Annotated in this window: 42 protein-coding genes and 1 pseudogene (1 of these 43 running past the window's edge); 18 read left to right on the plus strand and 25 right to left on the minus strand. The window is 56.1% G+C overall.

Annotated features, from left to right (window positions below; genetic code table 11):
• The coding region (locus ACEW72_RS09100; protein WP_373476067.1) for a TolC family protein at positions 1-700 on the plus strand (700 nt) is incomplete at its 5' end.
• Positions 701-825: 125 nt separating this feature from the next.
• On the opposite strand, the gene ACEW72_RS09105 is transcribed toward ACEW72_RS09100, so the two are convergent.
• Both ACEW72_RS09105 and ACEW72_RS09110 read right to left on the minus strand, forming a co-directional pair.
• Positions 826-1,920, minus strand: coding sequence for an AI-2E family transporter (locus ACEW72_RS09105; RefSeq protein WP_373476068.1), 1,095 nt, complete (start codon positions 1,918-1,920; stop codon positions 826-828).
• Positions 1,917-4,466 (minus strand): cation-translocating P-type ATPase, encoded by a 2,550-nt coding sequence (locus tag ACEW72_RS09110; protein ID WP_373476069.1) that lies wholly within the window; start codon positions 4,464-4,466, stop codon positions 1,917-1,919. The genes ACEW72_RS09105 and ACEW72_RS09110 overlap by 4 nt, the downstream gene beginning before the upstream one ends.
• Positions 4,467-4,830: 364 nt before the next feature.
• On the opposite strand from ACEW72_RS09110, the gene ACEW72_RS09115 reads away from it, so the two are divergent.
• Positions 4,831-4,959: a hypothetical protein gene (locus ACEW72_RS09115; protein ID WP_373476070.1), complete on the plus strand. Its 129-nt coding sequence runs from the start codon at positions 4,831-4,833 to the stop codon at positions 4,957-4,959.
• 173 nt (positions 4,960-5,132) lie between these two features.
• On the opposite strand, the gene ACEW72_RS09120 is transcribed toward ACEW72_RS09115, so the two are convergent.
• Together ACEW72_RS09120 and ACEW72_RS09125 are read right to left on the minus strand one after the other, a co-directional pair.
• Positions 5,133-6,665 (minus strand): glycine zipper 2TM domain-containing protein, encoded by a 1,533-nt coding sequence (locus ACEW72_RS09120; protein WP_373476071.1) that lies wholly within the window; start codon positions 6,663-6,665, stop codon positions 5,133-5,135.
• Between the two features lie 115 nt (positions 6,666-6,780).
• A complete protein-coding gene (locus tag ACEW72_RS09125) occupies positions 6,781-11,031 on the minus strand; it encodes a chemotaxis protein CheB (RefSeq protein ID WP_373476072.1) in 4,251 nt (1,416 codons plus the stop codon).
• Between the two features lie 232 nt (positions 11,032-11,263).
• On the opposite strand from ACEW72_RS09125, the gene dps reads away from it, so the two are divergent.
• Positions 11,264-11,767 carry a DNA starvation/stationary phase protection protein Dps gene (gene dps, locus ACEW72_RS09130; protein ID WP_373476073.1) on the plus strand — a complete coding sequence of 168 codons (504 nt, stop codon included), beginning with the start codon at positions 11,264-11,266 and terminating at the stop codon, positions 11,765-11,767.
• Positions 11,768-12,130, plus strand: a complete 363-nt coding sequence (locus ACEW72_RS09135; protein ID WP_373476074.1) for a response regulator — start codon at positions 11,768-11,770, stop codon at positions 12,128-12,130.
• A gap of 87 nt (positions 12,131-12,217) precedes the next feature.
• Here ACEW72_RS09135 and ACEW72_RS09140 read toward each other — a convergent pair whose 3' ends face one another.
• Complete coding sequence (locus ACEW72_RS09140) at positions 12,218-12,679, minus strand: CHRD domain-containing protein (RefSeq protein ID WP_373476075.1); 462 nt, start codon at positions 12,677-12,679, stop codon at positions 12,218-12,220.
• A 162-nt stretch (positions 12,680-12,841) separates the two neighbouring features.
• Here ACEW72_RS09140 and ACEW72_RS09145 point away from each other — a divergent pair, with 162 nt between their 5' ends.
• Positions 12,842-14,023: an autotransporter outer membrane beta-barrel domain-containing protein gene (locus ACEW72_RS09145; RefSeq protein WP_373476076.1), complete on the plus strand. Its 1,182-nt coding sequence runs from the start codon at positions 12,842-12,844 to the stop codon at positions 14,021-14,023.
• Positions 14,024-14,072: 49 nt separating this feature from the next.
• Here the strand turns inward: ACEW72_RS09145 and ACEW72_RS09150 are convergent, their stop codons facing one another.
• The 4 genes and pseudogenes from ACEW72_RS09150 to ACEW72_RS09165 form a co-directional block, all read right to left on the minus strand.
• A complete protein-coding gene (locus ACEW72_RS09150) occupies positions 14,073-15,320 on the minus strand; it encodes a glycoside hydrolase family 130 protein (RefSeq protein ID WP_373476077.1) in 1,248 nt (415 codons plus the stop codon).
• Positions 15,321-15,356: 36 nt separating this feature from the next.
• Positions 15,357-17,744 (minus strand): glycosyltransferase family 4 protein, encoded by a 2,388-nt coding sequence (locus ACEW72_RS09155; RefSeq protein ID WP_373476078.1) that lies wholly within the window; start codon positions 17,742-17,744, stop codon positions 15,357-15,359.
• Positions 17,745-17,754: 10 nt separating this feature from the next.
• Positions 17,755-18,120 carry a PRC-barrel domain-containing protein gene (locus ACEW72_RS09160; RefSeq protein ID WP_373476079.1) on the minus strand — a complete coding sequence of 122 codons (366 nt, stop codon included), beginning with the start codon at positions 18,118-18,120 and terminating at the stop codon, positions 17,755-17,757.
• 387 nt (positions 18,121-18,507) lie between these two features.
• Positions 18,508-19,272: pseudogene (locus ACEW72_RS09165) on the minus strand (response regulator); the annotation flags it as partial.
• A 143-nt stretch (positions 19,273-19,415) separates the two neighbouring features.
• Between ACEW72_RS09165 and ACEW72_RS09170 the strand changes: the two are divergent.
• The 3 genes from ACEW72_RS09170 to ACEW72_RS09180 are packed head-to-tail and all read left to right on the plus strand — an operon-like array spanning position 19,416 to position 22,012.
• Positions 19,416-19,655, plus strand: a complete 240-nt coding sequence (locus tag ACEW72_RS09170) for a NepR family anti-sigma factor (protein ID WP_373476080.1) — start codon at positions 19,416-19,418, stop codon at positions 19,653-19,655.
• Positions 19,655-20,287 carry a sigma-70 family RNA polymerase sigma factor gene (locus ACEW72_RS09175; protein ID WP_373476081.1) on the plus strand — a complete coding sequence of 211 codons (633 nt, stop codon included), beginning with the start codon at positions 19,655-19,657 and terminating at the stop codon, positions 20,285-20,287. Before ACEW72_RS09170 ends, ACEW72_RS09175 begins: the two co-directional genes overlap by 1 nt.
• 33 nt (positions 20,288-20,320) lie before the next feature.
• Positions 20,321-22,012, plus strand: coding sequence for a sensor histidine kinase (locus ACEW72_RS09180; protein ID WP_373476082.1), 1,692 nt, complete (start codon positions 20,321-20,323; stop codon positions 22,010-22,012).
• Here ACEW72_RS09180 and ACEW72_RS09185 read toward each other — a convergent pair whose 3' ends face one another.
• The 7 genes from ACEW72_RS09185 to ACEW72_RS09215 form a co-directional block, all read right to left on the minus strand.
• Positions 22,013-22,375 carry a hypothetical protein gene (locus ACEW72_RS09185; RefSeq protein WP_373476083.1) on the minus strand — a complete coding sequence of 121 codons (363 nt, stop codon included), beginning with the start codon at positions 22,373-22,375 and terminating at the stop codon, positions 22,013-22,015.
• A 132-nt stretch (positions 22,376-22,507) separates the two neighbouring features.
• Positions 22,508-22,738: a hypothetical protein gene (locus tag ACEW72_RS09190; protein WP_373476084.1), complete on the minus strand. Its 231-nt coding sequence runs from the start codon at positions 22,736-22,738 to the stop codon at positions 22,508-22,510.
• A 96-nt stretch (positions 22,739-22,834) separates the two neighbouring features.
• Positions 22,835-23,104: a GlsB/YeaQ/YmgE family stress response membrane protein gene (locus tag ACEW72_RS09195; RefSeq protein WP_373476085.1), complete on the minus strand. Its 270-nt coding sequence runs from the start codon at positions 23,102-23,104 to the stop codon at positions 22,835-22,837.
• Between the two features lie 15 nt (positions 23,105-23,119).
• Entirely contained in the window at positions 23,120-23,788 is a 669-nt protein-coding gene (locus ACEW72_RS09200) for a superoxide dismutase (protein ID WP_373476086.1), read from the minus strand.
• 36 nt (positions 23,789-23,824) lie between these two features.
• Positions 23,825-24,007, minus strand: coding sequence for a CsbD family protein (locus ACEW72_RS09205; protein WP_373476087.1), 183 nt, complete (start codon positions 24,005-24,007; stop codon positions 23,825-23,827).
• A gap of 165 nt (positions 24,008-24,172) precedes the next feature.
• Positions 24,173-24,637 carry a YHS domain-containing (seleno)protein gene (locus ACEW72_RS09210; protein ID WP_373476088.1) on the minus strand — a complete coding sequence of 155 codons (465 nt, stop codon included), beginning with the start codon at positions 24,635-24,637 and terminating at the stop codon, positions 24,173-24,175.
• A 326-nt stretch (positions 24,638-24,963) separates the two neighbouring features.
• Positions 24,964-26,226, minus strand: a complete 1,263-nt coding sequence (locus tag ACEW72_RS09215; protein WP_373476111.1) for an MFS transporter — start codon at positions 26,224-26,226, stop codon at positions 24,964-24,966.
• Positions 26,227-26,435: 209 nt separating this feature from the next.
• On the opposite strand from ACEW72_RS09215, the gene ACEW72_RS09220 reads away from it, so the two are divergent.
• On the plus strand, positions 26,436-27,329 hold the full coding sequence (locus ACEW72_RS09220) for a B12-binding domain-containing protein (RefSeq protein ID WP_373476089.1): 894 nt from the start codon (positions 26,436-26,438) through the stop codon (positions 27,327-27,329).
• Between the two features lie 341 nt (positions 27,330-27,670).
• Here the strand turns inward: ACEW72_RS09220 and ACEW72_RS09225 are convergent, their stop codons facing one another.
• From ACEW72_RS09225 to ACEW72_RS09240, 4 genes are all read right to left on the minus strand, one after another.
• Positions 27,671-28,747 (minus strand): lipocalin-like domain-containing protein, encoded by a 1,077-nt coding sequence (locus tag ACEW72_RS09225; RefSeq protein ID WP_373476090.1) that lies wholly within the window; start codon positions 28,745-28,747, stop codon positions 27,671-27,673.
• The gene (locus ACEW72_RS09230) at positions 28,744-31,269 is read right to left on the minus strand and encodes an FtsX-like permease family protein (RefSeq protein WP_373476091.1); all 2,526 of its coding nucleotides are present in this window, start codon (positions 31,267-31,269) and stop codon (positions 28,744-28,746) included. Before ACEW72_RS09230 ends, ACEW72_RS09225 begins: the two co-directional genes overlap by 4 nt.
• Positions 31,262-31,936 (minus strand): ABC transporter ATP-binding protein, encoded by a 675-nt coding sequence (locus ACEW72_RS09235; protein WP_373476092.1) that lies wholly within the window; start codon positions 31,934-31,936, stop codon positions 31,262-31,264. The genes ACEW72_RS09230 and ACEW72_RS09235 overlap by 8 nt, the downstream gene beginning before the upstream one ends.
• Before the next feature lie 290 nt (positions 31,937-32,226).
• Positions 32,227-32,355 carry a hypothetical protein gene (locus tag ACEW72_RS09240; protein ID WP_373476093.1) on the minus strand — a complete coding sequence of 43 codons (129 nt, stop codon included), beginning with the start codon at positions 32,353-32,355 and terminating at the stop codon, positions 32,227-32,229.
• 270 nt (positions 32,356-32,625) lie between these two features.
• Between ACEW72_RS09240 and ACEW72_RS09245 the strand changes: the two genes are divergently transcribed.
• The 4 genes from ACEW72_RS09245 (at position 32,626) to ACEW72_RS09260 (ending at position 43,006) form a co-directional block, all read left to right on the plus strand.
• A complete protein-coding gene (locus tag ACEW72_RS09245; RefSeq protein WP_373476094.1) occupies positions 32,626-40,269 on the plus strand; it encodes a choice-of-anchor I family protein in 7,644 nt (2,547 codons plus the stop codon).
• Between the two features lie 556 nt (positions 40,270-40,825).
• Positions 40,826-41,185 carry a thiol-disulfide oxidoreductase DCC family protein gene (locus ACEW72_RS09250; protein ID WP_373476095.1) on the plus strand — a complete coding sequence of 120 codons (360 nt, stop codon included), beginning with the start codon at positions 40,826-40,828 and terminating at the stop codon, positions 41,183-41,185.
• The gene (locus ACEW72_RS09255) at positions 41,182-41,676 is read left to right on the plus strand and encodes a DUF427 domain-containing protein (protein WP_373476096.1); all 495 of its coding nucleotides are present in this window, start codon (positions 41,182-41,184) and stop codon (positions 41,674-41,676) included. The genes ACEW72_RS09250 and ACEW72_RS09255 overlap by 4 nt, the downstream gene beginning before the upstream one ends.
• 4 nt (positions 41,677-41,680) lie before the next feature.
• Entirely contained in the window at positions 41,681-43,006 is a 1,326-nt protein-coding gene (locus tag ACEW72_RS09260; RefSeq protein WP_373476097.1) for an ABC1 kinase family protein, read from the plus strand.
• 407 nt (positions 43,007-43,413) lie between these two features.
• Here ACEW72_RS09260 and ACEW72_RS09265 read toward each other — a convergent pair whose 3' ends face one another.
• Entirely contained in the window at positions 43,414-44,043 is a 630-nt protein-coding gene (locus ACEW72_RS09265) for a TetR/AcrR family transcriptional regulator (RefSeq protein WP_373476098.1), read from the minus strand.
• A gap of 80 nt (positions 44,044-44,123) precedes the next feature.
• On the opposite strand from ACEW72_RS09265, the gene ACEW72_RS09270 reads away from it, so the two are divergent.
• From ACEW72_RS09270 to ACEW72_RS09290, 5 genes are all read left to right on the plus strand, one after another.
• On the plus strand, positions 44,124-45,143 hold the full coding sequence (locus ACEW72_RS09270; RefSeq protein WP_373476099.1) for a VOC family protein: 1,020 nt from the start codon (positions 44,124-44,126) through the stop codon (positions 45,141-45,143).
• Positions 45,140-45,979 carry a fumarylacetoacetate hydrolase family protein gene (locus ACEW72_RS09275; RefSeq protein WP_373476100.1) on the plus strand — a complete coding sequence of 280 codons (840 nt, stop codon included), beginning with the start codon at positions 45,140-45,142 and terminating at the stop codon, positions 45,977-45,979. The genes ACEW72_RS09270 and ACEW72_RS09275 overlap by 4 nt, the downstream gene beginning before the upstream one ends.
• Before the next feature lie 3 nt (positions 45,980-45,982).
• Complete coding sequence (locus ACEW72_RS09280; protein ID WP_373476101.1) at positions 45,983-47,428, plus strand: bifunctional 3-(3-hydroxy-phenyl)propionate/3-hydroxycinnamic acid hydroxylase; 1,446 nt, start codon at positions 45,983-45,985, stop codon at positions 47,426-47,428.
• Positions 47,429-47,621: 193 nt separating this feature from the next.
• Complete coding sequence (locus tag ACEW72_RS09285; RefSeq protein WP_373476102.1) at positions 47,622-49,469, plus strand: serine protease; 1,848 nt, start codon at positions 47,622-47,624, stop codon at positions 49,467-49,469.
• 141 nt (positions 49,470-49,610) lie between these two features.
• The gene (locus ACEW72_RS09290; protein WP_373476103.1) at positions 49,611-50,975 is read left to right on the plus strand and encodes a M24 family metallopeptidase; all 1,365 of its coding nucleotides are present in this window, start codon (positions 49,611-49,613) and stop codon (positions 50,973-50,975) included.
• A 209-nt stretch (positions 50,976-51,184) separates the two neighbouring features.
• Here the strand turns inward: ACEW72_RS09290 and ACEW72_RS09295 are convergent, their stop codons facing one another.
• The 4 genes from ACEW72_RS09295 to ACEW72_RS09310 all read right to left on the minus strand — a co-directional run.
• Positions 51,185-52,018, minus strand: coding sequence for an ATP-grasp fold amidoligase family protein (locus ACEW72_RS09295; protein WP_373476104.1), 834 nt, complete (start codon positions 52,016-52,018; stop codon positions 51,185-51,187).
• A 264-nt stretch (positions 52,019-52,282) separates the two neighbouring features.
• On the minus strand, positions 52,283-53,215 hold the full coding sequence (locus tag ACEW72_RS09300) for an acetyl-CoA carboxylase carboxyltransferase subunit alpha (RefSeq protein WP_373476105.1): 933 nt from the start codon (positions 53,213-53,215) through the stop codon (positions 52,283-52,285).
• Positions 53,212-56,916 (minus strand): SDR family NAD(P)-dependent oxidoreductase, encoded by a 3,705-nt coding sequence (locus tag ACEW72_RS09305; protein ID WP_373476106.1) that lies wholly within the window; start codon positions 56,914-56,916, stop codon positions 53,212-53,214. The genes ACEW72_RS09300 and ACEW72_RS09305 overlap by 4 nt, the downstream gene beginning before the upstream one ends.
• Before the next feature lie 19 nt (positions 56,917-56,935).
• A protein-coding gene (locus ACEW72_RS09310) for an AMP-binding protein (RefSeq protein ID WP_373476107.1) crosses the window boundary here: on the minus strand, positions 56,936-57,671 show its 3' end. The gene runs 4,745 nt beyond the window's last position; only the last 736 of its 5,481 coding nucleotides appear in the window; the start codon falls outside the window, past its right edge; it ends in the stop codon at positions 56,936-56,938.

A 57,671-nucleotide genomic window follows, 5' to 3' on the forward strand; every position in this document is an offset into this window, starting at 1 on the left:
GTCGCAGCGGGGTCCGGCGCAGGCCGAGCTCGCGGCGGCGCTTGGTCGGCTGGTGACGTTAACCGCGCGAGATGGAGCGTCGGTGGGTGCTGCATTCGCCAGACCAACTGAAGGCCGCCCGACGGTTTTGCCCTCGGTAGGGCTGCCGTCGGTATTGCTTCGGCAACGGCCCGATATCGTCGCTGCTGAATTTCGGTTGGGCGCTGCCAACTCAGAAATTGCAGCTGCGGCGGCCAACCGGTTCCCGCAAATCAGCATCAATGCCGCGCTCGGCGTCGCGGCCCTGGCGTTAGGCGATTTGTTCAGCGCGGATTCGCTGACCGCATCATTGGGCGGCTCGCTCGCTGGCCCACTGCTCGATTTCGGACGGGTGGAAGCTCAGATCGACGCGCGTCAGGCGGATGCTCAAGAGGCGTTTGCGCTTTACCGCCGCGCGGTTTTCTCCGGCATCGGCGATGCTGAAACGGCGCTTGGCACATTGCAGGCTAACCGGGCCCGGCTGTCTGCGCTCGACGCGCAAATCTCCATCGAACAGGATTCGGTTGCGCTTTCCACGGCGCGATACCGGATGGGGCTGAGCGATTTTCTCGGCGTGATCGATGCGCAGCGGCAGTTGAATGCCGCGCGGCAGGCATTGGCCGAGGCAAAGGGCAATGTGGCGCGCGCAGAGGTCGGTGTTTATCGCAGTTTCGGCGGATAATGTATCGATCATCGCTTTCCCGTCATTTTTGATAATAATCGAGATCGGCTGCATGAGTAAGAGATAGGGAGTTGGAACCTGTTCGGTGTAAGCTGAATACGGCATGCATTGCTGGCGCAATCGCCTTAAATGAGCTTTTGATTTTCAGCATCACGCTTACCGCTTCTCGCGTCTGCAAAGATTTCCCACACCGCCATAAAAAGCGCTGCGATGACTGGACCGACCACAAAGCCATTGAAGCCCATCAGTTCGAATCCGCCTAATGTAGCGATCAGCACCACATAATCGGGCATGCGCGCATCGTGCCCGACAAGGATCGGACGCACGATATTGTCGACGCTGCTGATAATAAAGAACCCACATAAAAATAGCGCAAAGCCCTGCCAGATGTCACCGGTTGCAAGCAGAAAAATTGTCACTGGCACCCAGATCAGGCCGGTTCCGATAGCAGGAAACAAAGAGAATATTGCCATGGCGACGCCCCACAAAAGCGCGCCACCGATCCCCAGCGCCCAGAATACAAGGCCACCGATTATCCCTTGCAAAATGGCGACAATCACGCTGCCTTTGATCGTCGCGCGGACGACCGCGACGAACCGGGCGACGATAAGATGGCGCTGCTCGACCGGAAGTGGCAGACAACGCTGAATCGTGGTGACCAGCGCTGTTCCATCCCGAAGCAAGAAGAAGGAAAGATAGAGCATGACGCCAAGCGAGAGAAAAAAGCCGAGCGCACTCTGGCCGGCATTGAATGCCTCGCTTGCCAGGGTTCTGAAGCTTGTGGCGATGCTTTGACTGATCTTAGTTTGTAAGGCCGCGAAATCGGATAAGCCAAATTCGGCCAGCCAATTCCGAACCATGTCTGGTAAATGCCGTTCGGCCTCAAGAAATGCCCGGCTGAGATCAATCTCGCCTGACTGTATGCGATCATAGATGGAAGTTGTCTGATTGAGCAAGGCAGCGGTGAGCAGCATCGCGGGGACCACAGCGACCGCAACGATCACGCACAACGTCACAACCGCCGAGAGGTTGCGGCGGTTCGGCATCGCCTGCAACAGGCGGGCGTTCAAAGGCGCAAACAATATTGCAGCGATTACACTCCACAGGATAGCGCCGATAAAGGGACCGATCAGCCAGCCAAAGGCGAGTGTTGTGACAATAATGAGCAGAAGCAGGAAGCCATCTTCGGTAATCTTCTGGGCGCTTCGTTTATCAGTCATGACGATATCCGGTATGCGGCGTTTTTTGGCAATTTTGAGTGAGTGAAACCGCGACGTACCAGTGGCTTGCAGCCCTCCAGCACAACCAGCAGAATCACTCCAAGACCGAGCGCCAACGCCATGTCGCTCCACGTAATCGACCCGAATTGCAAGAGTTCTTGTGCACTGGGCCAAAGCAATATCACTCCGGTAATCGTGACAATGGCGCCGACAACGTAGCGTAAAGCCATATTGTGTCGTTTGAGCGCCTCGCCAATCGACGCAGCCGACGAACGATTTACAAGGATAAGAGCCAGAATTTCGACGATCAATGCGAAAAAGATTAAAGCGCGGAGTTCGGTCGCGGGCATACCGCTCCGGTTCTCCACGAAGTATACCACGGCCAGGATGGCAAAGGCGACTACACCCTGAAAAACGCTCCAGGTGACCATGAAGAGCGAGAAAAGCGGCTCGGCTGGGTTGCGCGGCGGGCGCTCCATGATCTTGACCTCATCCTGTTCCGCCTCGAAAACCAACGCGCAAACGGGATCGATAATCATCTCGAGCAGGGCAATGTGGATTGGTCCGAACAGGATGGGCAATCCGAATAGCAGCGGCAATAGCGCGAGTCCGGCAATCGGCACATGCACCGCAAAAATGAACGCCATTGCCTTGCGAATGTTATCATAAATGCGGCGACCAAGCCTGATGGACTGAACAATAGATCCGAAGTCGTCATCCATGAGGACAATCGCCGAAGCTTCGCGCGCTACGTCGGTGCCGCGCTTTCCCATCGCGATGCCTATATGTGCCGCTTTCAATGACGGGGCATCGTTGACGCCATCGCCCGTCATGGCCACGATTTCGCCCGCAGCCTTGAATGCCTCTACGATGCGCAGTTTCTGCTCGGGCATTATCCGCGCAAAAACCGTAATGCTCTTCAATCGATCAGCCAGACTTGCGTCATCCAGCAGGGCAAGTTGATCTCCGGTAATCACTTCGCCATCCGCGATACCCGCCTGCGTAGCGATTGAACGCGCTGTTGCCGCATGATCACCGGTAATCATCACAACATGGATTCCGGCGCTGCGACACTGGGCAACCGCTTCTTCGACCGTTGGACGAAGCGGGTCGGCAAGGCCGGTGAGGCCGGTCAAAACAAATTGATAATCGGCTTGCGATTCCGCCCAGTGGCAATCCTTCGGTGTTGCAGTCGCAACCGCCAGGACACGAATTCCTTTGGCCGCCATGGCCTCGACCGCTGCCATCATCGCGTCTCGTGCGTCGGCTGCAAGTTGACATAATTCTGCGATCGCTTCCGGTGCGCCTTTGGCGGCCATCGTCAGACCATGACGGCCTTGCCATATGTTCGACATAGCCAGCATTTCCGGACGAAGCGCATAGGAGCGGGCCAACGTCAGGCCCTGGTTCGGCGAAATGCCGGCAGCCGTCTGCGCTTCGACAAGCGCAACCTCCATGGGATCGGTAGGCAATGTAGCGCTGGCGAGCACCGCTGTTTGAAGCAAATGTTGGAAAGGAACAGCCGTGCCAATCGTCGCTGTCTGACCCGTTGGCAGCCACAAAGCGGCGACCGTCATGCGGTTTTCGGTTAGCGTGCCGGTCTTGTCGGTGCAAAGGACCGTCGCCGATCCCAGTGTTTCTATGGCCGATGCCCGCCGCGTAAGCACCCCAACCTTTCCGATCCTCCATGCACCCATTGCGAGAAACACCGTGAGAACAACCGGGAGTTCTTCGGGCAGCATGGCCATTCCGATTGCAATTCCGGCGAGAATGGCTTCGATCCAGCCGCCACGAAGCATGCCATAAAGCAGGACGACCAGCGACGCGATTGCAAAGCCGCCGATCGCACACCATTTGACAATCCGCATTGTCTCCCGGCGCAGACGGGGCGCTTCGGTCTCTAACTTTGCGAGCGACTGACCAATCCGACCGATCTCGCTGCTGGCCCCGATCGCCAAAACGCGCGCGGTGCCACTACCTCGCGCTACGAGCGAGCCCGAATAAATATAAGGCTGCCCGTCACCACCAGGTCGATGAACGTTTATCGAATTGTTGGTGGTGTCCGCAACTTTGCTTACCGGCAGCGATTCGCCCGTTAGCAGCGATTCATCCGTCTGCAGATCGCTGGCCTCGATCAATACCGCATCGGCGGCGATGCGATCACCGGGTTCAACAACAAGATAATCGCCAACCACAACCTCGCGCCCGGCGATCCGAACGCGCGTACCATCCCGGATGACCAACGCACGCGGCGCCGATAGGTCTCGCAATGCTTCCAGCACCCCCTCGGTGCGGGCCTCCTGAAAGACTGTGACCCCAATAGAAAAAGTGGCGAACCCAAGCAGTATAAGGGCCTCTCCGAGACTGCCGAGCAACAAATAGGCGGCGCCCCCCGCCATCAACAACGCCAGCATCGGTTCCTTCAAAACATCAAACACGATGCGTAGAATCGAACGTCGACTGGCTTTGGGCAGTTCGTTGGGGCCGTCCGTTGCAAGGCGAATGGATGCCTCGGCACTCGTCAAGCCTTGCCTAGCCGCTGTCATGGTCGGCTCGTCAGAAGGGCATACTGCAGGCGGCAGTGGCTGTCATGGCTGGTACCGCCGGAATGCAGATTGCCGATCGCGACGGGTTTTCCTGTTTCAACGGAAAAGCGGCAGGCGGCGTTTATCTTCGGTGCCATCGAACCCTCTGCGAAAGATGTATTCCCCGCTCGGTAACATTTGCCGCACTAATAAGATACTGATTTGACCCTCCCCAATTGGCGAATATGCCGTCCAGATCGGTGAGAATGATAAGTCGATTGGCAGCCAATTTGGTCGCCTGTAACGCTGTTCCAAGATCCGTGTCGATCATGTTGATTACCTCGAAGACGAAGCGCACAAGGCAAAGGACAAGCTTAATACCAAGATGTTGCAGGCGCACGCCGATCGTTCAGAGCGCTATGCCGAAGCGGCGATGGTCGTGGCATTATCGGGCGTTGATCAGGCCGAAAAGGCGATGCTGTCCGCAAGCGTAGGGCGGCATAAAGCTAAATAAGCACCATCTTGTGTGTGCTTTAACTCAGGGTGGGATTCCAATCTAGTGGTTGCAATTTCTTGACCAAATTCCCCTCCTGATATGACTCACTGGTTTGGTTTCTGGGGTATACCGGATGCTGCGCCCAACAGGGGGGATTCGTAACAGCGCAGCATCCGATATTCAGTGTCCGGTCAGTAACGCCGTTCGTCTTCAAAGTTCGTTATGCGAAGTTGACCGCTTAATCGGTCAAGCCTGACATTTATTGCCGCTTCATTACGGATCGAAAGCTGCCCGTCGCGGCCGCGGCCCATCATGCGTTCGCTGCGACGGATATTGTTCAGATCACGTAAGGCCCGGTTGGTTTCAACACGCTTCAAAGTGCCCTCGCGACTCGCGGAACGAATGTAACTTTCCAGCCAAGCTTCCCGCGCGCGAATTTCGCGCGGCATTCCGACTCCTGACCCGTTGCCCATTGACGGCCTGCTAATCCAGCGTCCCTGACCGTCGTAATACCCCGAAACGGCACCTGCACGCCAACGGCCGCGATCATCATAATAGCCGGGCTGGTCGCCTGACATCCAGACACCCGCGCTGTCGCGGTAGCCGCCTGGGTCACCGGCAATCCATTTGCCGCGGGCGTCGTAATGACCCATCGCCAGACCGGCAATCCAGCGACCGCGGCTGTCATAATGGCCACTTGCGGTGCCAGCAATCCATTGGTCATCGCGGTTGTAGTATCCGTCCGCTGAGGCAGGGATCCAATGCCCTTGCTCGTCAAAATATCCGGCGGCGGAGGCTTCGCCTCTCGACGCTATCCATCGGCCCTGGTTGTCATAATGTCCGTTAGGCGTTCCATCTACCCATTGGTTGTTGCGGTCGTAATAGCCTCTGGCCGTATTGCGGTCGGAGGTGCCGACGTGCCAGCGCCCCTGATTGTCAAAATAACCATAAGAGTCGCTGCGTCGTCCTGGCTGGTATTGCGCGTCCTGGTTTAACCCGGTCGAGACCCAGCGGCCGCGCGTGTCGTAATAGCCCGACGCGTTGCCCGCATTCCAGCGCCCGTCGCTGCCATAATGGCCGCTTTTCTGATCGCTGACCCAATTGCCGTTCGAGTCGGTGCGACCATTGGCCATGCCGGGCATCCAGCGTCCGTTATCGTTATAATGGCCCGTGGTGTTACCCGCGTTCCAGCGACCGCGATCATCATAATAACCGGCGGTCGATCCGGCGATCCACCGGTCATCGCGGTCGTAATAGCCATCGGCAGAAGCCGGAACCCAATGTCCGTTCGTACCGTAATAGCCGTTCTCATCCTGCGAACCGGAGTTTTGAACCCAGCGATTGCTGGAATTGTAATAGCCATTCGGTGCGCCGTTCACCCATTCGCCATCACGGTCATAATAGCCGGTGGCTTGCGACCGATCAATGCCGGTTGAGTGCCACCGGTTATTCTGGTCGTAATATCCAAAGGCGCGCGAACAGCCCGCGTCGGGTTTGGCCACCTGATTGCCGACTACCGCGCCGACAACTGCACCGATGACCGTGCCAAGGGTTTTGTCGCCGCGTCCGGAAATGACATTGCCGGCGATGCCGCCGACTGCGGCACCGCCAACCGTTGCGACCGCACGGTTTGAACGTTGGCGCTCGCAGCTTTGCTGGGCTGAAGCGAGCGAGGGTATCATCGTCGCAACGGCGATACCGGCGAAGAGGAGGGATTTACGCATGATGTTATACTCCTGAAACAGGCGAGTGCAGGTTTCTTTCCAACTAAACTGCCGGGAGTACGGATTGTTCCGCTTGCGATTCGTCCAGATTGCAATGTCAGACTGCGGGTTATTGCTATCGGGGTTCGGCCGCCAGAGCCAGACGGGCGAGCGCGGGGAGCGATGTTGCGCCCGTTTTGGTCATGATCGCGGCACGGTGATTCTCCACTGTGCGCTGGCTGATGCTAAGGTCGGCAGCGATGATCTTGCTGGGTTGCCCGGCGAGCACCAGGTCCATGACCTGATGCTGGCGTTTGGTAAGGTTGGCAACGAGCTTTGCCGCTGCAATCTGCTCGTCGGAGCGTTTGCTTACATTTTGTGCAAGTTCCAGCGCGTGGGTTATGCTTGCCAGTAGTTCGGTCGCGCCAATCGGCTTTTCGATGAAATCAAAGGCACCTGCCTTCATCGCCTCGACCGCAATCGGAACGTCGCTGTTGCCGGTAATCATGATGGCCGGAAGTTGGTCACCGTTTTCCTTCAGGCATTGCAAAAGTTCCAGCCCTGTCATGCCGGGAAGATAGGCATCGATGAGCAGGCAGCCGTCGCGTGATGGTTGATAGGCCGCAAGGAAAGTTTCGCAGTCCGCATAATCTTTAACATTATGCCCTTCGGCTTCAAGCATTTCGCGCAATGCCGCCCGGATTTGGCGATCATCGTCGACGACGTAGATAACTGCACTCTTATTGCGTTTGGCAGTCGGTGCAACAAGCATACGCCTTACAGCCTGAATCAACACCTTCGGCTTGACCGGCTTGTTAAGTTGTTCGCAATCATGGTTAGCGATATTACGCAAGGCGGCGGTAGATATATCGCCGGTCAGGATGATCACTGGGACCGGAAGTCCGATCAATTCGCGTAACTTGGCCGTAGCCTGGACGCCATTCATCCCGCCAGGCAAGTTATAATCGGACAAGATCAGGCCGGGTGGGATTTCGGCCGTTGCGATAAGTGTTAGTGCAGCCGTTCCGTCGTGCGCCCAAATGACATCATAACCGTCATCGCTCAGCATTATTTCGAGCAATTCGCGTAACTCCGGATCGTCTTCCACTATCAGGATTTGCCCACCGATATGGCTTTCCAATTTGACATCCTTTGGCGCCGAAATCCTTGGGTGAGACTGAATCGGCAACGCATTTATATTGATTGCAAAAACCGAACCCTTTGCGGGAACCGAATGTACGTGAACCTTATGGCCAAGCAAATCCGCCAGACGCTTGACGATGGAAAGGCCCAGGCCCAATCCGCGACTTCGTTCACGCGCGGCATTGTCGACCTGGTGATATTCATCAAAAATGGCTTGAAGATCGGCAGCATCTATCCCGACTCCGCTGTCCCAAATTTCAATGCGAAGATGGTCTTTTTGTCGACGGCAGCCGATCAAGACCTTACCATCTGCAGTATATTTGATGGCGTTTGCAATCAGGTTACGCAGGATTTGTTCAAGCAGGCGCGGATCGCTGGCTATCGACAAGCTGCAAGGAACAAGCCGAAGCGATAGGTGTTTGGCGTCGGCATGATAAGCGAATTCATCGCGCAGCCTTTGGAGCAGATCGCCAACTGGAAAAGTCGCGACCTCGGCTCGGACGGTGCCGGCCTCAATCTGGTTGATGTCAAGTAGGGTGTTAAGCATCCCCGACATCGCACCCAGCGTATCGTCGACGCGTTTGACCAATTGCTGTGCCCTTGGTCCTTCAACAATTTTGGCAAGCAAACCTTGCAACAAGGCAAGCGTCTGGAGCGGCTGGCGCAAATCATGGCTGGCGGCGGCGAGGAACCGGGATTTAGCGGCATTGGCCCGGTCCGCCTGCTGCATCGCATCTTCAAGCGCAAGCTTGATCTGTTTACGCTCGCTGACATCTGTAAAAGTGATGACGACACCTTCGACTTTCCCGTCGTCGGCAAGATAGGGAAGAATACGCCGGACGAACCAGACGCCCTGGGTGGTTTCGATCTCGCGATCGATAGCCTCATGATGTTTAAGTACATGATGGGCATCTGCTGAAAGCTCTTGATCCGCAGAGAGTGATTTCAAATCAGCCAGCGGACGGCCAACATCGCCGGGGATGAGGTTAAATAGCGACGTGGTGGCAGGTGTGAAAAAGCGGATGTTGAGTTTGGTATCCAGAAACAGTGTCGCAACGTCGGTGCTGTAGAGGACGTTCTGCAAATCGTTCGATGTGATCCGCTGCCGGTCGAGTGTCTCTTGCAACTGGCTATTGAGCGCGGTCAATTCCTCATTCAGCGATTGTAACTCCTCTTTCGACGTCAGCAATTCTTCGTTGGTCGACTGGAACTCCTCGTTGACCGACGAGGCTTCCTCATTGACGGCGCGCTGTTCTTCACCAGACATTTCCAGATTATGGATTGCGCCCTGCAATTCGCTACGGGTGGTTTCCAGCTCATGCTCAAGCTCTGCCACTCGCGCGGCATTTTTGGGGGAAGCGGCGCGGCCCGGTTTGGCGGGCTTCAACGGGACATCAACGAAACAGACAAGTAAAAACGCCTCTCCGTCGCTTTCTACTGGCTTGACGTGGATATCAAAGACGATGGTCTGTCCGCCTTTTTCGCTCCGCCCGCCAGTGACGATGACCGGCCCGCCGGCCTGCACCGCCTGCTGGATCGCCGATCGCAGCTTCGTGCGCAGTGCTTGCGGGGCCATCGCGAGTATATCATGACTTGGATGGCCCGGCGCAACGCGGAGATAGCGTTCGGTTGGGCCGATCGAGAACATCGATTCCTGCTTGCGATTGATCAGCACTGCTGCCGGACAATGTGCCTCAATCACGAGCCGTTGGACCAGATCGGCGAGCTTGTTTTGCTTTTGAACCTGATCGGGACCGGTGCGCCCCGCACTTCGCGATGCCTCGCTTTGGCCAGGCTGGAATCCGATTTCCACCGCTTTGCTTCGGCCGATCTGGCGATAAAGCCGTTCGGGCTTTGAAATAACCTGGAAGCGGCTTTCGTTGTTGCCGATGGTCTCGGCATTGCCCAGCAACAAAGTGCCCCCCGGACGCAGGGCAAAATGAAATAGCGCAATGACCTTCGCCTGCGCCTCTGGCCCGAGATAGATCAAAAGGTTGCGGCACGAAATCATGTCGAGGCGAGAAAAAGGCGGATCGCCGAGCAGATCCTGTACCGTGAATACCACCGCCGCGCGCAATTCGGGTGACACGCGGTAACCATGATCCATTTTCGTAAAAAATCGGCCCAACCGCTCTTCACTTATGTCAGCCGCAATCGTCTCGGGATAAACCCCGTCCCGCGCCGTTGCGATGGCATCGCTATCCACGTCTGATGCAAAAATCTGCAACTTAATTTCACGCTTGGACGCGATAATTGCCTCGCGAAATAGCATGGCGAGCGAATAAGCCTCTTCGCCCGAGCTGCACCCTGCGATCCAGATGCGTAAAGGCAAGTCAGGCGGTTGATCGCGAACCAAATCCGGCACGATTTTCGCCGCAAGCGTATCGAACACTGGCGTATCGCGGAAGAAGCTTGTGACATTGATCAGCAAGTCTTTGGCCAGCAATTCCAGTTCCTCTGGATCTGAGTGCAACCTTTCCAGATAGGTCGCCATGTCGCTTATCGCCGCGAGCCCCATCCGCCGCTGTACCCGCCGCTGCAGCGTTCCCATTTTGTAGAGCGTGAAATCATGGCTGGTCGATGTACGCAGCATATCGATGATTTCGGGCATGCGGGAAGTATCGGCCACCGGAGGTTGATCCGCTTTGGTCAGCCGTTGTGCAGGATCGATCAATGCGGCGGCAATCTCGTTAACGGGCAGGGTCAGATCAACCACTCCGGCCGCGATTGCCGCACTTGGCATCCCGCCATATTCCGCTTCGCCGGGGTCTTGCGCTATCGTGAAACCCCCTGAGTCATGGAGCGCTTTAAGGCCCAGAGAACCATCCGAGCCCGTTCCCGAAAGAATGACGCCGATCGTCCTGGCGGGGCAATCCTTCGCGAGCGAATGAAGCAGGAAATCGAACGGCAATCGCGTGCCGTTCCGTGCATTCCGTTTTGAAAGTTGAAGGCGGCCAGCGGCGACTGCTAAATAGGTGCCGGGGGGAATGATGTAGAGATGGTCGGGCGCTATGGTCACGCCATCTGTAGCTTGCGTAACCGACATCACTGTATGCCCGGCAAGCAGATCGACCATCATGCTTTCGTGATGGGGGTCTAGATGCTGGATCAGGATGAAAGCCATGCCGGTCTGAGCTGGCAGGGAAGAAATCAATTTTGTGTAGGCATCCAGCCCGCCTGCAGAAGCCCCCATGGCCACTATCGGGAAGTCAAGAGGAGAAGCCCCGCGCGGGGGCTTCGTCAACTTCGATCGCCTGTCTGGCATGAAGCCCAATCCCTCAAATATAGATTTCCGCAGAACCAAACTTCACAGCTGGATAATTGTTTCACACTGCCGAGTGCGGACGAGCCGAGTAAGGGCGCTTTGTAGAGACAAGTCAATCACGGAACCAAATGTCATGTGAGTAGTTTCCGAGTCTCACCACAATGATCGTAGATCGATTATTATCCGGACAGCCCACAATCGGAGTTTCCCCATGCAAAAGACCCACAATACCTTATCGGAAAAAATCCGGATCCAGTCGGTGGAGCTGCTAAATAAGCATCTGGCCGCCGCAATTGATCTCCACGCTCAGGTAAAACAGGCCCACTGGAATGTGCGCGGCCCCGGCTTCATCGCGATCCATGAACTTTTTGACCGGGTTTCGGTCGAAGTCGAGAATTTTTCGGACATGCTGGCTGAGCGTGCTGCGGGACTTGGTGGTAGTGCCAATGGCACCATCCAGGTCGCGATCAAGGAGTCGTTCCTGATCCCTTATCCCCTAACGATTGCCGATGAAGCGAAGCATCTGTTTGCGGTTTCGGCGGCACTTGCTGCTTTTGGTGGCTCGATTATCGAGGCAATCGGCAAATCGGCCGAGATCGAAGACCCGACCACCGCCGATCTTTTCACCGAAATTTCGCGGGGCATCGATCAGCAACTCTATTTCGTTGAATCACATTTTGCACCGTTGAAGGTCGATCCCTCTAAAGGGAACTGAATGGGTAAGCTATCGATCCTCATTGTCGAAGACGAAGCGATCATCGGCATGTTGCTGTCTGAAGTGCTCGCCGGAATGGGCCACGAAGTGATAGCGGTTGTAGGAACCGAGGGAGCAGCAGTCGCAATGGCTGCGGAGTATTCGCCCGATTTGCTGATCGTGGACGCCGGGCTGACTTCAGGGAATGGCGTCTCCGCGGTCGATATGATCCTGACAACTGGCTTCGTGCCGCATCTCTTTACGACCGGCGACGCGATGAAAGTCAGGCTGCTTAAACCCGACGCGATTATACTCGAGAAGCCGTTCAACGAAACCGAGCTAGCCGACGCCATCGCTAGCGCGTTGGCACGTCCGTCGATGTGAAGATCATCGTCAAAAAATAGGACCGCGCCTTGTCGCTGCCGCGTTCGGTGTGAAGGCGGGCGACAAGGTGACAGATTGCCTGATGGGTTAGCGGGTCAATTGGCCCCGGATCGCGCCCTGCGGAAATTCTGTGGTCGAAATCTGGATATAATAATTGCCAGGCTTCCATTCGAGCGAGTCTTCGAGCCATTCAGACCGCTTGACGCAATTCTTCCAGCCACCTTCATTTGCGCGACCGAATGTAAGGACAGCAGGTCCCGTTTGGCCCCTCAGGCCGCGGTTGATCGAAACCGACGTAATCTCGGCGAGGTTGCGGGTGTTGTTGATGCCATAGCAGATTTGGTCGAGCGTGTTGGCAATGCTGACCTCGGCCTGTGCAGAACCATCACGGTCACCGGCAGAGGTGACGACTTCCTGCCCGTTTAATGATGCACGGTGCGTATCGGCAACAGCCTCGACGACACCCTCTTCGACCGTTGCACATCCACCCAAAATAGAGGGCACGACAATCGCAAAAACAATGGCGGCGGTTTTGGAACTAATTTTCATTGGATTATCCTTTATCCGTTTCCAAAAACACAAACCCGTATCGGGCTTTATTGTTCCGAATGACCCGGCGAGGCGGAACTTAATCAATGCCGTAAGGTTCTCCCCAAACTGCACGGCAAGCGCAAATCGATTGACCGTGCCCCGCACCACTGGAGTGAACTCATGTACAATAAAACCCTCGTCGTCCTGCTTCTGGCAGGAACGTCCACCGTGGCGCACGCGCAAGCAACGCCCAATCAAAGTGAGGTCGCCGTTGTCCTCTCTGCGCCGATAACTGTTCCCTCAGTTGACGCTACACAGCTTCAAACAAGTCTGACGATTGTAGACCCCACAGTCCGTGCCGACGCCTTGGCGCAGTTGACACCACAGGCATATAGTCTGGTTCCCGAGGTGTCGCTCAACGCCGTAGAGGCACAGGAAACCAACATATTGCGTTATGTTCGCGATCAGCGCGGAAATGCAGAACGCCCCGATGGAAGCGAAGTAACGATTGACGACGCGGGCCGCTTGAGTGCCTTCGTCATTGGCGGCGCACGCTTTGGCAAATATGATGCTGCAACTGACCGTCCCCGCGTAAAAAACGAGAATCGCATGGTAATGGGCGGACTGAACCTGCGGCTAACGCCTAAAACCACGCTTGGCGCCTTTGGCGGGTGGATGCAAAGCGATGTCGATTTTGAACAGTCCGCGACATCGGCGCCATCAAAACTTAGCAATTGGTTTGCCGGCGGTTTTGGTACCGTTGGCGTCGGCCCTGTCTATATCGATGCCTGGGGTAGCTATACCAATCTGGATTGGACCTTGCGTCGCGGCTATGCTTTCAACGGCTTGTCGGGCGTGTCCAATGGCAGCACAACAGGTCATGTCTGGGCAGCAGGAGCATCAACCGGCCTCAGCTTTTCAGCCGGCAATTTCGAGATAGAACCGTTTGCCGCGCTTCGTTATGCCAAAGTCAAAGTTGACGGCTTTAGCGAAACCGGATCGCCTGCCGCACTCGACATCGGTCGCAATGACGCAGAAAGCCTTCGTCTAAATCTAGGTGGCCGGATTGGCACCAAATTCGATGCAGGTGGCGTTGTGGTTCGTCCCCAGCTGCGCGGCGGGTGGAACAAAGAATTCAAGATGGACAATGCCCGGACCATCTTAGCATCATTTACCGATGGCAGCATCGGCACACCGTTCAGCTTCACCACGACCCCATTGCGCGGGGAATATTTCAATGCCGGGGCGGCGTTGAATATTGCCGGAACGGGGCCGATTTCGATGGCAGTCGATTATGATGTACAGTTTGCCAAGGACCGCGAGCTTCACGCGCTTTCGTTGAGCGCACGGCTGAAATTCTAGGTCTGGCGACTTAAAAAGGAAAGGGGCGGCATAACGCTGCCCCTTTTTTCTACGCCATTTGCGCGAGAACGTCCTTTATCGCAACAATGGCAAAACATACCGAGCTATCCGCGACTCCATAAGGCAGGAACAGATCATCGCCCGTGCGGATCGCGCCGCAGGTGTAAACGACATTGGGAACATAGCCTTCGCGGTCTTCGTCCGCCGCCGACAATATGGGGCTTGTGGTTCGGCCGAGGACTTTTGCCGGATCATCCTTGTCAAGCAACGCCGCGCCGATCGAATATTTTCGCATCGCGCCAACACCGTGCGTTAAGACAAGCCAGCCTTCGTCCAGTTCAATCGGTGCGCCGCAATTGCCGATCTGGATCAGTTCCCAAGGGTATTTCGGTTCTAGCAGCAATTCGCCACCTTCCCATTCATCGAGCTTGTCCGAACGCAAAAGATAGAGGTTCATCCCATCCTGTCGGCCAATCATAAGATATTGCCCGCCAATTTTGCGCGGGAACAGTGCCATGCCTTTATTGCGGCCTGCGCCGCCCTTAATCGGTGTCAAAGTGAAATCGTGGAAATCGCTTGTGCGTAAAAGTTCTGAACGAATGTCGCGCCCGCTATAGGCGGTATAGGTGCCGATCCATTCAGTGTTGCCATTGTCGCACGCGAACTCGACCAGACGCAGATCCTCAAGGCCGTTGCGTTGTGCTTCGGTCATCGGAAAGATTACAGTGCCAGACAGGCTGCTGTCAGGGTGACGGTAAACGGCAACGCTGTCTGCAGTGGTCTTACCCAGCATGGCGGCGGTCGCAAAAGCGGGCTGATGCAACAGGCTGAGTTGGCGTCCTGCGGAAATAATCCCTTCGCGGAACGCTATGGTTGAAATATGACCTTCGCCCACGGCGCGCAGCGAGAGCAGAATGCGTGTGCTGCCGGGCTGCAATCCGGATTGGTCGGGATGGCGAACAACGCTAGGGTTCATCAAGGCGGCAGCAGCATAGCTGTATTCATGGCAAAAATAGGCACCGATCAGCCGTTTGGTTGGTCGCCGCAGCTTGCTTCCATCGAGTTTCAGAGCGGTCTCAATCTGTTTGTAACGTTCGTCAAAGACGCGTTCGATCTGCCAATGGCGATCGGCAAAATCGTGCAGGACAATGCTCATCTCGCTCCGCACGGTGCGAAGATCAAGGCGAATGATCTGGTTGACCAGGTTGCGAACACGCTCAATGTCCGGACCTGACGACTGCCAGGCGAGATAAAATGGGCGCACGACAACGCGACTGGGGTCTGCATGAAGCCGCAATTCATGATGGACGAGATCTACTATGGTGTTTCGCCTTTAATGTGTGGCGACCTTGGCCATCAAATTGGTGAGCGCGCTGTGCGCCAGCTGAAACGAGAGTACCGATTCTGCACCTTCGTTCAGATTTAGGCCGCGCGGGTTGATACCATCGCGGCAAGAACCAGTAAGCGCATCGCCTATGGCCACGCCGCGATCATTTGTTCCGGTGAACCAGTCATAAGCGCGGCTCGCATGGCCCAGCCAATGCCCGTCGCCGGTGGCGTCATACGCTGCACTGGCCCCGTCAATCGCGGCCCAGGCTTCGACAGGTTGTTGATCAAACGGGAGTGGTGGCACATATTCGTGGCCGAAGCTATCCGACCCTATCGGCCGGAAATAACCTGACGGACTGATCTGTAAATCCAAAATCCAGTTTAGTGTTTCCAGGCCGCGTTGCGTGACGTCAGAACGTTCAAGTCGCAATCCGGCGCGGATCAGGGCTTCTGGCATCCGGCAATTGTCATAGGCCAGAACACTTTCAAACCATGGCCAATCAGAACGGCGCGTTAAAGCGAGGCGTGCGAGAAGGAAGTCAGCACCATCAGATAAAATGGCGCGCGCAGCATCGTGTCCGGGTTGCGATGCCAGCACATAATCGGCACCCAGCATTGCAAATGCTGTCGCACGAGGAGATCCAAAATGGCGCGCGCTATCGACTGTCCTGTCAAATAGTTTACCTGCCCAGTCGCGCAGTGACGGGGTCAATCCTTCATGTGCGGTTGCGCCCAACGCCCATAATGCACGGCCGCAACTGTCTTCAGATCCTGCGGCTTCCAGCCAATTTCGGGCATAGCCCATGAAATTGCGGAATTCGCCGCTTTCGTCATTCCAGGAACTCTGCACAAAGCTTGCAAAAACAACTGCTAACCGTGATCGCTCCGGCTCTGCCTGAGCGCCAAGCCGGTTCGTCAGCATCAAAGCCCGGGCATTGTCATCTACGCAATAGCCATGGGCCCTATCTGGCACGCAAAAGATGGAATGCTGCATGATGCCTGTACCGTCACTCAAACGCATCAGGCCTTCGACGCCGGTACGGGCGGTTAACTGAAATGCTGGCGCTGCAACAGGGTTGAGACTGTTCAAAATCAAGTCGTGGCAGCGCGTTGCAAATGCAGGCCAAATCATGGACCGGCTGCGTTCATATCCACGGCGTTGTAGCGCAACCAAGCGTCCGGGATTTTTGAGCAATGCGTCGACTTCATCCGCCAACGCCGCGCTGTCATTGAATGGAACCAATATGCCATGGTCATCAGCCAACAGCTCGAGAGCATGGGCGTAAGGCGTCGAGATTACCGCTTTGCCAAGCGCGAGCGCGTAAGAGAGTGTGCCCGATGTCGCCTGATTGGCCCCCTGATAGGGCGTAATATAGATATCTGCTGCTTCGATCAGGTCGAGAAGTTCCTCGGTTTCCAAAAACGCATCAATCCAATGGATATGTGCCTCAACCCCCAGAGAGCGGGCCAAGCTTTGAAGTCGTTCGCGATAGGCCTCGCCTTCGCGCGCCAGCAAATTGGGATGCGTTGCGCCGACGATGCAATATAGCAGGTCAGGATGGGTGGCGAGGATATGCGGCAATGCGGAGATAACCGTTTCAATGCCCTTGCCCGGCGAGAGCAGGCCGAATGTCATCAGTAGCTGACGACCTTCGAATCCGAATTTTGCCTTGAAGTGATTGGTCCGGCCAAAGGGTCGGTCAGGAACGCCATGGGGAATTACTTCGATTTGATCCGCATTTGCGCCAAAAGTGTCACGCAGCAACAAGGCTGCACGATCGGTCATCACTATCAGCTTTGTCGCACGCGCAACCAATTTTTGCATGACGCGCATTTGATCTGGATCTGGATCTGGCATTACCGTGTGCAATGTCGCAATCAAAGGCGCCGCAATCCGGTCGGTCAGTTCGAAAATTTTGTCACCGGCGGGGCCACCGAATAGGCCGAATTCATGCTGAAGCCAGACAATGTCGGCGCTGCTCGCTTCTATTGCATGTGCCGCCGCGATGAAGCTTGCGCTATCATTTTCGATTATTACGCCGCGGACAGGGGCATCAAACACAAGGTCATTTGCGGCCGGCGCCATGGCATAAATGTCAATCACCGCTTCCGGAAAGGCTGCGGTGATCGAAGCGTGGATATCTGCTGTGAAAGTCGCGATTCCGCAACGTCGCGGTGTAAAACCGCCGATAAGCGCGATATGCGGCATATTGGGATTTAATCGCGCCAGCGATTGCGCCACGGGTTTTAGAACCATATTCTCGGGCGAATATGTTTCAAGCACAGGCTGTTCGAACTCACCGTCGAAGGCAGCTTCATAAGGGGCTGAAAAAATGCGTCCCGGCCGGGGGGATGGCCGGGACGCGCTGGCAGGAGGGGTGGTCGCCAGCATGTTCAAAATCTCACCAAGTAACGCCGTAATAGCTGTTGATCATCGTGCCATATGAGTCGTCAAAGACTGGGGCGTTGCCGCCAGAATGCTTGGGCGCCTTGTCAAGGGTTGGTTGGTCGATGTCGACCACAAAGCCGTGTTGCGTATCATTATATTGAAGCTTCTTCCAAGGCAGCGGATAATGTTCTTCTCCCATGCCCAGAAATCCGCCAAACGACATCACTGCGTATTCGACTTGGCCGCTGCGTTTGTTGACCATGAAATTCTGGATTTTACCCATTTTTTCGCCGTCTTTATTAAATACAGTAGTGCCTTCGACCATATCTGATGCAATCAATGACATCGTTTCTTTATGTTCGGGTTCGTGGTCGGCCATGATATTTTGTCCTCTGGTGTGTCTGAAGAAAACAACTGATAGAGGCTGGAAATGTTCCCGGAGAAATTCAGAATTCAGGGCATGGGTCGGTAAAACGCCGACTGGCCTCGCGCTTTATTCGGTTTGACCCGAAATCCGGTTAAGCGCATTTTTCACCTTGCGTGCTTCCTCAGCCAACTGGGCTTCACGCTTCGCGCTAATCGGATCGGATGCGCTCATACCCTCTGACTCGGCATTGAGCCGATTGTCCATTTCCGAATCCCACTCCGTTAGAAGCGCCTGTTTGTCGCCATCAGCAAGCTGCGGATCGGCAAGCAAGGCCTCTGGAGTGTCGAAATGTTTGCGCGGATCGGGTGTTACTTCATCCATTGCCAAAATAGCGGGCGCCGACGCCGCCAATCGTTCGCGATGGACCAGAAGAGCCTGGCCGATAGTGGCGATCACAGTTTCAGGTTCGAACGGCTTAGTGATAAGGTAAGTGGGTTCAGGCCGTTCACCGGTCAGCAAACGTTCCGGAAATGCGGTAATGAATATCACGGGCACGTTCATCGCGCTCAATATGTCTTTTACCGCTTCAATACCGCTAGAACCGTCCGCCAGACTAATATCGGCAAGTACGAGTTCGGGTTGGGTTCTTTTTGCCAACGCAACCGCTTCGGAACGGGTACGTGCAACGCCCGTGACACTGTGGCCTAGTGCTTCAACAATCGAGCGTATGTGTAATGCAATGATCGCTTCGTCTTCGATTATCATGACCGAAGATTGTAAGCTATCGGTGATGGATTGCCGGGCGAATGCGGAATTGGCCGAAACCGACTCAACATCGCTTCCAAGAATTTCGGCAGCCTCCTGCATGCTGAACCCTTCAACCACCGTTAACAGCAATGCCTGCCGACCCTGAACGGGTAAACGGGCGACCAGCCCGTCGCTGCCGCTCGGTTCAAACAAAGCATCGTGCCGCCATAATTGGTGAAATATGCGATACAGTTCCACACGCGCTGGCTTGCGGGCATCAAGTTCTTCGGGTGCGAGCAAAAGCCCCTCCAGCACCTGACGCACGGCAGCGTCGCCCATTTTTTGCGATCCTGTCAGCGCACGCGCGTAGCGGCGCAAGAAAGGGAGTTCAGGCGCAACCGCTTCTTTAAGTGACATATGTATTCCTCATTCGAAACAGTCAAAACCACCCAAAGCGGTTTTTGTTCCGCTGAACGGAACTTTTTTCGCGAGTACCGAGTTTACCCTAGCACGAATGGCAGACCGCCACCCAATTTTTTTTGAAGAAGGTACATATTCCGGTGACAAACACACAAACATCACCGACACTCAACGAACCCATGCTGGCGGAGCAAAAAGCAATGGTGATGGAGAAGACGGATAAGCCCGGCAATCATGATGAAGACAGCGCAGGCGATCCAATCGCCGCCGCGCTGAGGCAAATGCATGACGCGGTGGCAAGTGAAGAGCTGCCTGACGACTTTCTAAAGTTGCTTGACGAGATCGATATGAAAATCGCCTCCAAAAAAGCCTCGCACTGATGGGTACGGGAGAGAAATTAGACCCTGATAAGGTCTTCCGGGACCAGTTGTTCGCACTGCTGCCGTCGTTGCGCGCCTTTTCGCGCGGTTTATGTGGGCATCGCGAAATGGCCGACGATCTGGCGCAAGACACGATCATGCGAGCCTGGGCCGCCCGGGAAAGCTATACGCAAGGCACAAATTTCCGCGCATGGATGTTTATGATCATGCGTAATCAGTTTTATTCAACAATCCGGAAAAATTCGCGCACGACCTCGCTCGATCCGGAAGTGGCCGAACGCGTGCTGGTCGTCCAACCCGCGCAACAAAATGGCATCAATGTCGATGATGTCGCCAAGGCCTTGCAAAAACTGCCAGAGGAGCAACGTGAAACATTGTTGCTGATCGGTGCAAACGGCTTATCCTATGAAGAGGCTGCTGACGTGATGGGATGTGCCATAGGTACCGTAAAAAGCCGCCTCGCGCGGGGTCGGACAGCACTTACCGTAATGATCGATGGTCCTGCCGACAACGCAATGTTTGATTCCCCGCCGCAAAAGGCTAAGCTCGGCAAGGGTCAAGACGCCGCGCATCTATTTAGCGACATCCTGCGCGAGCCACCCACCACGAAGAGCGCGATAATCGTTAGCTAAACCGAGACAGGGTCGAGAAAGGGAAAGCGTTCGATGCGACCGGTCACCTTGCGTAATGGTCTGGTTCTGATCGTCATCGCGGCACTTTTGCCGATCGGTTCGTTAAGTATCGTGCAGGCGCTTTCGACCTTGAACTATTCGCGCACCCTCATCGGCAATAGATTGGTGACTAGCGCATTAGCAACGGCCGCACGCGAGCGTGATCCGCTGGTGATCAGCAAGCAAGTGCTGTTGACACTTAGCAAGGATCAGGCGGTGCTGTCTGGAAATGCAGGATGCAGCGCTGCGCTGAAGGCAGGGCTTGGCAACATCGCCGCAATTCCTAATGTGGCGCGCTCCGACGCAATGGGTCGCGTCCAATGTTCGGCTTTGCCGTTTGATCCAGCAATCTCCTTCGCCAATGAGGCATGGTGGCAGCGCGGTATCAAGGCACAGGGTTTCACAGTTAGTGCGCCCGTAAATGGGCGAATTTTAAAGCGGCGTATTCTTGTCGGAATGCAGCCAATCCAGGTTAAAGATGGCACTAATGATGGTGCGATGACCGTCGCAATCGACGCTTCATGGCTGGAGCGATCAATGGCTGCATCGGAACTGGATGCCGATGCCGCGGTCGCCATCGTCGACGAACAGGGAACCGTCGTCCTTACAAGTGAGAAAAGACAGCTACCACAATTCAACGTTGCTTTTGGAGACGCAAAAGTAGCCGACGCGATTGCGAGAGATGGTGTTGCCTGGATGTACGCGGTGGCTCCGCTTTATGATAACAAGCTTTTCGTTGTCTATGCCGAGCCGACCAAGCATTTGTTGGCAACAGCGGTTAAACAAGTTCGTATCAGCCTGCTCCTGCCGATTGCGGCCCTGCTGATCGCGTGTCTGGCGATCTGGTTTGGCACCACGCGTCTGGTCCTTCAATGGCTGGAGTCGCTCCGCACGCTTGCCTCGCAATTTGCAAAAGGCGACTTTGCCGGGAATGCAGAAAAATATGAGCGCGCCCCACGCGAGCTTGGGTTGCTCAGTGCCGATCTGCATAGCATGGCCCGTGCCATCGAAACCCGCGACCATGAATTACAGGCAGCGCTTGATGCCAAGACAGCCTTGACGCATGACATTCATCACCGGGTGAAGAACAATCTACAAATCGTCAGCAGCCTGCTCAATCTACAAGCAGGAAAGATCAGCGACCCCGCCGCGCGAGAGGCGCTAAACCAGACCCGCGCACGGATCGGCGGGCTCGCGCAGATTCACCGGTTGCTCTATGAAGAAAGCCACGATAGCGATCATGGCAATGTCAATATCGCCAGCTTGTTAAACGCGCTCTGTGTGCAGTTGCGCGCCTTGCACAGGGGTCAGAGCAATGTACAGCTGGTGTGCGAAGCGGCGTCACAAACCGTCCCCATCAACAACGCTGTTCCCCTAACTTTGCTTGCTGTCGAAGCGGTCACAAACGCGTATCGGCACGGCTTTCCTTCTGGCCAAAACGGCAGGATAGTCGTCCAGTTCATGGTGATAGACGAACAGGCAACATTATCTGTTACAGATGACGGCAGCGGATTTGATGTCACGCAAAAGACAGCGTCTATGGGAGGTCAATTGATGGAGGCCTTTGCGCAACAGCTCGGCGGCGTACTCAGCGTCGTTTCGACGCCTGGAAACGGGACAGTTATAAAGCTGGCATATCCGCTTTTGCACGAACAGGCAGGCGGTGGATTTGCGTCGGACGCATAGCTATTTTTTGAGCTCTGCGTCTGCCGCTTCAACGGCATTATCGACCTTTTTCAAGTCCGCTCGCACTTCGCGCTGTACGCCCTGTGCTTTTTCACGAGCAATCCTCGCATTGGCTTCAATCTGGGCCTGTTCTGCGTCCGCCTGACGCCCTTTGTCTTCAAAATTTTCATTGTCAGAACAGGCGGCGACCAACACGATAAGTGGCAAAACTGTGAGAAATTTGTGCACCGATATGGTCCTTTTGTTGGATGTTGACCAATAAACATCTGGCTTACGTATATGTTCGTTATGCAAACGTCGCCCTCCAATGGCGATCTGGATTTCGGCGAGGAATTCGATCAACCCGCCTGCGAGCAGCATCATTGCACCGACAAAAATCAGCGCAATAGTGTTTCCAAGATCAAGGCCGAGGACAAACTGACGGCGTGGTTTGCAAGCAAACCACGCCGTCTTTGAAATCCGGATAGGCGCTCGAATGTTTCACCTATCTGTTTTTCAATCCTTTTTCGAAGCCGCATTGGTCGCGGTTTTGACAGCTTTCGGGGCTTGATCCGACGTGCTGCGATGAAGGAGGGAAGAACCAATTGCAGTCGCCGCGGCGCCTACTGCAACACCGAGCACGGCGGCGCTGGCAATTTTCTCATTGGTGGTAACATGGCTCATCTGCTTGACAGCAGCTGCCTTGATCGCGACCACTTTATCTTTAGCTGTTTTCGTTGTTAACATGTCAGCTCCTTTGGGGTTGGATGCACCGCGCACCAGGACGATCAATTAAATTTCCGATCAGTGTGATGACGGTGCCGCTAAGGATTGTACTTGGTGTCAGCGAACCGAACCGCGCTGCACCAGATTGACGACCCCAGGCAGTACAACCGCGCCGAGTAGCGAGACGGCGAGTGACTTTATGTCAAATGCGCCCGATGTGATTGGCGCACCGCCAAGGAATGGTGTCAACAGATAGCCTGCCAGTACAGCGCCAACTACGCCGACCACGACATTCAGCAGAATTCCCTGCTGTCCATCTGTCCGCATAATCATGGACGCCAACCATCCGAGGATACCGCCAACGATGAGCATGATGATCAAATTCATTTCACTTCTCCTGATTCATGATGCGACAATAACGAACGGGGCCGCATTTGGTTCCACATCCGTCGGCGTTTCTTCGTTCATTGCGGATGCCGCCGCGGCAAGATTGGCGTTGGCAAAGTCCCAATTGAGCAGCTGGTCGAGAAACGCCGTGACAAAATCGGCGCGCCGGTTTTGATAGTCGAGATAATAAGCGTGCTCCCAAAGGTCGCAGCACAATAATGGCGTCTGCACGTTCAGCGCCGGGAGTTCCGCATCATGGGTCGTGACTATACCGACTGCGCCGTCTGTCGCGACCAGCCACACCCAGCCAGAACCGAAATGCTTGGCCGCCGCTTCGCTGAATGCGGAACGAAAAGCCGCGTCATCGCCAATTTCCCGTTCGATCAGCATCTTGATATCGCCGGTCGGCGCTCCGCCGCCATCTGGCTTCATCGACTTCCAGAAGAAATCATGGTTCCAGCTTTGCGCCGCATTATTGAAGATGGTTTGGCGGGCCGCAAGACCATGGGATTGGTGAATGACGTCTTTTAGAGGCAGGTCCGCTAACGCATCGCCCACAAGCAATTTGTTGAGCGTGTCAATATAGCCCTTGTGGTGTTTGCCATGATGTAACGCCACGGTTTCTGCCGAAATATGCGGTTCAAGTGCTTCCTCTGCATAAGGAAGTTTGGGGAGGGTAAACATAGGAAAACTCCTGAGCAAAAGATGCAATGGATGGAATTAGAACCGGTCGCCAAGCTTGCCTTTGACCGTTCCGATCTTGCTTTGCGCCTTGCCCTTGGCTTCTTGGGCGAGGCCCTTGGTAACCATTTCAGGATGTTCTGTGCTCTTGCCTACGGCAACCTTGGTCTTGCCAATCGCTTCATTGGTGGCACCCTTCATCTTGTCAACAAATTCACCCATCGAAAATCTCCTTTTCGTATCATCGAACTGTTCCGACGATATGCCAAACCCGCGAAATCCGGTTTTGGTCCCTGATGGACAATTTTTATACCGATGGTTTGGATCAAGCCGGCTCCGCCATTTATTCAACTTCGATCGGGCCAATCTTTGCCGTCTTAAGTCCGCTTATTTCGCGAGAAGTTTCGGCCAATTGGTGTTGGCAGAGCGAATGTGGCCCGGAATGTTCTTACCCCAAGTGTTACCGACCTCACGATTGTAATTGAGGTACAACTTGCCGTTCACAATTTTCCAGACGGTAGGATCGCCCGATGCGGTGTATCCTTGGCTGACGGCCCACGCGCAATAGCCGCCATATTGGGGGGCGTAGGCTGACGGATTGGCCTTGAACTTTGCAAGATTGCCGGCATTGGCGAAAAGATATTCGGCACCCTTGTGGCTAATCTTATAGGCTGTGCTGCCTTTAACCGGCTTTCCATTGGTGAAATAGGCGACGGGGTCATAACCCGATACCGCGACATTGCTGAATGTTCCGGTGTAAACCGGCTCGGTTTTGGCAAAGCCTTGAGCAGGATGGAATGCGACTGCACATCCAAGTGCAGCAGCGGCAATGATAGCAATATATTTGGCCATGAATCATCTTTCGTAAAACGTGCAATCGTCTCACGCTCATTCGTTGCATCGGCGTCCCCGGTTACATTTTTTTGGCGAAGACGAGTCCAGCCCCGTTCGTGTCATCAAGTCCTCGCGAAGCTTAACGTTAGCGCCGCAGCCTGACAATGGATTCGAAAAGCTAGCGCGAGTAGACTCGAAAATTACTCACGCCTTGTCGGCACGACTCGCCTTCATGACCTATCATTGAGCCACAGCCGACAGCGCCTGGGCTTCCTTTGCGGCACCTTCGGTCCTTCACGGTCAATGCTGTCCGAGCACGCTAACATTGCGGCCGCTCAGCCAGTTCAAACGAGGTTTTTAGGTCTGGCGCACGCTGGCGCCGTCTCAGGCATATACCAAAAGACCATGATAACACATAAAGCGACAAACGCTATCATTGCGCCGGGTGCAGCGGCCCATCCACTGTTCGTCACCAGCAGATGTGCAACCAAAGGCGTGAGACCACCGAATATCGCAGTTGCAGTTGTCGCGCCCAATGCGAGGCCGCTGAGTCTGCCTTCGCCGGGAAATTGCTCGGCAGTCGTGACGGCGCCGACCGCGCTAACAGCTCCGCCGAGTGCAGCCAAAACTATTGCTCCAGCCCATGTCGCAGCTCCGCCACCCCCCATCACCGCAAACATGCCTGTTGGCAGCATTATGCCGCCAAGTGCCAAAACCAGCAGGATGGGGCGACGACCATAAAGGTCGGACGCAAGCCCTATTACCGGGGTTACAAGGATAACCGTCAGCGCTGCAAGGACCGAGATCGATAGCGCGCGCGTCTCCGGCATAGTGCCAGTGGCATCAAGGAACGCCGGTACATAGGTAATGCCGACATAATAAGTTATTGAACCCAGCGCAGAGATCGCAAAGCCGCGTCCAATAGCGCTACGGTGTCGCGAGAGGGTCTGCCGGATCGGTTTTTCAGGCACCGTGCCGGCATCCCGTTGTCGCAGGAATTCCGGCGTTTCTTCGAGTGTCGCGCGTGTAATCAGGACCAGGCCGGCGAGCGCTGCGCCGAACAGGAAGGGCAGGCGCCATCCCCATGATACAAGTGCGTCTTCGGGCACAGCCCAAACGGTCAGCGCCGCTGCACCGGCCGCCAGCAGCGCGCCGATCTCGCTTGCTGCCGATGCACAGCTGGTGATCAGTCCGCGCCGGCTGTCCTTCGCACCTTCCATCAGGTAAGCGACGACGCCGGTATATTCGCCGCCAACCGAAAACGACATCAAACAGCGCAGCGCGATCAGCAGCACGCCGGCAAGTGGGCCAATCTGAGCATAAGTCGGCAGCATAGCGGTTGCGAGCATCGCTACGGTCATCAAAGCCATCGAACCCAGCATTGTTAACCGCCGACCCAGCCGGTCACCAAAATGACCAAAAACCAGAGCTCCAACTGGCCGCATCAGGTAAGCGATCGCAAAGCCGCCGAGCGTTTCCGTCATCGACTGTGGGCCAGTTCCGAAGAATACGCGCGCCAGCACTGTTGAAAAATAGAGATACAGTGTGAAATCATACCATTCAACAACGGTCGAAAGGCCGGCGACAACCATTGATCGTCGCGACATCGGCACGCGCGGATTGGACGAAGCGCCGGGCGCAGTTTGGTAAGTGATTTCGACCACGAGACAAGTTGGCGAATTTCGCCACCGGTGACAAGGCTCTTTGGCCTGTCGGTAGAAAAAGACGAATCTATTTAAAGAACTATGGACTCCCTCTTTCTGATATGCTGATATAACCACATAACCAAAACTAATGACAAAGTTAGGGGAGCGTAATGGGCCAGATGGGGAATGCGTTACATTTACAGGTTGTCGACCGCCATACCCTCCAACACTTCGAAAAGCATTTTATATCGCCCGAAATTTCTCGGCGTCACGATATCGCTATTCGCCAGTCTGACCTTGCCCGTTTTGTTTCAAACGAGATCGTCCCGCGACTGATGCGTCTTCATACAGAGGTGGTGCCAGACGCACCCCCTGTTGAATCGTTGATTGATGCCCTGAGGCCAAGCAGCGCGGAAATTGACGCGCTTGCCCACATTGTTCTGGGCGACGATCTAGAAGCCGCCGCCACCTATGTAACAATTATGCGTGATCGCGGACTGTCCATGGAAACTTTATATATAGAGTTGCTTGAGCCGACAGCCCGTCATCTAGGCGAGATGTGGGACAACGACGAATGTGATTTTATCGACGTCACAATTGGAGTCGGGCGCCTTCAGAAACTACTCGCCATCTTCAACGAGACTTATGCCCTGCCGGAACTCGGAACGAGACGCCGCGTGCTGATGGCAACGACGCCGGGTAACCAGCATTCGTTCGGCGCCTCGATGATCGAGAGGTTATTGTCTGCTGCAGGCTGGCAAGTTGATGCTGAGTATTCGGGCAATGCGGATGACATTGTAAACGCCGTTAGTCACCACTGGTTTGCTGTAATCGGCTTGACCGCGGGTTCAGATCGCCAATTAGAGGCACTTAAATCAATCATCGTTGAGATTCGTAAAGAGTCGCAAAATGAGGCGATCGGGATCATGGTTGGTGGCCCAATGTTTACAGAAAATCCCGCGATGGCATCGGCGATGGGAGCAGATGCAACGGCACCTAATGCACCTACGGCTGTCCTAGCCGCACAAAAACTTTTCGATCTGGCTGTGCCGAATTGGCGCTGAGAATATAAGGCAAAAATGCGCCGCGTTGCTTAGCTTGACCTGATAAACTTCCTTAGGGCTTAAGGCGAAGAGCAGCTGCGGACCATCGGACACCAGGCATTATTCGGGGGTAGCTATCGAGCTCATTGGCATGACCATCCCCACTAACATTGCGGACGTTCGTTTGAAGGAACTCGTTGTGCATTGACTGCCGTCCATTCACCGGCTTGCGTTAGGCAATTGATGGTGCACCCCGACCGACAACAGACGGTCTGCTTTGCGGCATATGCTTGGATTTAGAGGACATGATGGGAATGCTCAGGCGCAAACCGCGAACTGCGACAGAGCGCAAATGAAACACATCACATGGCAAGTGGTGCGGCATAGCCTGTGAGTTCGAGATAACCCCGACCACCTTCAGTCCGCACTAACCCTTCCCAGTAAACCGGCAAACCGCTTGATCGCGCATCAAGTTCCTGATCAGCAAACATCGGCGTGAGCGTCAGGCGTTTTTGACCCTCGGGCAATTTAATCGTCAGAATTTGCGCCACCGGATAGGCAGCTCCAGTGCGCTTTGATCGCCATGTTCGCGTTGGAGTAAAGACTACATCACCGGGTTTGAGGGTCACCGTCGTCCCGTTTGCGCGGCGGAATGTGCCGCCGGCCCAGACGCTGCGGCCATTTGCGCCGCGAATGCGGAACGCCATCAACGCAGCCCCATCGTCGAAGTTAAGCCCCGTCCAGTCCCAGCCGATTGCCGCCCCGCCGAGATAGCGCGACGACCATTCACGGTCGAGCCAACTCCGCCCTGTAACAGTCTCGGTTGAATTGCCGCGCGTAATCGTTCCCGCCGTCTCCAACTGAGGCAGCGAATAATAATAACTGGCCGATGTAGGTTCGGGACCCTTGCGGCTGTAGCCCCCTTCGCCTTGCAGAAGCGGTTGCTGCGTTGGCGTAAACATCAGCTTAAGCGCAAATCCTCGCGCGACAATCCGTGCAGAAAAGCGACCATCGGCCAGCCTGGCGAAGCGCCAATCCTTGATGTGAACATCGGCGTCACCAATCTTTGCCTCCGCAATGCCAAAACCGCCGCGCGCCGCGCGCTGATCATGCAGGAGTTTACCAATGGCAGGATCAGAAACAGCGGCGTGAGCAAAGAGGACTTGTCGTGCGGCAAACTTGCTGGGGTTGCGTGGGTCAACACGCGGCCGCGTGCGAAAAAAGGTGATCTGGAACCCCAAATCCTTTCCCTTCGCGGTTTTGACTGTTCCCGTCACATACCACCATTCAGTGCGAAAATCTGGATGTGAGCCGTGATCGGCTGGAAACGCGAAAGCGCGGCCGGTTTTGACGTCTGGATAGGAAAATCCCGGCGTCTGCGCGATACTGGCGCTTGTGAGCGCCCAAACGGCTATGATGAGTGATGCCGCGCGGATCACCAATCGGCCCTCACCGCTCGAACCGCATCCATTGACACAGCCCGTCGCCCGGCGAGCATCGCTGTGATCGCCGAGGCTACAACTAACGCAGTAATGACCGACAGCATCAACGTCACTGGCAGCCGCGTCGTCATCGTCCAGTTGAACGATTGCGGATTGATCACATGAATCAACACTTGGCTGATTGCGACGCCAAGCGTCACGCCGACCAACCCGCCGACCGCGCCAAGCAAGGCACCCTCAATCCCGAGCATTGCGACGATCTGGCCGCGACCAACGCCTATATGGCGCAGCATGCCAAACTCTCGTGTTCGTGCGCTGGCCTGCGCCGAAGCGGTGGTCGCAACGCCAGCCAATCCTACGATGATAGCAATCGCCTCAAGCACATATGTTATCGCAAAACTGCGATCAAAAATCGAGAGCGCCAGGGTGCGCAGGCTTGCTGGTTCGGCCATTGTCAGGCGTGACTTCAGTGGCGGCGGTGCTGCGGCTCTTATCGCCCGCTGAACATCCGCCATATCCGCGCCAGGTTTGAGCAGCACCGTTGCATCATCGCGCACGCTGTCACCGGTCAGCCGGCTATAATCCTTGGCGTCAATCACTATCGCGCCTTGCTGCTGTGAATAATCGCGCCAGATGCCCGCTACCGCAAAGCGGGCGTTTTGGCCAATCGGCAAACTGATCGCATCACCGGGTTTGCTCGCAAGAATACGCGCTGCAGGTTCGGAGAGCCAGACCGCGACAGTGCCAGGCGGCGGCGCAATAGCCTTCCCAAGCAATTCGAGCCTCGCATCGCCTGCGTCTACCGGACGCGCGATCAGGCTCATCGGTGGCTTGCTGGGATCGAGTACAATTGGTACCTGCCGATTGAACAAGACTGATTTGATACCGGGGATCGCCTGCAGCCGGGCTTGCGCCGCTTGATCAAACCCGCCCCAGCCGGGTTCCGATCGGACATAAAGATCACCCGACAAAATGTCGCCAAGCCATTCATCAACCGCGCCGCGAAAACTCGTCACCATAACCGCCATCGCCATCATCAAGGCCGTACTCGCCACGATACCGCATAGCGCGGTGGCGGCGGCACCTGGCGCGCCGTGAAGATGTTGGATCGCCAAATCAACCGGCACATTGCGGTGCGACGCGCGCGCCAAAGGCGCAAGGAGTAAGCGCGCAAGCCACGGCATGGCTGTGATGCCCGCAGCGAGTAAAAGCGCAACCGAGAGGTAGCCGAATAGCGGCAGCCGTCCAACAGCAGGCAGAAACGCGGCACCAAGCCCTGCGATTAGCAATGTGAGCGGCAACCACCCCGCCAGGGGATCACGGGGATCAACGCTATCCCCCGCATTCTTAAGCGCGACGGCAGGGGCGGCGCGTGCGCCTTGCAACGCCGGTATCAGACTACCCAAGACCGCCGCGACAACACCCAGCGCAAAAAACCCGGCACCTGCGAGAGGCGCAAAGATGAGTGCGGGCGGTGCATCGTCGAAAATCCCGCCCCCAAGGTCGCCGCCAAGGATATCGAGCGCACCCGCCGCAATGCCATAGCCTATGAGCAAACCAAACGTGGCCCCGATCAGCCCGGCAAGCGCGCCTTCGGTCGTCACCAATGCTACAATCCCGCCGCGTTGCAGCCCAAGCGTGCGGAGCAATGCGAAACTTTGCAAGCGTCGGGTGACCGAAAGCGATTGTGTCGAATAAACGAGAAACGTGCCCGTAAACAGCGCAACCAGCGCGAGCATCGTCAGGTTGACGCGGTAAGCGCGCGAGAGTCCATCGCTTTGTTGCGCGTCGTCATTCTCGTCGCTGACAACTGCACCTGTCGGGATCAGTGGCATAAGGCGCGCACGGACGTCGCTCGCCTGCGCATCGGGAGTTAATTTGAGGTCGATCCGGTCAATTTTGCCAAGCCGCCCGAACAGCCACTGCGCGGCGGCAATGTCGATCATGCCGACGCGCCGCCCCTCTGCAATTCCCGGCAGGAGGCCGCGCACGACCATCTGCTGAACCCGCCCATTGGCATTGACCGGCACACGGTCACCAATACGCAACTTTCCAGCGATAAGCGCAGCGCGTGACAGGAACAGCGCGTCACTGGCAAACAATTCATCGCCATCGCCACCCGGCCCAGTTGCCGACGCACCAACGAGGCTGGGCGTCACCCCGGCCGCACGGATGATATCCAACCCGAGCAATGGGAACGACTCGCCGCGCGCGCCAACTGCTTTAAGTACAACAACCGGGCTTGCATCGGCGATACCTTCAACCCTCAAAACCCTCGCGTATAGCGCTTCGTCAAAGCCAAGGCGGCTGGCCGCTTCGATTTTAAGGTCAGCGGAACCGTTCACCGTGTTCACTGCCTGGCCAAATGCCGTGAGTGCCGACCCGTTGATCAAATGCACCGCAAAGCCCAGCGCCACCCCTATGGCAATGGCAATCACGGCAATAGCGATCCGTCCGGGATGCTGGCGCGCCTCGCCAGCGATCAGCCACACAAGTGCTCGGGTCGAACTGCTAGCCATTGGCGGGCGCCAGTCCGCTCTCGGTCAAAACAAGCGTCCGGTCGGCAATGGCTGCTGCCGCCGCTGAATGTGTGACCAGCAAACCTGCTGATCCCGAATTTCGCGTCGAATCGGCAAACAACTGCAAAATGCGTGTGGCGGTTTCGGTATCAAGATTGCCCGTCGGTTCGTCGGCCAGGATCAACGATGGTCTATGGATCAGTGCACGCGCAATCGCAATCCGTTGCAATTCCCCGCCCGAAAGATCGCGCGCATAATCATCGCCACGGCTGCCAAGGCCGACCAGATCAAGCATCGCATCGGCGCGCGCCAAGATCTCGCGCTTATCACCGGCCGCAAGGGCGAGCGGCAACGCTACGTTTCGGCGCAGCGTAAGATAAGGGAGGATATGAAACGCCTGAAACACAAAGCCGATACGGCGGCGGCGTAAATCGGTGAGCCCGCGATCATCTAACGACGCCAGGTCTTCGCCGCCAATCAGGACCTGACCTTCATCATAGACATCAAGCCCCGCCGCGATGTTGAGCAACGTCGACTTGCCCGACCCTGACTCGCCTACAATGGCGACAAGTTCGCCTGCCGCAACGCTCAACGAGAGATTGCGAAACAACACGCGACCACCAGGAACGCTTTTGGTGAGCGCGCGCAATTCAAGTTGTGAGGCCAACGCTGTTCTTTCCGTTCTATCGTGCAAGAGCGCATGATAGCGCAAGGCCGTATCAGTGCGCCTTTTGGCATCAAACCACGCCTCTGACTAGAATTCGTTGTGTCGGCTTTTATCAAAATTTGACAATCGGTTTCGTAGACGATGGCAGGTTTTTCCATAACTTAGCCAAGACACGCCCGTCGCCTTCCACCTGTTTGTCGACATTCGACCTGAATTTAGCAGGCCCGAAAGCGGCCGAGCGTTGGAGTTTGGCCAACTTCAGCGTCTCCCGTCTCGAATCTTGGGTTGGGTTAGAAGTGTTGGTCTGTGAACTCGGTTCCAATCTGCTTTTCGATCGCTTTTTGCATCACCAGCACCAGTTTGGACTGTGCGCCGCAAAAATGCGTGCGATCTGCCTTCATCGTCGATTTCATATCCATAAATTTGGCGCCTCAGATAGGCCCAGCCCTGCTTGATCGGCCCCCCGAACACTGTCGGTGATCGATCCATCCCGGGTGCCACACAACTATAATAAAACCGTCAAAATAATCGCCATTAAAACGTTTAATTTTGTCACTCCACTTTGTTAACCATGATTCCAAGCGGCCCCGCTTCCCCATTTCCGTAAGCTCTCGGGCCGATTTGCCTTGTTGTAATTCATTCTCCGCCCATGCCCGGGCAACATCCAGCCAAGAGGACGCTGAAGCGCTATGAACGTATTCATCAACGAATTTCATTATGACAATGTCGGAACCGATGCAGGCGAGTTCATCGAGATTGCCGGCCCCGCTGGAACCGATCTGACCGGCTGGTCGATCGTGCGCTACAACGGTAACACGCCAGGCGCAGGGGTGGTTTATACCTCGCCGGGTTCGACCTTGCTTTCGGGGACGATAGGCAATCTGGGCAACGGTTTCGGCGTGGTAAGCATTTTGCTTCCGGTCGACGGACTGCAAAATGGCGGCAATGATGGTTTCGCTTTGGTCGACAATCTGGGCAACGTCATCCAGTTCCTGAGCTACGAAGGCGCGGTAACCGCTGCCAACGGCCCGGCGGCAGGCATGACAAGCACGAACATCTCGGTTGCCGAAAACAGCTCGACTCCGTTGGGTGCGTCGCTTTCGCTGACCGGAACGGGTTCGCAGGCGAGCGACTTCACCTGGACCATTGATCTCAACGACACGCCAGGCGCGATCAACAATGGCCAGACGTTCATCGGTGTTGGCGGTGACACGCAGGTTTCGATCGGCGATGTTACTATCACCGAAGGAAATGCAGGAACGGTCCAAGCGGTCTTTACAGTCACGCGCAGCGACACCAACGGAGAGTTCAGCGTTGACTTTGCTACCCTCAACGACGGGACAGCGACCGCGGGCAGCGACTTCGTATCGACCAGCGGCACCCTCTTTTTCACCGTCGGCGGCGCGGCGAGCCAGACGATCTCTGTTACGATCAACGGCGATATTACTTCGGAACCGAACGAATCCTTCACTGTATTCTTGTCGAATATCGTAAATACCGTAGGTACTGCAGTTCGGGACGATGACAGCGGCGTTGGAACGATCCTCAACGACGATATCTCAGTCACGCGTATCCACGATATCCAGGGCGCAGCGCACATCTCGCCGCTGCTTGGCCAGGTCGTTTCTACCACGGGCATCGTCACCGCGGTCGACAGCAACGGCTTCTACCTTCAGGACAAGGACGCCAATGCCGACGCGAACATCGCAACGTCGGAAGCAATCTTCGTGTTCACCAGCAGCGCGCCTTCAGCGGCAATCGTGGTTGGCAATGAAATCAACATTACCGGCACCGTCAGCGAATTTATACCAGGCGGCGCAAGCACCGGCAATCTGTCGACGACCCAGCTGACCGGCCCGACCGGCATCGCCGTGTTGAGCACCGGCAACGCACTGCCATCGGCAATCGTGCTTGGCGCAGGCGGCCGGATGGCGCCGACCGAAGTGATCGAGGACGATAATTTTGGAAGCTTCGATCCTGTCACCGACGGTATGGATTATTTCGAGAGCATGGAGGGCATGCGCGTGACCGTTCCGACCCCGCGTGCGGTTTCGAACACCAACTCATTCGGCGAAATCTACACCGTTGCCGACAATGGTGCCAATGCAACCAACCTGTCGGCGCGCGGCACGATCGTTACCCAAGGCAGCGTCGGCGACGGCCTGCTGGTCACCAACACCGGCCCCGGTTCGGATTATAATCCGGAGCGCATTCAGATCGACGCCGATTCGACCATCACCCCCGGTGGTACCCCGCTCGTCGATGTCGGCGCGGTGCTGAACGATATCACCGGCGTGCTGAGCTACAATTTCGGCAATTACGAAGTCGTGCCGACCAGCGCGATAACCGTCGCCACCGCATCAACGCTGACCAAGGAAACGACGGCATTGGTCGGAACGGCAGACACGCTGACCATTGCCAGCTACAATGTGCTGAACCTCGACCCGAACGATTCGGATGGCGACACCGACGTCGCCGATGGGCGCTTCACCAATATTGCCAACCAGATCGTCAATAATCTGCAGGCACCCGACATCATCGCCTTGCAGGAAGTCCAGGACAACAGCGGCTCGGCCAATGACGGTGTCGTGTCGGCAAACGTCACGCTGCAGACTTTGGTCGATGCTATCGTGGCCGCAGGCGGCCCGACCTACAGCTTTATCGACAACACCTTCATCACCAACAACACCAATGGCGGCGAGCCTGGTGGCAACATCCGCAATGCCTATCTTTACGATGCGTCGCGGGTATCGCTCGACATCGGTTCGGTAGGGACCACGACGGGCGCCTCAACCGCCTTTGCCGGTTCGCGTCCACCATTGGTCGCTACCTTCGAATTCAACGATCAGGCAATCACGCTGATCAACAACCATTTCAGCTCGAAGGGGGGCTCGACCCCGCTTTATGGCGCCAGCCAGCCTTCGCTGAACGGTTCTGCGCAGCAACGTCTCGATCAGGCGCAGAATGTCGCCGATTATATCGCGGGCCTTGCACCGGGAACGAAGACCGTCGTGCTCGGCGATCTCAACGAGTTCACCAACGAGGAATCGCTCGCTCCGCTCACCGGTGTGGGCCTCTCGGCCATGTCGCTGACGCTCACCGCCGAAGAACGTTACTCGTTTATCTTCGATGGCAATGCGCAGGAACTCGACCAGATCTACGTTTCGAGCAATGTCGCGAGCATCGCTCAGTTCGATATCGTTCACGCCAATACCGAGTTTGCCTTCACCAACAGCAGTGCGTCGGATCACGACCCCAGCGTCCTTGCGCTGAACCTTGCCGCGCCCAACTTCACCGTGATTGGCGGCATCAAAGTTTATGAAGAAGCCGCATCGCTTCAGGGCAGCGTAACTACGCCCGTCGCAACCAACGATGTCGTGCTCGTGCGTCTGGGTTCGATCGCCGCCGCGGTTTCGCCGGGTGCCGAGAGCATAGCCTTCAAAAATGGCAAGGCTTACTCAACCAACACCAACGCAGACACCATTGAAGTGACGAGAGTAACAGCCGAGGGTGTACTTGTCGCCGAAGCCCCGATCGCACTTTCGGGACTTATCGAATATGGGGACGTCAACAGCGTTGCCGTTAATGCCGGCGTTATTGCGATCGCCTATCAGAATGTTAATGCGGACCAGTCGGGCTATGTGGCGCTGTTCAACTCGGCAGACAACAGCTTGATAAAGACAATACAAGTCGGCATCCTGCCGGATCACCTGACCTTCTCACCCGATGGCTCGAAATTGCTCGTTGCCAACGAAGGCGAGGCGATCAGCTTGACCAACAACCCGGTCGGGTCGGTCAGCATCATCGACATGTCCGGCGGTGCGGCAGCGGCAACGGTTATCAACACGATCTCCTTTGCTTCGCTGAACGGTTCCGAAGCACTACTGAAGGCACAGGGGCTTGCGTTGCTTGCAGGACAGACGGCATCTGGCGATATCGAGCCAGAATATATCAGCATCTCGCCCGATGGCACCCGCGCTTACGTCACGTTGCAGGAAGTCAACGCCGTAGCGGTGATCGACCTCACCAACCCTGCTGCCGTCGCTCCTTTGTCCATTCAGCCACTCGGGGCGATCGATCGCTCGCTTCCTGGCAACGCTTTTGACGGAAGTGACCAGGATGGCGCCGGAACAGCTGGATTGATCGACATCCAGAATTATGATGTCCTTGGCCTCCCGCAGCCCGACGCCATCGCTAGCTACACTGTTGGTGGCGTGACATATTTCATAACCGCTAACGAGGGCGACTCGCGCGTCGGTACCGGCATAACCGACTCGGTGCGCCTGAACTCGGCGACCTATGTGCTCGATCCGACCGCTTATCCAAACGCAGCTGCGCTGAAAGACAATGATGCTATCGGCCGGTTAAACGTATTGACCAATATTGGCGATACCGATGGCGACGGCGATTTCGATCAGATTTACACACTGGGCGGACGCAGCATTTCGATCTTCCGGCAGGAAGCAGACGGCAGTATTACCAAGGTACGCGAGACCGGTGGTGAGTTTGAAGCAATTACTGCCGCGCTTTTCCCGGCGTCGTTCAACTCCAACCAAAGCACAACTGGCTTTGACAGTCGTTCGGACGACAAGGGACCGGAGCCCGAAGGCGTCAGCATTGGCGAAGTCAATGGCCGCGTATACGCCTTTGTCGGGCTTGAGCGTGTCGGCGGCTATATGGTCTATGACGTTACCGATCCCGCGAACGCATCGTTCGTCTCCTACAAGCCGCAAACCGGTGCGGACCTCGGCCCCGAGACAAGCGCATTTGTATCCGCCGCAGACAGCCCAACCGGTCAGGCGTTGTTGCTGAGCGCGCAGGAAATCAGCAACACCGTAACGCTCTATTCGATCCAGACGCAGAGCGAAGGCGATGATACGATCATCGGCGGCGTCGATGCCGAAAGCTGGAATGGTCGCGGCGGCAATGACAGCATTCGTGGCAATGGCGGCAACGACACTATAGACGGCGGAACGGGCACCGATACGTCTGTCTATAGCGGTGAATGGGTAGGCTATTCCGTCACCGGCGGCGGTTCGTCGGTCAGTGATTTGGATATCCTCAACGGCGATGACGGCACGGATATTCTCCAACAGGTCGAAATATTGCGCTTCAACGGCGTCAATGTTGCGGCGGCAGATGCGGTCAATGATGCGCCGATCGGCGGGAATGACAACAACAGCGGCGACGCGCTTGCTGAAGATGGCGACTCGACGGCGGCAGGCAATGTTCTTGCCAACGATAATGATGCGGATCTGGCGCTTGGCCTTGGTGAAACGCTCATCGTCAATGGCTTGCGGGCTGGAAACGAAGCCGCTGGCAGCGCTGTTACCGGCTTTGCTGGATCAACCACGGTTAACGGGACCTACGGCCAGCTGACCATGAACGCGTCAGGCACCTACAGCTATACGCTGGACAATACACGGGCGGCGACGCAAGCGCTCAATAATGGTCAAACCGTTGTTGAAAGCTTCACCTATCAGGTGGCTGACGCACACGGATTGATCGACACGGCAGAAATCAACCTGTCGATCAGCGGTGCTGCCGAGGGCTACAGGCTGCAATTGCTTCATCTCTCCGATGGTGAAGCCGGGACACTTGCCCCCACGACAGCGCCTTTTCTCGCGGCACTTGTCGACAAGTTCGAAGATGAATTTGCCAACTCGATCACGCTGGCAGGTGGTGATACATTCTTGCCAGGACCCTTCCTTGCCGCTGGCACCGACCCTTCGATTGTCTCGATCCTCAACGCGCTGACCGGTTCGACAATCGGCGCTAGTGGCGCGGCACCGGGCGTGGTCGATACCGCGATCCACAACCTTATCGGGGTCGAAGCCACCGGCATCGGCAACCATGAATGGGATCTCGGTTCGAACGTCTATCTCTCTTCATTGACAGGTGGCGGTTTCTCGGGCGCACAATATGCGTCGATCTCGGCGAACCTTGTTCTGGCACCGGCCGGTTTTCCAGCTGACCCGCTCAACGCACGATTCACGCAAACCGTTGGCACGGGCATTCTCGACAATGAAGAGGCTCAGGATCTCAAGGCGCGCATCGCACCTTCTGCGGTAATCAACGAAGGTGGCGAAAAAATCGGTCTGGTCGGTGTGACGACACAGATACTCGAATCGATCTCTTCGCCAACAGGTGCCGAAATCCTCGGCTTTCCTTTCGGAACAGGCGCTAATGGCGAAACCAACAACATGGCCCTGCTTGCGGCTCAGTTGCAACCAGTGATCAATGATTTGATCGCGCAAGGCGTGAACAAGATTGTCCTGCTCAGCCATCTCCAGCAGATAACGTTTGAGATGCAACTGGCGCCGCTGCTTACCGGGGTTGATATCATCCTTGCGGCGGGCTCCAACACCCGTCTGGGTGATGCCGATGACGTCGCTGTAGCCTTCCCGGGCCACGCCGCAGACTTTGCCGATACTTATCCGATTATTACAGCAGGTGCTGACGGCAAGACGACGGTAATCGTCAATACCGACAATGAATATACCTATCTCGGTCGCTTGGTCGTTGATTTCGACAACAATGGTGAAATCATTCTCGCCAGCCTGACTGACAATGTTTCGATTAACGGTGCCTATGCCTCGACAGCCGGAAATGTTGCCGCAGCCTGGGGCGATCTGGACGGTGACCTTTCCGACACCGCGTTTGCTGCCGGTACGCGCGGCGGCAATGTTGCGCTGCTGACCGATGCAGTCAATGACGTGATTATTGCCAAGGACGGAAATATCTTCGGTTACAGCAACGTGTATCTTGAAGGTGAACGCATTCAGGTTCGCAACCAAGAAACCAACCTCGGCAATGTCTCGGCCGACGCCAACGCCGATGCGGCTCGCGATGCGCTTGGGTTCGCATCGGATATTCCCATCGTCTCTATTAAAAATGGCGGCGGTATCCGTGCTCAGATTGGCACCATCATCAACAACCCCGACGGCACGGTTACCAAGGTTGCACCTGACGTGGGTGGCGAAGTCAGCCAGCTCGACATCGAAAATGCTCTGCGCTTTGACAACAAGCTGATGGTTTTTGACACAACACCGCAAGGGCTGCTGAACATCCTCAACTCGCCCAATGCGCTTGCACCGAACAATGGCGGCTTTATTCAGATCGGCGGCGTTCAGTTCTCTTACGATGCAACCCGTCCCGCCGGGCAGCGCGTCCGTGACGTTGCGCTGGTTGATGAGAATGGCAACAAGATTGCCGCCATCGCGAATGATGGCGTGATCCTGCCGGGTGCGCCAGCGCTCATCACTGCCGTGGCGCTGAACTTCACAGCCAATGGAGGTGATGGTTATCTGGTCAAGGCGAATGCGGACAATTTCCGGTACATCCTGAACGACGGCACGCTGTCGGCACCGGTCAGTGAAGCACTCGACTTCACTGCTCCGGCTAATGTGCCGCTCAACGCAATCGGCGAACAGCAGGCCTTTGCCGAATATTTCCAAGAACGCTACGCGACCCCGGAAACCGCGTTCGACCTTGCAGATACCGGCCAGTCGGGCGATCTGCGCATCCAGAACCAGGCTGCACGCGCGGACACGGTTCTTGTGGGTGAAACGCTCTCCGGAGACCAGTTGATCAACACACTTACCGGCGGCGCCTTCAACGACTCGATCTTCGGTTTTGCCAATCGCGACACGCTCGTCGGCAACGGTGGCGACGATGTCCTCGATGGCGGAACCAATCGCGACGTGATGATCGGTGGTACCGGAAATGACTTCTATTATGTCGATAACGTCTTTGATATTGTCACCGAAAATGCTGGTGAGGGTACAGATAGCGTAATCAGTTCAATTCAGTTGACGCTGGCTGCCAACGTTGAAAATGGCACAATAATCGGTGCTGCCAACTTCCGTCTGTCGGGCAATGCGCTTGATAACCGCCTAACCGGGAACTCTGGCAACAACCGACTGGAGGGTTTTGCCGGCAATGATGTGATCAGCGGCGGTAACGGCATAGACAACATATTGGGAGGCCTTGGCCTTGATATTATGACGGGCGGTGCCGACGGTGACCGGTTCCAATTCTCTGCCCTTGCCGAGACAGGAGTTGGAGCTACGCGCGATGTCATTACCGACTTCGAGCAGGGGATTGACCGCATTGCGCTTAACCTGATCGATGCAAATACCACCAAAGCCAATAATCAGGCGTTCAGCTTTATCGGCGACGCGGGCTTCGGCAATATCGCAGGGCAACTTCGCACTTACGCCGACGGCACAAACACAATAGTTGCCGGCGATGTTGAAGGCGACGGAATCGCCGATTTCGAAATTGCGCTGACTGGTACACTCACCCTGAGCGGTGCTGACTTCCTGCTTTGACCATTGAGTTGCGGGCGGATCTACCACAGATCCGCCCCTGCAGCGCCGAAATGGAATGCCGGTAACTGGCTGCAGCTCGACACAAAAACACTGATTTTCAATAGTTTAACGCTCGTGCAAGGTCGCGCAATTTGGTCGATTTGGACTTCAGAATGCGCTTTTGGGTGGTTTCTGTAAGCGGTTAATGTGCAGGATTTGTGAGGCTTTTAATCCGCTATCGTGCCTGACAATTACCTGCAGACAGATTTGAAGATCGTGCCCAATCCTAACCCCAAAGCACCACCCACGACAGACCCACGCGGCAAGCTGCTTTATGGCCTTCCCGTAGGAAGCGGATTTCCACCAAGGGTTAAGCTATGGTGCTGCTGGGGAGGATTGAACTCCCGGCCTCGTCATTACCAAAGCAAGGGAAGCACGGCTGCAAGGTAAGGATTACTATCGCTTTTGTGTCAATGCGAATGTGAACAGAAAGCTGAGGAAACATTCTGACGCGTCTCCAGCTATACCGTTATGATGACGTATTGACGGAAGGACGGTAATAGATGAACAGCGAGGGATGAACGAAATTACAGTCTGGTATGACGGTGCATGCCCATTATGTCTGAGAGAGATCAGGTGGATGGACAATCTCGACAAATCCGGTGTTATTACATTTGTTGATTTGTCAAATCCCGACACCAACTGCCCGTTGGACCGCCGGCTGATGCTGGATAGGTTACACGTTCAAGAAAACGGCACAATACTCTCGGGGGCTGCGGCATTTGCTGCAATGTGGCGCGCCGTTCCCTTGCTCCGCCCGATTGGAATTATCGCCCGTAACAGACTGGTTTTATATGGACTGGAATGGGGATATCGAATGTTCTTGGGCATCAGGCCGTTGCTACAAAGGCTTGCAGGCGGGCGGATAGCATCATGAGCCCGCAGCCTGACGTTACCAATGCGGAACAGGAAAGTGTGTGGGATTATCCACGCCCGGCCATAGCGCAACCATGTCCTTCGCGTATCTTGATCGAACATCATGGGACGATTGTAGCCGACACGCGGGCGAGCGTCCGGACGCTGGAAACCAGCCACCCGCCTAGCTATTATATTCCCGTATCCGATATCAATCCTGCGACGATGCGGCGCACGGACGGCACATCTTTTTGTGAGTGGAAAGGGCGCGCAATTTACTGGGACATTGTGGTTGGGGATATCATTTTAAGCCGCGTGGCTTGGAGCTACCCCGAACCATCCAACGCATTTTCCATGTTGCGTGATCATCTTGCCTTTTATGCTGGGCCGTTTGACCGGTGCAGCGTGGACGGTGAAACCGTGATTCCTCAACCTGGCGCGTTTTATGGCGGCTGGATCACAAGCAAAGTTGCGGGGCCATTCAAAGGCGTCGCTGGCAGCATGGCTTGGTAGCAACATGACTGACGACATACAAAATCCGATCAGTAGAGCGGTCCCGCGCGGCCGGTTGTCGCGGTTTGGGCAATTCGGGCGTTTGGCTAGCGGCATCGCTGGCGGGATGGTGGCTGAAGGCGCGCGACGCATCGCGAACGGAGAACGACCAGCAATCCGTGACATGATGTTAACCCCGGCGAACGTATCAAGGGTTGCAGACCGGCTATCACACTTGCGCGGTGCAGCAATGAAACTTGGCCAAATGATATCAATGGATGCAGGGGATATGCTTCCGCCCGAGCTTACAGAGATCCTATCGCGCCTGCGCCAAAATGCGCACAGAATGCCGCCGCAGCAGCTCCAGCAAGTGTTGTCGGCGGAATGGGGCAAGGACTGGCGAAAGCGCTTTACCCGTTTTGGCGCAAGCCCGGTTGCAGCTGCATCCATTGGGCAAGTGCACCGCGCCACCGCACTCGATGGTCGTGAATTAGCGATCAAAGTGCAATATCCAGGTGTTCGCGAAAGCATTGATGCGGACGTTGATAACGTCGCGACTTTATTGCGTGTTTCTAATTTGTTGCCGCGTGAACTCAATATCGCTCCCCTACTGGCTGAGGCCAAAAAGCAACTTCATGAGGAAGCCGACTATATCCGTGAAGGTAAATATCTAACGCAATTTGGTGATTTACTTGCTGAATCTCCCGATTATGTCGTCCCAAATTTGGATCAGGAATTCTCTACAAACCAAGTGCTGGTGATGGGTTTTGTCGAAGGTAAGGCGATCGAAACTTTGACTGAAGCATCGCAGGAAACACGAAATAACGTGATGCGATTATTGTTCGACCTGCTCTTACGGGAAATGTTTGAATTTGGAGTGATCCAGTCCGATCCGAATTTTGCCAATTATCGTTACCAGCCAGATTCAGGAAAGCTGGTGCTGCTCGATTTTGGTGCAGCGCGGCGCGTCAGCCCCGCCGCCGCAAAAGCTTACCATAAACTCATAATCGCTGGTCTAAATGGCGATCGGGAGAATGTTCTGAAGCACTTATTGGCTGCCGGCTTTCTCAGCGCCCCGGCGATCCAAAGACATGGCGCGCGTATCGATGCCATGATAGAAATTCTACTTGGCGAGCTAAATCGACCGGGCGATTTTGATTTCGGGGATCGCCGTTTCGTAAAGCCTTTGGGTGAGCAGGGATTTGAAGTTGCAAGTGATAAGGCCGCTTGGCACATTCCACCGACCGAGCTGCTGTTTATCCAGCGGAAAATCAGCGGCATGGCCCTACTTGCAACCAGATTTCAGGCAAAAGTTGATATTCGGTCGCTGGTGAACAACATTTCGGCTTAGCGGTTGAATCGCGAGATCGACGCGTCGGATAGCTTTCGATGACACCTGAACGCCATATCTGGGTATGCGCAGAAAAGCATCATCGCACCTATTGTGTATGCGTGCGTACCCCCGAAGACCTCGTAACGTGACCTTGAGTAGGTATCCCGCAGATCTAGCTCTCTCGCGTAATTACCTTGGCCGGGCTTCGCTCTAAGGCAAAAGCGGCCCAAGCAGGACCCAAAGCACCTCCCAGCCGGAAGGCACTTTCGCAGTTGATTTGAAACGTCCTTTTGGAGGACTGGTGATGCTGGGGAGGATTGAACTCCCGACCTCGTCATTACCAAATTTATTGCAAATGTAACACTTGCCATTCGTTCACGTGTGGCATTTACTTTTCCAAACACGATCATAACTGGCTTTCACCGTTAGAGAGATCCATCTGCGCCCTTAGCTACAAGCTCTGTGACATGATCTTGGGCAACCCCTAATCCCATGAGGCCAAGAACTATCATATCGTCAATGCGTCGTTCAGCGTCCGCCCCACTAAGTCGACGTTCGATTAAATTGGTCATGAGGGCCTGACACAGACCGAGCCAGAAGAGCACGCCGCTGTGTTCTGCCTCAGGCCTGAGCAACCCTTGTGCATATGCAGCTTCGAAATCGCAGACCAGACCTTTGTTGAGGGGATGCGTGCGCGTGGTCGAAGTGGCATGGCTCCTTAGCAGTAAGGCCGCACGCTTGGGGTTTGTGATGGCAAACAACGCGCAGACACGCATACCGCCAGCAATCCGCTCGATCGGGTCCGTTAACCGCGCATTCGCGCGCGCTACCTGTTCCTCCAGGTCAACCCTGACTTCGGTAGCGATGGCTTCCGCAAAGGCCTGTTTGTCAGAAAAATGGTTGAAGAAGCTGCCCTTCGCCACCTGTGCTTTGGCCACGAAGTCGTCGATCGGGATGGCGTCTATCGGCTTTTCCACGAGCAGTTCGAAGCCGGCAGAAAGCAGAGCGGCTCTGGTGCGTGCGGCGCGGGGCGAAAGGTCAGGATGCTCTGTCATACCGATATTGTACTTGACTATATGGTCATTTGCAATCTATTTGACCAAATAGTCATTTACGAATCGCGGGAGAACAGCCTGTGCCGGTCATCAAGGTTGAAGACATTGCCCATGTGCGTTTTGCTGCGCCGGATTTTTCGGCAATGCGTGCGTTTCTTGAGGATTTCGGGATGACCGTCTTTACACATGGCGGGCGCGTTTACGGGAGAGGCAGCGACGGTCGCGCTTTTGTTCATGTGACCGAACCGGGCGATGCCCAGTTTCTGGCAATCGGCTTACGGGCGGAATCACTCACCGATCTGGATACGCTCGCGGCGGCAGAAGGAGTGTCCGTCGAGGATTTGAACGAGCCCGGTGGCGGCAAGATCGTGCGGTTGACCGATCCTGACGGTTACGCCGTTGAGGTTGTTGCAGGACAGGCCAAAGGAGAGCCATCCCTGCCGTTTGCCGATCCGCAGCGTAACACTGTCGCTGCCAAACCCCGCTTCCGCAAGGCCATACGACTTGAAAACGCGCCAGCCCATGTGCGCCGCATCGGCCATGCCGTGCTCAAGGTGCGGGACTTCCGCATTTCAGAAGCATGGTACAAGGATCGGTTTGGCTTTCTCACATCAGACGAAGTGGAGGCGGCGGCAGGGGTGCCGCTGGGCGCGTTCATGCGCTGCGACCGGGGCGACAAGCCCGCGGATCACCACACCCTCTTCCTCGCCCAACTGCCGGGGAAGCTTGGACTGCTCCATGCAGCGTTCGAGGTTGCCAACTTTGACGATCTAATGCTTGGCCACCAGCATCTCAAGGCACAAGAATATGAGGCCGCCTGGGGTGTCGGTCGTCATATCATGGGCAGTCAGGTTTTTGATTATTGGAAAGACCCGTTCGGAAACGAGCTTGAGCATTGGACCGACGGCGATCTCTTCACCGCCGCCGACCCGCCGCAGAAGATGCCAATGAGCGCCTTGCTCGAAGTGCAATGGGGCGCGCCGCATCCGATGTTGGCGGGCAAGATGGCCCCGCCGCCGGGCCTTGTCGTCTTCCTCTTTGCACTCACTCTCCGGATCAAGCGGCTGTTCCGCCGCCAACTTAAAGGAAATCCAGCATGAAGCTCGCTACCTACACCGCCGAAGGCCAGACCCGCACGGGTGTCGTAGTCGGCGACACGATCATCGACACAGGTGTCGACGGCACGATGATCGATCTGATCCGTGACTGGAGCATACTGAAGCCGGGCCTTGAGGCCAAAGTGGCAGCAGGGGGTGGCGTGCCGCTTTCAACGGTAAAGCTCGAATCGCCCGTGCAGCGTCCCGGTAAAATCTGGGCCATCGGTCTCAACTATGCTGATCATATCGAAGAATCGAACATGGAAACACCTCAGCGGCAGGTCTGGTTCACAAAGGCACAAACCAGCGTCAACGGCCCCTATGACGAAATCGATATCGCCAAAGGCACGATGACCAATGATTATGAGGTCGAGTTGGTTGCTATCATCGGCACGGGTGGAAAACACATTGCCGCGACAGAGGCCGCTGCCGCGATCTTCGGCTACTGCGTCGGCAATGATGTCACCGAACGAATGTGGCAGCACGCCAGTCCGCAATGGTCATTGGGCAAAAGCTTCGACACGCACGCGCCAATGGGCCCTTGGATTGTGACAGCCGATGAAGTTGGCGATCCCCATAATTTGGGTTTGCGCTGCTTCGTCAATGGCGAGAAAAGGCAGGACTCGAACACCAAACACCTTGTTTTCAACATCTGGCAACAGGTTGAGCATCTCTCCACCGGCATGACGCTGGAGCCTGGCGATATCCTCTTCACCGGGACCCCCGGCGGGGTAGGCGCGGCGATGGACCCGCGCCAGTTCCTGAAGGAAGGCGATGTCGTACGCTGCGAGATTGACGACCTCGGCCATATCGAAGGCACGATGGTCGCGGAAGGCTGAACGATGGAATTCGATTGTGACGTGCTGATTGCAGGCGGAGGTCCGACGGGCGTTACACTGGCGATCTTGCTGGCGAAGCGCGGGGTGAAGGTGATTGTCGCGGAAAAAGAAGCGAATATCTACCCGCTACCGCGCGCGGCGCATCTTGATCATGAAAGCATGCGTATCCTGCAGGACGCCGGAGTTGCGGACGAAGTGATGGCAACCAGCCGCAGTGTGGCGCGCTACGATTTCCGTAATGCCAAGGGCGATCTGCTTCTGCGTTTCGCAGGATCGGACAAGATAGGCCCTGGCGGATGGCCAGGCGCAAACATGATTCACCAGCCTTCGGTCGAGGCGGCGCTCCGCCGATCTCTGGCGGTTGAAGCCAGCGCTACACTGCACAATCGGTGGGAACTGAACACGTTCACGGACGACGGTGAAGGTGTGTCCGCGCAGATCGCCACGCCCGATGGCGAACGCACAATCCGCGCCCGCTATCTCGTCGGAGCGGACGGCGCGCGCTCTCCGGTCCGAGAAGCATCGCGCATTGCGTTTGACGATCTCAATTTCGAAGAACCCTGGCTGGTGGTCGATGTCCTCGTCGACGATTACTCCAGACTTCCAGACGCGAACCTGCAGATTTGTGACCCGGAACGTCCGACCACCTGCGTGTTGATGGGCGAAGGTCGTCATCGCTGGGAATTCATGATCAAGCCTGGCGAAACGCCCGAGCAGGTGAGCGATGACGCCTTTATCGAAAAGCTTCTCGAACCCTGGAACGTCAAGGGCGCGGTGCGGATGGAACGCAAGACCGTCTATACCTTCCGCGCGCGCATCGCGAGCGAATGGAGAAAGGGCTGCGTGCTGCTGGCGGGCGATGCAGCGCACCAGACCCCGCCATTTGCTGGGCAAGGCATGTGCTCCGGCCTGCGCGATGCCATGAACCTGTCATGGAAACTGGCAGCAGTCGTGCGCGGACAAGCTCCCGAAAGTCTGCTCGACAGTTATCAACCCGAGCGCGCGCCGAACCTGCGCGCGACAATCGACATGGCAATTATGATGGGGCGCATGGTTTGCACAACGAACAAATGGTCTGCCTTTCTGCGTGACATCAAGTTCAAGCTGGCCCGGGCCATAGGCAAGTTGCCCGAAGGCCCTGTGGAATATCCGCCAATCTCGGTTGGCGCAATCATGGCAGGAAGCCCTGCGGCGGGCAGTTATTTCCCGCAATCGATTTCCGCCGATGGCACCCGCATCTACGATGTCCTGGGAGCGGGACACTGGTTGATCTCGCGCGATGATCTTGCCGCGCCCCAAATCGCGCCCTTCGGGTCATCGCTTTGCCGATGGCTGGATAAGAATGGCGCGGAGGCTGTTCTGGTCCGTCCCGATCGCTTCGTTTTTGGAACGGGATCCTGCGACCAGCTGGCGGTATCGTGGCGGGCCTTAATGGGCAATGCGCAATAGACAAAGAGGCATCTGGACTTGTAAATGATCCGGCTGAAACGTCGGGCCGGTATTTGCCTATACATCGGCCACAGGCTCTCCCGGCGCATCCTGTACAATTGGCAAAAGCCAGATAGACTGTATATCGTTGGATCGAAATCATATCGCAACTGCATATACGTCGTACGTTGCGCAGTACCTGGAGGGGTGCGAAATGGCGTGGATTTGGATGGTCCGTCGGGCGTTCTTGCCTCTGATGCGCGCGCTGACTGCAATGCTTCTGCCGCAGGTCCTGTTTGGCGCGCAGAAACTTGACATGGAAAATCTCGAAGGCTGCGTTGTCGGCGCCAACTGTGTGGCGCAGTCCCGGGCAGAGTCGATATCTGAACCGCCTGCGCCAAGCGGCCCTCTGACGGTAGCTATCGCAGACTCGCTTGCCGGGGACCGCGCGATGATTGAAGCAATGCTAGCGATCAATCCCAATGTGCGGGTCAGTCCGAAGAAGGATGATGCCGATTATCTTGTCGCGCGCTATCCCGACTTTCCCGACATTTTAATCCTCATGCCGATCCACAGAATGGCTGACAGTAGCCAATATCAGCGCCAGCTTTTCGACAGTTCCGATGAAGGCATTGCAAAACTATACGAACTCTATGCCACAGCGAGTTTTCCCGGGGGCTATAGGCTACCGTTAGTTGTTGGAAGCATCAGCGATGCGTCGCTGCCGGACCAACTGAACCTGGAACTGGGTCAAATATTATTGGCGCGGCGTTTGCTTTTCTGGCGCGGAAAGTCGCAAACAGACGTTGGTTACGAGACAGTTTATCATGACTGCCAAGGAGTTGAACTGTCAGAAGCCTGCGTCCCTTCGCAAACGCTTATGATTCACAACAAGTCGTCATCGGCCCAAAATGTCGCGCTGGGGCTTATCGATCCGCATAATATGAGCTTCTATCTCTCCAAAAATCTACCAAAGCAATTTTCATTGAACCCCGGTGAATCACGATCTTTCCCGTATGTGGAAGACGATCAATATACCGTAATCATTTCGGCAAACGAGCCGATCGATCTGAACATAGTTGCAATCAGCAAACAAACGCCGCCGGAACTCCCGCGAGCCTGGAATATATCGGTAATTATACCCCCCAAACGGACGGCTACAGTCGGCGGTGGGGGTGGCGTCGTCATTTCATTATTTACTGCCCCATGGCAGGCTCAGCTATATTCAACCGACAGCGGCACCCCGGCTTCACTGCGTGCCAATGCTACACTCGGCAAGGTTGCCTGGGCGCAGTATGAAAAAGCGCACCGTTGCGGTGGATCTGTGATCGGACTGGATGAAAACAAGCGGTATATTGTGCTCACCGCCGCACACTGCGTCGCTGGTGAACCCTTTGCCGGTCCGGTCTTGCGGCAGAATGCGCTTAAATTTCGTCGCGTGAGATTGGGAACGTTGGATTTGACAAAAGGCGGGACCACCTATGCAATTGACTCGATTGTGGTCCACAAGGGATATGTCGCGGGGCAACAATATAATGATATCGCGCTTTTACGGATTAGGCCCGATTCCAGCACGCTGTCGCAGAACGCAAAATCGGTGCGGCCGATAACATTAGCGACCAGCCAACCAATAGCGACCACCGGCGTTAAATGGTATGGCTGGGGCTTTATGGAGGCAACCGAGGGTCGTGTTACGCGCATGACAAGCAACAACGTCGTTCAGCGCAATCCTTCGCAACTTCACGAAGGCAGGATGCAGCTTATCGATCAGAAAACATGCAGCAAGCGCGGCGGATATGGCAAAGTAACCGACTTCATGCTTTGCGCGGTCACGCCTCTGAAATCGAAGGTCGAGGTTTTTACCTGTCAGGGCGATAGCGGCGGACCAATTACCTCGACGCAGAATGGCAAAGTCATGCAAGTCGGTATCGTTTCATGGGCCGTTGGCTGCGGTGTTAAAGGCAAGCCGTCGGTCTCTGTGAATGTTGCCAGATACCGGTCCTGGATCAAAGAGGCCCAAACGAAATTCGTTTCAGGTAAATCGGTCGAGTATTCAAAATGAATGTCGTTGAAGTAAAGGTTGCGGCCTGTGCTTTAGCGACAGCATATAACCAGTCTTTGTTCCAGCCCGACGCACGCCGCGCTTGATCCCGGCACCGCTGCGGGGCAGTGTTGATGCAAGGTATGATTGGGGGAGGACATAATGGCAAATCGTGTAGCATATGGAGCGGCGCTGCTTGCGGCACTCATCGGACTTTCCGCTGCGGCTGCTGCTGCGCCCATCGCAATGAGCGAGGTCGAAACACAGGTGCCGTCGCTGCCTCCAATTTTGAACTCGCGCGAAAGGGCGATGACTGAAAACCGCATTTTGGCCGCGCGGCTTGATGCGATTATCCCCGCGATAATGCGCGAGCAGGGCATCGATTTGTGGTTGCTAGTAGCCCGCGAGTATTTTGAAGAACCGGTGGTCGCTTCAATGCTTGATGCAGAGAATATGAGTGCACGGCGCCGCACAATCCTGATCTTCCGTGATCCGGGAGATGGAAAACCGATCGAGCGTCTGACTGTCAGCCGCTATGGGCTCGGAGGTTTGTTTTCACCCGTTTGGGACCCAAGTAAGCAGCCTGATCAGTGGCAGGCGGTCGCAGACATCATCGCCGTGCGCGATCCTGCCAAAATTGCGATCAACACCTCCGATCTCTATCAGTTCGCCGACGGCATGACGCTCAGTCAGTATGACAAGTTTGTCGCCACGTTACCCGCTCCCATGCGCCAGCGTATAGTTAGCGGCGAATCACTCGCAATCCGTTGGCTTGAGACCCGCACGCCTTCTGAGATGGAGCTTTACCCCGCAATCGTGCGCATCGCTCATGCCGTGATCGGCGAAGCGTTTTCGCGGGCGGTGATCACCCCAGGCGTGACGACAGCGGAGCAGGTGCAATGGTGGTATCGCGACCGGCTGCTTCAGCTTGGCCTCGAGCCATGGTTCCACCCTTCGGTAGCGATCCAGCGTGAGGGCGCGAAAGGCATGCTTGAAGGCGCCGAAGTGATTCAGTCGGGCGATCTGCTGTGGACCGATTTCGGAATTACTTACCTCCGGCTTAATACCGATACACAGCACCTGGCATATGTGTTGAAGCCGGGTGAAAGCAAGGCACCTACAGGCCTTAGGCAGGGGCTGGCGAATAGCAACCGTGTGCAGGATATGCTCACCCGCCATTTCGCGGTCGGGCGCAGTGGGAATGCGGTGTTGGCGCTGACTCGGGCGGAAGCGGTAGCGGCGGGACTCGATCCATCGATTTATGCTCACCCGATTGGCTTGCATGGCCATGGCGCAGGGCCGTCCATCGGCTTCTGGGACAACCAGAACGCAGATCCACGTGGTAGCGGGGCGATCAACGCCAATACTGCGTGGTCAATCGAACTTACATCTTACGCAGCTGTGCCCGAATGGGGCGGCCAGCGAGTAGACTTCCGGACTGAAGAGAACGCATTCTTTGACGGCACAAGCGTGCGATACATCGATGGACGCCAAACCGAAATCACCCTGATCCCCTCAGGGCAGTAATTCCGCTTTCAAAAGTTGGTATGTCGGCGTTCTCTGCATCACCTACACAAAGGCTGCAGTCGCTAACATAGCAGACGTTGAAACGACATTCTGCCGACATGAATAACTGCCGTCCATTCACGGGAATAGCTTGCCGAACCGAATGGCCTGGATTTGCCCGAAAGCGGACAATCGGGATTTTATCGTTTAATGGAAGGCTGCGCTGTCATCTACTTCACAGATCTTGACCAATAGTCACCCAGCGTCTTATCGAGCAAAGCAGGTTGAAACCTGTCGAGACCTGATCCGGGAAATAGGCATGTTTCGCCAAACATCGGCCTGCCGCCGACCTCGTAGAAATCTACCCGCAAATGATCACGCCCCGCAGCGATACATTCTGCTGCCTTCAACATCTCAGCAAGCGAAACAGGGGGTGTAATGCATTCCTGTTGAGCCCCTGTTGAAAGGGGATGCCAATCTCTATCGTACTGGAACCAACGGTGCTGTGATGCGCGGCCCAAATGCACCTGAATGCATCGTGCGACACCATCAAATACGTAGATCTTATAATCAATTGGCAAGGCGTCATCTGGCCCGATAAATGGTTCCACAAGCAAAAGACGGCGCGCATGGGTATAGTGCCATTCATCCAACCAGTATCCATAGGGTCTTGCTAACCAGCCCGGCGCTTCTCGCTGCGCACGCTGCCAATCGGCGACACAGCGCACGACTACAAACTGACCGCAGCCATGGTTTGCCTTTAGTATGAACGGCAACGGCCATGGAGGGAGTGATGGCAAGCTAGTACCATGCCAAAGCGTAGGAATTACGAAAGCCGTTCCAATACGGCTGGCCGCAAAACCTTTTGCCAAGAGTTTGTCGGTTAACATCGCTAAACCAGCATCGCGATCGTTCAATTTGCGCCATTGCACCCACTCGGTAAACAGTGCCGGCTTCGCGATGTCTGGCCAGCGGCGATGCCGCCATAGATAGGTAAGAGGAACCCGCGCTTTGGACCAAACAATGGGACTGAAGGCAAAAGGTAACGCTGCCGTCAGCGCCAAAGTTATTGTGTTCATGCCTGCAAACCCAGGATTATGATGTATTGTTCCTTCGCATGAACCAAACCAATCTTCACGTCCGAATCTGCCGTCAAAAGCTATTCCTCCGTTTCATCGAAAGCGGTGGCGATATGACGCGGCTGGAATCGTGCAATTTCCGCAAAGGGGTATTCAGTTGTTAGCCTCAGTGCCGACGCTTTCGAAAAAACCAGGGGAATAATCCCGGGCTCTAGCATCCATCAAGGCCATTCAAATTACGCCAATAAATCATGTATCACCGATTCCCAGGAAGAAGGCTCCTCTCTCGGTTTGAAGATCGTTGCGCGTTAAGTGGACCAAGCCGTCGAGCTCAGTGCGGAGCGCGAGCGACAAGCGTTTGATCGTTTCGCCGTGGTTGCGGTGCGCGCCACCCGGCGGTTCATAAATGATCCGGTGGATGACACCGAGGCGAAGCAGGTCTACGGCAGTGATCTTCATTGCCTCGGCGGCATCCGGCGCACGATCAGCGCCTCTCCATAAAATAGACGCACATCCTTCGGGCGAAATCACTGAATAGATCGCATGTTCAAGCATGAGAACCCGGTTTGCCGATGAAAGCGCGACCGCACCACCAGACCCGCCCTCACCGACGATAACCGCGATCATCGGCACGCCGATTGCAAGGCATTTTTCTGTACAGCGTGCGATGGCTTCGGCCTGACCGCGCGCTTCAGCTTCAATTCCCGGAAACGCCCCCGGCGTATCGACCAATGTGATCACTGGCAGCCCGAAACGGTCTGCGAGGTCCATTAGCCGGATCGCTTTACGGTAACCCTCAGGCTTTGCCATGCCAAAATTGTGGCGGATGCGCCCATCGGTGCCCTCTCCCTTGGCATGGCCGATAACGACGACCCGCCGCCCTTCAAAACGTGCAAAGCCGCCAAGGATCGCCTGATCATCGGCAAACGAACGGTCACCCGCCAAAGGCATGTAATCCTCGAACAACCCATCGACGAAGTGGTGGAAGTGGGGACGATCCGGGTGCCGGGCCACCATCGTGCGCTGCCACGGGGTAAGTCGCGCATAAAGGTCGGCAAGCTGACGTTGCGCCCGCTCATCGAGCATCGCGGCTTCGCCCTCGCGCCCTCCAGATCTGCGCAACGCTGCCGCACTTGCCGCCAGCGATTCTACCGGTTTCTCAAACGAAAGATACTGCATCAAACCGTCATCGACATTCCGCGGTAGATCCGAGCGCGATACCGCGAGTCTTCGGCATCGGGAAGCGGTGTACCGACAAGCAATACGGCTCGTGCAAACCGCTTCACTTCTTCAAGATGCTCATCAAGATCGCGCGGCTCCTCGGATCGCACCCGACGGGTCAGGTTGATCTGGTTCACCGGCACGTCATGAACAAGCCGTTCGTTCTCAACAGCAAGTGTTGCGGTGAACGAATGCAGTGTTGTCTTGATGAAATTGGCAAGCGCGAACGCAGGGCTTTTGTCGCCCATGGGCACGTCTGGCGAGACCAGCACCAACTGGCAGTCGTCATAAAGTGAGGCTTTGCGAGCGACGCGGAAATGGTTTGTGAGATTGTTCGCCACGACCGTGCGGAATTCTTCGGGAAGCAATAGCGCGCCAGCTTCGAACAGATGCGTCGGCAACGCTTCGAGAGGTGTTGACACGATCGTTGTCGGCGCGCCCCAGCGCAGCAACGCCGCATCCATGGCTGCGTCAACCCCGTCATCAAGCAGGATCGATTCCAGCGGCGCTTTGGCGATATCAGACAGCGCATCGCGTAATGCGGCAAACCCCGCTTCGCTCTTGGTCAGGAGAACGATCCGCGCGACATGACATTCAGTGATGAACTGTCGCGCAGTTTCGGCAAGGTAGTCAGAAAGATGCTCGCCAATGATCCACACGGTTCGCCCACGCATTTGATCGAGACGCTCCTGCTTCGGGCTTCCGAACAGTTCACGCTCGGTTGTTGATCGTTCGACGCTGAGGCCACCGGACGGCATGAACGTTTCGCCGCTGACGGCGCGATCGGCAAGAAAGAACACGGTAGCTTGCGCAACATCGGTCTCGGTCGGCATTTTGCCTAGAAAAAGCTGTTTCAAAACGCCGCCGCCAACCTTGCCGGCTTCGGTCGCAATCCGGTCAGCGGGCAAAAACGGGACGTCAGCCGGCGGTACTTTGAGCAACCAGCTGCCGTTCGCCTCTTCGGAGTCGGGACGATCTGACCAGCCCGGCGAGTCGAGGAAATAGCCCCCGTTCCGTAACCGGGCAACAAGCCGGGCCGCGATGGCCGGGGTCATCAAGAAGCGATCCCAACTGCACACGCCGTCGCCTTCGCGGGCGCACGACAAGGCCAAATCGCGGATCTCCCGCGGATTGTTGGGGTCGTGCGACATCCGGACGGTGTCGTTCCGCGCGAGCCGGGTCAGCAGCGCTTCGACCCGAACGCCACGCCGCAGGGACTTTACGACGGCGGCATGAACTGCGTTAAGGCGCTTGTTCTCGAGGATCAGCTTGCCCCGCCGTTCGAACAGCCCCGGCTTACCCCCGGTGCCTGCAAGCCGGTCTCCATCAACAGGTCCGGGCGCAATTGCATTGAATTGAACCTCAGGACCCAGATAGCGCGCCATTGATTCCACCATCGCACGCTGTCCCGATTTCGACACCGCATAGTCGGCACGGTTCGGATAAGCGACCGCAAGATACTTCTCGCCACCGAAGTAGGACGAAACGTTGAGGACATAGCCCGAGCCTTGCGCCTTCATGATCGGCACCACATGGTGCATCAGGACGAAGTTTGACACTAGATTGGCATCAAGCGTGTAGTTCCAGGCGTCGAGGCTCATATCCACGACCATGTCTTCTGCCCCAGCAACCCCGGCGTTATTTATGAGATAATCGATCCGTCCAAATGCTTTCAGTGTAGCATCGACGGCACCCTTCAAAGAATCGAGATTGCTGACGTCGAGTCCCGCCAACGTCTGCACGCGCCGTTCGACCCCGGCAAAACCGATATCCTCCAGTTCGCTCACGATACGGGCACGCGCCACAGCAAGCTCGCTTTCGCGACGGGCCACGATCATGACCTTTGCCCCGGCGAGGGCAAGCAGACGCGCGACTTGGCCGCCGATCCCTGCCGATCCGCCCGTGATCAGCGCGACTTTGCCAAGGTGAAGGCCCGTGATGTTCTCGCTGAAGCCCGGCATGGCCTTGCGCGCACCGGTTGCTTCGCCGATACTCTGCGGGACATAAAGCGTGACCTCGCCAATCTTGCTTTCCTTTATCAGGATACGCGCGGCATGGCCTGCGGCAAATCGCGTATTTTCCTGTTCCGCGTTGAAAAAGCGGACGATCTGGTTTCCCCATTCGGCTTGCCGACGCCGTCCGTGAGCGACGTCAATTTCTGATTCGTCGCGCCAGATACGCACGAGCTGTTCAATGGCCGCGCGCAGGACGTTGGCGTAAACATCACCCTTGCCGTCGGTAGCGTTCGACAAGAAAACAAAGCGCGGAGCTTGCAATAGCGTGTCGTGCTTTTTCCAATAGCGACTGATCGTCCGTGCGAGCGCTATCGCACCAACGAGCTCAACGTCCATGAAGGCTTCGATCTCATGATCAGTTGCATCGACAAGGTTGCCAACAAATTCGCCCGGCGCGTTCGTCGGCATGAAGATCGCGCCGGTAATCGGCGCATGCGTTTCGCTATAAGTGTCGAGCGCCGCTTCCATCGCGGCGGCTTCGGTGCGGTTGAAACGTACGATGGTCAGAGCATCGCCAATGGCCTCGGCCTGTGCGCGTGCCTTTGCAATCGCAACATCGGCCTGGCGGGAAAGACCGAGCAGCACATTTGCTCCACAGGCGATCTGGATCTTGGCTATTTCCAACGCCTCTTCCCAATCATCGCCGGCTGCAATCAGCACAGCAAGACCAGCGCCGTCCATTGACCGCATCGTTGGGCGTGATAGGTAAGTCGAGCGCGCCTCTTTGCGCACGGTCATACCGTGTGTGACCTCGAAATCATGGCCGTTATACGAAGCCGATTCGTCGCTGCCGAGGAATACGCAAGTTGCTGCGATGTCGTCTGGCACCGGGAAGGTCTTGGCCTTTGTCTTGCCGCCAGTGCTGCGTTCAAGGGACATCATGTCAAAGAACTGGTTCGCTGTCGTGCCTGGATCATCGCCGCGCAGCTTGTCCATCGTCGAAAACACAGAACGGATGCGCTCGCTTTCGATTGGCCCTGGAAACACCAGATTCACGCGGATACCGCGCGGCCCTAGCTCAAGCGATAACTCGCGCGACCAAGCGTTCATCGCTGCCTTCGGCACGACATAGGCCGCACGCGCATAATAGGATGTGCGCGAGAAGATCGTTGAGATGTTGATGATCGAGCCGCCTTCGACCATTGCCGCCGCCGCTGCACGCGCGAGATTTAACGCGACGCCCAAGATGTTGCGCATGGCATCGCCAACGGTTTCGGTGTCGGTCGATCCAAGCGCTTGCTGCGCGGCCAGTTCATCGGCATTGAGCGGCAATTGTTCAATTGGCTGCTTTGGGCCAGCCGAACCAGCATTGTTGACGAGGACGTCAATGCGACCAAAGCGCGCGACCACATCGGCAATACCGTCACGCACCGACTGCGCGTCGGCACCGTCAAGCACCACAGTACCGAGACGCGAGGCATCGACACCAGTTTCACTTCGAATCGCGTCGGCAGCAGCCTCAAGGCGGGTCGCGGTGCGCCCGGTCATTACAACCGTAGCACCTTCGCGCAGATAATGACGCACGATGTAGCCGCCCAGATTTCCTGCAGCCCCGCTTACGACGGCTATCTTGCCCGCCAGTCTGCCCTCGAGACTGCCTCCAGCCTGCACAGCTGCGGGTTTTGCCGTGGTCTTTGCCTTTGCCATCCTGTCTCTCCTGCCCTGGTTAATCCTTTTGCATCGCCCATGCTTCCAACAGCGCGTCACGGCTGCGCAGACCCAATTCGGGCAAGGCGTGATTTACGACATAGGTTGCGCCCGAATGTCGATTTTCCCACATCGCCTGATGCGCCTCCGGCAAGCCGTCCCATGCCACCACCTGTGGCTCGGTAACCTCAAGCAAACCAGCGGCGATCATGTCATTCATCCGCCCGACTTCATAAGCATTACAAAGATGGGTGCCGAGTATCGACGCTGTAGGCATCAATATCCTGCGTTGGCGCGTCCAAACCTGCGGCGCATAAAAAGTAAAGCGCTGGCCGGACATATCCTCGGCAAATACCACCCGCCCGGCAAATGGCTTTACCAGCGAGGTTGAGACGCCAAGCGTGTCTTGCCCTGTGCGTTCGAAAACCAGATCCGGCGCGCCGCGCGGATTGTCGGATGAGCGCAGGATCTTGCCCACGGCAGAGCCGAAAGGCTTCAATACCCGGTCTTGGTAATCGCGCACTGCCAACTTGAAAACCTCGATATCAGCCTTGGCGTCCGGCAGGCGCGGCATCGTGTCGGGCCAGTCGAAATTCTCTCCCTCGCGTCGACGAATGCTTGCGAGGCTAACGATACCTTCAATGGCATCCTCAAGCCCAAGCGATTGCAGAAACTCGCGCTGACCGTCAGTTGTGGTCACAACTACACTTCGCGCATTAAACCGTCGCGCGGCCTCAATAATCTCAAGGCCCATG

It is taken from the genome of Sphingorhabdus sp., assembly GCF_041737645.1.
Classification (GTDB): domain Bacteria; phylum Pseudomonadota; class Alphaproteobacteria; order Sphingomonadales; family Sphingomonadaceae; genus Sphingorhabdus_B.

Excerpts from the sequence above, each read along its gene's own strand:
- ACEW72_RS09105 (WP_373476068.1), bottom strand. The coding sequence starts at position 1,920 with ATGACTGATAAACGAAGCGCCCAGAAGATTACCGAAGATGGCTTCCTG.
- ACEW72_RS09110 (WP_373476069.1), bottom strand. The coding sequence starts at position 4,466 with ATGACAGCGGCTAGGCAAGGCTTGACGAGTGCCGAGGCATCCATTCGC.
- ACEW72_RS09115 (WP_373476070.1), top strand. The coding sequence starts at position 4,831 with ATGTTGCAGGCGCACGCCGATCGTTCAGAGCGCTATGCCGAAGCGGCG.
- ACEW72_RS09120 (WP_373476071.1), bottom strand. The coding sequence starts at position 6,665 with ATGCGTAAATCCCTCCTCTTCGCCGGTATCGCCGTTGCGACGATGATA.
- dps (WP_373476073.1), top strand. The coding sequence starts at position 11,264 with ATGCAAAAGACCCACAATACCTTATCGGAAAAAATCCGGATCCAGTCG.
- ACEW72_RS09135 (WP_373476074.1), top strand. The coding sequence starts at position 11,768 with ATGGGTAAGCTATCGATCCTCATTGTCGAAGACGAAGCGATCATCGGC.
- ACEW72_RS09140 (WP_373476075.1), bottom strand. The coding sequence starts at position 12,679 with ATGAAAATTAGTTCCAAAACCGCCGCCATTGTTTTTGCGATTGTCGTG.
- ACEW72_RS09145 (WP_373476076.1), top strand. The coding sequence starts at position 12,842 with ATGTACAATAAAACCCTCGTCGTCCTGCTTCTGGCAGGAACGTCCACC.
- ACEW72_RS09155 (WP_373476078.1), bottom strand. The coding sequence starts at position 17,744 with ATGCTGGCGACCACCCCTCCTGCCAGCGCGTCCCGGCCATCCCCCCGG.
- ACEW72_RS09160 (WP_373476079.1), bottom strand. The coding sequence starts at position 18,120 with ATGGCCGACCACGAACCCGAACATAAAGAAACGATGTCATTGATTGCA.
- ACEW72_RS09175 (WP_373476081.1), top strand. The coding sequence starts at position 19,655 with ATGGGTACGGGAGAGAAATTAGACCCTGATAAGGTCTTCCGGGACCAG.
- ACEW72_RS09180 (WP_373476082.1), top strand. The coding sequence starts at position 20,321 with ATGCGACCGGTCACCTTGCGTAATGGTCTGGTTCTGATCGTCATCGCG.
- ACEW72_RS09185 (WP_373476083.1), bottom strand. The coding sequence starts at position 22,375 with ATGATGCTGCTCGCAGGCGGGTTGATCGAATTCCTCGCCGAAATCCAG.
- ACEW72_RS09190 (WP_373476084.1), bottom strand. The coding sequence starts at position 22,738 with ATGTTAACAACGAAAACAGCTAAAGATAAAGTGGTCGCGATCAAGGCA.
- ACEW72_RS09195 (WP_373476085.1), bottom strand. The coding sequence starts at position 23,104 with ATGAATTTGATCATCATGCTCATCGTTGGCGGTATCCTCGGATGGTTG.
- ACEW72_RS09200 (WP_373476086.1), bottom strand. The coding sequence starts at position 23,788 with ATGTTTACCCTCCCCAAACTTCCTTATGCAGAGGAAGCACTTGAACCG.
- ACEW72_RS09205 (WP_373476087.1), bottom strand. The coding sequence starts at position 24,007 with ATGGGTGAATTTGTTGACAAGATGAAGGGTGCCACCAATGAAGCGATT.
- ACEW72_RS09210 (WP_373476088.1), bottom strand. The coding sequence starts at position 24,637 with ATGGCCAAATATATTGCTATCATTGCCGCTGCTGCACTTGGATGTGCA.
- ACEW72_RS09215 (WP_373476111.1), bottom strand. The coding sequence starts at position 26,226 with ATGTCGCGACGATCAATGGTTGTCGCCGGCCTTTCGACCGTTGTTGAA.
- ACEW72_RS09220 (WP_373476089.1), top strand. The coding sequence starts at position 26,436 with ATGGGCCAGATGGGGAATGCGTTACATTTACAGGTTGTCGACCGCCAT.
- ACEW72_RS09230 (WP_373476091.1), bottom strand. The coding sequence starts at position 31,269 with ATGGCTAGCAGTTCGACCCGAGCACTTGTGTGGCTGATCGCTGGCGAG.
- ACEW72_RS09240 (WP_373476093.1), bottom strand. The coding sequence starts at position 32,355 with ATGGATATGAAATCGACGATGAAGGCAGATCGCACGCATTTTTGCGGC.
- ACEW72_RS09245 (WP_373476094.1), top strand. The coding sequence starts at position 32,626 with ATGAACGTATTCATCAACGAATTTCATTATGACAATGTCGGAACCGAT.
- ACEW72_RS09250 (WP_373476095.1), top strand. The coding sequence starts at position 40,826 with ATGAACGAAATTACAGTCTGGTATGACGGTGCATGCCCATTATGTCTG.
- ACEW72_RS09255 (WP_373476096.1), top strand. The coding sequence starts at position 41,182 with ATGAGCCCGCAGCCTGACGTTACCAATGCGGAACAGGAAAGTGTGTGG.
- ACEW72_RS09260 (WP_373476097.1), top strand. The coding sequence starts at position 41,681 with ATGACTGACGACATACAAAATCCGATCAGTAGAGCGGTCCCGCGCGGC.
- ACEW72_RS09265 (WP_373476098.1), bottom strand. The coding sequence starts at position 44,043 with ATGACAGAGCATCCTGACCTTTCGCCCCGCGCCGCACGCACCAGAGCC.
- ACEW72_RS09275 (WP_373476100.1), top strand. The coding sequence starts at position 45,140 with ATGAAGCTCGCTACCTACACCGCCGAAGGCCAGACCCGCACGGGTGTC.
- ACEW72_RS09280 (WP_373476101.1), top strand. The coding sequence starts at position 45,983 with ATGGAATTCGATTGTGACGTGCTGATTGCAGGCGGAGGTCCGACGGGC.
- ACEW72_RS09285 (WP_373476102.1), top strand. The coding sequence starts at position 47,622 with ATGGCGTGGATTTGGATGGTCCGTCGGGCGTTCTTGCCTCTGATGCGC.
- ACEW72_RS09290 (WP_373476103.1), top strand. The coding sequence starts at position 49,611 with ATGGCAAATCGTGTAGCATATGGAGCGGCGCTGCTTGCGGCACTCATC.
- ACEW72_RS09305 (WP_373476106.1), bottom strand. The coding sequence starts at position 56,916 with ATGGCAAAGGCAAAGACCACGGCAAAACCCGCAGCTGTGCAGGCTGGA.